Origin of the sequence: Mangrovibacterium sp., from assembly GCF_041596335.1 — a bacterium.
Lineage (GTDB): Bacteria > Bacteroidota > Bacteroidia > Bacteroidales > Prolixibacteraceae > Mangrovibacterium.
Genome location: NZ_JBFHIT010000018.1, coordinates 1 through 57,671 on the forward strand (window position 1 = coordinate 1; position 57,671 = coordinate 57,671).

At 42.4% G+C, this 57,671-nt stretch carries 41 protein-coding genes and 3 tRNA genes; 29 read left to right on the top strand and 15 right to left on the bottom strand.

All coding sequences use genetic code 11. The features are described from left to right. Window positions 1-233: 233 nt before the first annotated feature. A tRNA-Lys gene (locus tag ABZD21_RS08200) sits at window positions 234-309 on the bottom strand. Window positions 310-495: 186 nt separating this feature from the next. Between ABZD21_RS08200 and ABZD21_RS08205 the strand changes: the two genes are divergently transcribed. Beyond that, window positions 496-1,299: an SDR family oxidoreductase gene (locus tag ABZD21_RS08205; protein WP_372774280.1), complete on the top strand. Its 804-nt coding sequence runs from the start codon at window positions 496-498 to the stop codon at window positions 1,297-1,299. A 5-nt stretch (window positions 1,300-1,304) separates the two neighbouring features. Beyond that, window positions 1,305-1,715, top strand: a complete 411-nt coding sequence (locus tag ABZD21_RS08210) for an acyl-CoA thioesterase (RefSeq protein ID WP_372774282.1) — start codon at window positions 1,305-1,307, stop codon at window positions 1,713-1,715. Here the strand turns inward: ABZD21_RS08210 and ABZD21_RS08215 are convergent. Next, window positions 1,705-2,343: a LysE family translocator gene (locus ABZD21_RS08215; RefSeq protein WP_372774284.1), complete on the bottom strand. Its 639-nt coding sequence runs from the start codon at window positions 2,341-2,343 to the stop codon at window positions 1,705-1,707. The genes ABZD21_RS08210 and ABZD21_RS08215 overlap by 11 nt on opposite strands. Window positions 2,344-2,487: 144 nt before the next feature. Between ABZD21_RS08215 and ABZD21_RS08220 the strand changes: the two genes are divergently transcribed. From ABZD21_RS08220 to ABZD21_RS08230, 3 genes are all read left to right on the top strand, one after another. After that, a complete protein-coding gene (locus tag ABZD21_RS08220; protein ID WP_372774285.1) occupies window positions 2,488-3,399 on the top strand; it encodes an alpha/beta hydrolase in 912 nt (303 codons plus the stop codon). A 297-nt stretch (window positions 3,400-3,696) separates the two neighbouring features. Next, complete coding sequence (locus ABZD21_RS08225; RefSeq protein ID WP_372774287.1) at window positions 3,697-4,230, top strand: NUDIX domain-containing protein; 534 nt, start codon at window positions 3,697-3,699, stop codon at window positions 4,228-4,230. A 7-nt stretch (window positions 4,231-4,237) separates the two neighbouring features. Further along, a complete protein-coding gene (locus tag ABZD21_RS08230; protein WP_372774289.1) occupies window positions 4,238-6,016 on the top strand; it encodes an aminopeptidase P family protein in 1,779 nt (592 codons plus the stop codon). A 113-nt stretch (window positions 6,017-6,129) separates the two neighbouring features. On the opposite strand, the gene rho is transcribed toward ABZD21_RS08230, so the two are convergent. Next, the gene (gene rho / locus ABZD21_RS08235) at window positions 6,130-7,878 is read right to left on the bottom strand and encodes a transcription termination factor Rho (RefSeq protein ID WP_372774291.1); all 1,749 of its coding nucleotides are present in this window, start codon (window positions 7,876-7,878) and stop codon (window positions 6,130-6,132) included. A 393-nt stretch (window positions 7,879-8,271) separates the two neighbouring features. Here rho and ABZD21_RS08240 point away from each other — a divergent pair, with 393 nt between their 5' ends. After that, window positions 8,272-9,138, top strand: a complete 867-nt coding sequence (locus ABZD21_RS08240; RefSeq protein ID WP_372774293.1) for an RNA polymerase sigma factor RpoD/SigA — start codon at window positions 8,272-8,274, stop codon at window positions 9,136-9,138. A gap of 73 nt (window positions 9,139-9,211) precedes the next feature. After that, complete coding sequence (gene rpe / locus ABZD21_RS08245) at window positions 9,212-9,865, top strand: ribulose-phosphate 3-epimerase (RefSeq protein ID WP_372774295.1); 654 nt, start codon at window positions 9,212-9,214, stop codon at window positions 9,863-9,865. Between the two features lie 245 nt (window positions 9,866-10,110). Here rpe and feoB read toward each other — a convergent pair whose 3' ends face one another. Then, complete coding sequence (gene feoB / locus ABZD21_RS08250) at window positions 10,111-12,567, bottom strand: ferrous iron transport protein B (RefSeq protein WP_372774297.1); 2,457 nt, start codon at window positions 12,565-12,567, stop codon at window positions 10,111-10,113. A gap of 142 nt (window positions 12,568-12,709) precedes the next feature. Here feoB and ABZD21_RS08255 point away from each other — a divergent pair, with 142 nt between their 5' ends. The 4 genes from ABZD21_RS08255 to ABZD21_RS08270 all read left to right on the top strand — a co-directional run bounded on the left by ABZD21_RS08255 (window position 12,710) and on the right by ABZD21_RS08270 (window position 14,112). After that, entirely contained in the window at window positions 12,710-13,468 is a 759-nt protein-coding gene (locus ABZD21_RS08255) for a hypothetical protein (protein ID WP_372774298.1), read from the top strand. After that, the gene (locus ABZD21_RS08260) at window positions 13,449-13,745 is read left to right on the top strand and encodes an MTH1187 family thiamine-binding protein (RefSeq protein ID WP_372774300.1); all 297 of its coding nucleotides are present in this window, start codon (window positions 13,449-13,451) and stop codon (window positions 13,743-13,745) included. Before ABZD21_RS08255 ends, ABZD21_RS08260 begins: the two co-directional genes overlap by 20 nt. Before the next feature lie 69 nt (window positions 13,746-13,814). Further along, a tRNA-Arg gene (locus tag ABZD21_RS08265) sits at window positions 13,815-13,887 on the top strand. Between the two features lie 152 nt (window positions 13,888-14,039). Next, window positions 14,040-14,112, top strand: a tRNA-Arg gene (locus ABZD21_RS08270). A 498-nt stretch (window positions 14,113-14,610) separates the two neighbouring features. On the opposite strand, the gene ABZD21_RS08275 is transcribed toward ABZD21_RS08270, so the two are convergent. The 5 genes from ABZD21_RS08275 to ABZD21_RS08295 all read right to left on the bottom strand — a co-directional run bounded on the left by ABZD21_RS08275 (window position 14,611) and on the right by ABZD21_RS08295 (window position 22,853). Further along, window positions 14,611-16,077, bottom strand: a complete 1,467-nt coding sequence (locus ABZD21_RS08275; RefSeq protein ID WP_372774302.1) for a glycoside hydrolase family 30 beta sandwich domain-containing protein — start codon at window positions 16,075-16,077, stop codon at window positions 14,611-14,613. Between the two features lie 98 nt (window positions 16,078-16,175). Then, complete coding sequence (locus ABZD21_RS08280) at window positions 16,176-17,705, bottom strand: RagB/SusD family nutrient uptake outer membrane protein (protein WP_372774304.1); 1,530 nt, start codon at window positions 17,703-17,705, stop codon at window positions 16,176-16,178. 17 nt (window positions 17,706-17,722) lie between these two features. Further along, the gene (locus tag ABZD21_RS08285; protein ID WP_372774306.1) at window positions 17,723-21,046 is read right to left on the bottom strand and encodes a TonB-dependent receptor; all 3,324 of its coding nucleotides are present in this window, start codon (window positions 21,044-21,046) and stop codon (window positions 17,723-17,725) included. A 95-nt stretch (window positions 21,047-21,141) separates the two neighbouring features. Next, window positions 21,142-22,158, bottom strand: a complete 1,017-nt coding sequence (locus ABZD21_RS08290) for a FecR family protein (protein ID WP_372774308.1) — start codon at window positions 22,156-22,158, stop codon at window positions 21,142-21,144. A 119-nt stretch (window positions 22,159-22,277) separates the two neighbouring features. Next, window positions 22,278-22,853, bottom strand: coding sequence for an RNA polymerase sigma factor (locus ABZD21_RS08295; RefSeq protein ID WP_372774310.1), 576 nt, complete (start codon window positions 22,851-22,853; stop codon window positions 22,278-22,280). A gap of 331 nt (window positions 22,854-23,184) precedes the next feature. Between ABZD21_RS08295 and ABZD21_RS08300 the strand changes: the two genes are divergently transcribed. Further along, window positions 23,185-25,608: a thiamine pyrophosphate-dependent enzyme gene (locus tag ABZD21_RS08300; protein WP_372774312.1), complete on the top strand. Its 2,424-nt coding sequence runs from the start codon at window positions 23,185-23,187 to the stop codon at window positions 25,606-25,608. Window positions 25,609-25,917: 309 nt separating this feature from the next. On the opposite strand, the gene treF is transcribed toward ABZD21_RS08300, so the two are convergent. Both treF and ABZD21_RS08310 read right to left on the bottom strand, forming a co-directional pair. Next, window positions 25,918-27,459 (bottom strand): alpha,alpha-trehalase TreF, encoded by a 1,542-nt coding sequence (gene treF / locus ABZD21_RS08305; protein WP_372774314.1) that lies wholly within the window; start codon window positions 27,457-27,459, stop codon window positions 25,918-25,920. A gap of 265 nt (window positions 27,460-27,724) precedes the next feature. Then, a complete protein-coding gene (locus ABZD21_RS08310; protein ID WP_372774316.1) occupies window positions 27,725-28,768 on the bottom strand; it encodes a hypothetical protein in 1,044 nt (347 codons plus the stop codon). A 157-nt stretch (window positions 28,769-28,925) separates the two neighbouring features. Between ABZD21_RS08310 and ABZD21_RS08315 the strand changes: the two genes are divergently transcribed. Both ABZD21_RS08315 and ABZD21_RS08320 read left to right on the top strand, forming a co-directional pair. Further along, on the top strand, window positions 28,926-29,663 hold the full coding sequence (locus ABZD21_RS08315; RefSeq protein WP_372774318.1) for an MBL fold metallo-hydrolase: 738 nt from the start codon (window positions 28,926-28,928) through the stop codon (window positions 29,661-29,663). Window positions 29,664-29,896: 233 nt separating this feature from the next. Next, window positions 29,897-30,265, top strand: coding sequence for a YccF domain-containing protein (locus ABZD21_RS08320; protein WP_372774319.1), 369 nt, complete (start codon window positions 29,897-29,899; stop codon window positions 30,263-30,265). Window positions 30,266-30,503: 238 nt separating this feature from the next. On the opposite strand, the gene ABZD21_RS08325 is transcribed toward ABZD21_RS08320, so the two are convergent. Continuing rightward, window positions 30,504-31,208 carry a phosphoadenylyl-sulfate reductase gene (locus ABZD21_RS08325; protein ID WP_372774320.1) on the bottom strand — a complete coding sequence of 235 codons (705 nt, stop codon included), beginning with the start codon at window positions 31,206-31,208 and terminating at the stop codon, window positions 30,504-30,506. Window positions 31,209-31,419: 211 nt separating this feature from the next. On the opposite strand from ABZD21_RS08325, the gene ABZD21_RS08330 reads away from it, so the two are divergent. Beyond that, window positions 31,420-32,805 (top strand): hypothetical protein, encoded by a 1,386-nt coding sequence (locus tag ABZD21_RS08330; protein ID WP_372774321.1) that lies wholly within the window; start codon window positions 31,420-31,422, stop codon window positions 32,803-32,805. 249 nt (window positions 32,806-33,054) lie between these two features. Beyond that, a complete protein-coding gene (locus ABZD21_RS08335; protein ID WP_372774322.1) occupies window positions 33,055-34,254 on the top strand; it encodes a saccharopine dehydrogenase C-terminal domain-containing protein in 1,200 nt (399 codons plus the stop codon). A gap of 138 nt (window positions 34,255-34,392) precedes the next feature. Here the strand turns inward: ABZD21_RS08335 and ABZD21_RS08340 are convergent, their stop codons facing one another. The 3 genes from ABZD21_RS08340 to ABZD21_RS08350 form a co-directional block, all read right to left on the bottom strand. Beyond that, a complete protein-coding gene (locus tag ABZD21_RS08340) occupies window positions 34,393-35,976 on the bottom strand; it encodes a SusD/RagB family nutrient-binding outer membrane lipoprotein (protein ID WP_372774324.1) in 1,584 nt (527 codons plus the stop codon). A gap of 12 nt (window positions 35,977-35,988) precedes the next feature. Then, the gene (locus ABZD21_RS08345; RefSeq protein WP_372774326.1) at window positions 35,989-39,051 is read right to left on the bottom strand and encodes a SusC/RagA family TonB-linked outer membrane protein; all 3,063 of its coding nucleotides are present in this window, start codon (window positions 39,049-39,051) and stop codon (window positions 35,989-35,991) included. 575 nt (window positions 39,052-39,626) lie between these two features. Continuing rightward, on the bottom strand, window positions 39,627-41,090 hold the full coding sequence (locus ABZD21_RS08350) for an aminoacyl-histidine dipeptidase (protein WP_372774327.1): 1,464 nt from the start codon (window positions 41,088-41,090) through the stop codon (window positions 39,627-39,629). Window positions 41,091-41,317: 227 nt separating this feature from the next. Between ABZD21_RS08350 and ABZD21_RS08355 the strand changes: the two genes are divergently transcribed. From ABZD21_RS08355 to ABZD21_RS08415, 13 genes are all read left to right on the top strand, one after another. Then, on the top strand, window positions 41,318-42,937 hold the full coding sequence (locus ABZD21_RS08355; protein ID WP_372774328.1) for an ABC-F family ATP-binding cassette domain-containing protein: 1,620 nt from the start codon (window positions 41,318-41,320) through the stop codon (window positions 42,935-42,937). 320 nt (window positions 42,938-43,257) lie between these two features. After that, a complete protein-coding gene (locus ABZD21_RS08360) occupies window positions 43,258-45,678 on the top strand; it encodes an SLBB domain-containing protein (RefSeq protein ID WP_372774330.1) in 2,421 nt (806 codons plus the stop codon). Window positions 45,679-45,698: 20 nt separating this feature from the next. Beyond that, complete coding sequence (locus ABZD21_RS08365; RefSeq protein ID WP_372774331.1) at window positions 45,699-46,829, top strand: Wzz/FepE/Etk N-terminal domain-containing protein; 1,131 nt, start codon at window positions 45,699-45,701, stop codon at window positions 46,827-46,829. A 244-nt stretch (window positions 46,830-47,073) separates the two neighbouring features. After that, complete coding sequence (locus tag ABZD21_RS08370; protein WP_372774332.1) at window positions 47,074-48,519, top strand: UDP-glucose 6-dehydrogenase; 1,446 nt, start codon at window positions 47,074-47,076, stop codon at window positions 48,517-48,519. 325 nt (window positions 48,520-48,844) lie between these two features. Then, window positions 48,845-49,132 (top strand): nucleotidyltransferase family protein, encoded by a 288-nt coding sequence (locus tag ABZD21_RS08375; RefSeq protein WP_372774334.1) that lies wholly within the window; start codon window positions 48,845-48,847, stop codon window positions 49,130-49,132. Continuing rightward, complete coding sequence (locus ABZD21_RS08380) at window positions 49,129-49,587, top strand: hypothetical protein (protein ID WP_372774336.1); 459 nt, start codon at window positions 49,129-49,131, stop codon at window positions 49,585-49,587. The genes ABZD21_RS08375 and ABZD21_RS08380 overlap by 4 nt, the downstream gene beginning before the upstream one ends. 212 nt (window positions 49,588-49,799) lie before the next feature. Next, window positions 49,800-51,002, top strand: a complete 1,203-nt coding sequence (locus tag ABZD21_RS08385; protein ID WP_372774338.1) for a polysaccharide pyruvyl transferase family protein — start codon at window positions 49,800-49,802, stop codon at window positions 51,000-51,002. 21 nt (window positions 51,003-51,023) lie between these two features. Then, window positions 51,024-52,223, top strand: coding sequence for a Coenzyme F420 hydrogenase/dehydrogenase, beta subunit C-terminal domain (locus tag ABZD21_RS08390; RefSeq protein ID WP_372774339.1), 1,200 nt, complete (start codon window positions 51,024-51,026; stop codon window positions 52,221-52,223). Beyond that, complete coding sequence (locus ABZD21_RS08395) at window positions 52,220-52,813, top strand: CatB-related O-acetyltransferase (RefSeq protein WP_372774341.1); 594 nt, start codon at window positions 52,220-52,222, stop codon at window positions 52,811-52,813. The genes ABZD21_RS08390 and ABZD21_RS08395 overlap by 4 nt, the downstream gene beginning before the upstream one ends. Then, window positions 52,803-54,308, top strand: a complete 1,506-nt coding sequence (locus ABZD21_RS08400) for a lipopolysaccharide biosynthesis protein (RefSeq protein ID WP_372774343.1) — start codon at window positions 52,803-52,805, stop codon at window positions 54,306-54,308. Before ABZD21_RS08395 ends, ABZD21_RS08400 begins: the two co-directional genes overlap by 11 nt. Before the next feature lie 37 nt (window positions 54,309-54,345). Next, window positions 54,346-55,236, top strand: coding sequence for a hypothetical protein (locus ABZD21_RS08405; protein WP_372774345.1), 891 nt, complete (start codon window positions 54,346-54,348; stop codon window positions 55,234-55,236). Continuing rightward, the gene (locus ABZD21_RS08410; RefSeq protein ID WP_372774346.1) at window positions 55,236-56,315 is read left to right on the top strand and encodes an EpsG family protein; all 1,080 of its coding nucleotides are present in this window, start codon (window positions 55,236-55,238) and stop codon (window positions 56,313-56,315) included. The genes ABZD21_RS08405 and ABZD21_RS08410 overlap by 1 nt, the downstream gene beginning before the upstream one ends. Next, complete coding sequence (locus ABZD21_RS08415; RefSeq protein ID WP_372774348.1) at window positions 56,312-57,472, top strand: hypothetical protein; 1,161 nt, start codon at window positions 56,312-56,314, stop codon at window positions 57,470-57,472. The genes ABZD21_RS08410 and ABZD21_RS08415 overlap by 4 nt, the downstream gene beginning before the upstream one ends. The last annotated feature ends 199 nt before the right edge of the window (window positions 57,473-57,671 follow it).

The following is a 57,671-nucleotide window of genomic DNA, read 5'->3' on the forward strand; positions in this document are numbered from 1 at the left end:
AAGATAAAAGCTTTTAGAGCAAGCTTCAGAGGTGTAAGAAACATCAGTTTCTTCCTTTTTAGACTAGCTAAAATTTATGCCTAAAACCAAAATCCCCCAGATTTTCCGCTTGATCCGTCAAAACCCTTTCGATAGCCGAGGATTTTCAGCGAATATTGTGGAATCCTGCCAAAAATAAAAAAGCGCCTAAACCTGTTGATTTAAGCGCTTTTAAGTCTTTTTGACTTTGTTTTTGGTGACTCAGCTGGGGCTCGAACCCAGGACCCCATCCTTAAAAGGGATGTGCTCTACCAGCTGAGCTACTGAGTCATCCTCGTTATGTGTAGCCCTTTTGTTTAAAGGCGCTGCAAAGGTAAAAACACAAAACTTATCTGCAAACTTTAGATTACATTTTTTGAAAAAAAGTCATCTCGGGTTATCAACAACCGATTGTTAAATGCGCCATTCAAGCCAAATCCAAAAAAAGCTTACTTTTGTGCTTTGCAATTTAAATCAATGAAAAACAAAGTAGTAATAATAACCGGTGCCTCATCTGGTATTGGAAAAGCGCTTGCCTTTGAATTTGCCTCCAAAGGTGCAAAATTAGTGTTGGCCGCCCGACGCCTCGATATGCTAGAGCAGTTAAAACAGGAAATCAACACCACCGAAGTGCTGATCCAACCAACCGACGTAAGTAAGGAGGACGATTGCCAGGCCCTAATCGAGCAAGCTGTCCGGCATTTTGGTCGGATTGACATTCTGGTTAACAATGCCGGCATTTCGATGCGGGCAATTTTCGAAGAGGTTGAACTGGATGTTCTGCGCAAACTCATGGATGTGAACTTTTGGGGAACAGTGTATTGTTCGAAATACGCGCTGCCTCATCTTTTAAAAACCAAAGGGTCGCTGGTGGGTATTATTTCCATCGCCGGCTATGTTGGACTTCCAGGCCGCACCGGATATTCGGCATCGAAATTTGCTATCCGTGGTTTTCTGGACACCATACGGATCGAGAACCTAAAGAAAGGGTTACACGTGTTGGTTGCGGCTCCCGGATTCACAGCTTCCGAGGTTCGTAAAGCGGCATTAACCGCCAGCGGAAGCAATCAGGGAGAAACTCCTCGTAATGAAGATAAAATGATGTCGGCTGAAACTTGCGCCAAACACATTGTTCGGGCTGTTGAAAAACGCAAACGACAACTGATTCTGACTTTCATTGAGGGTAAAGTGACTGTTTTTCTTGGTAAATTTCTCCCCAAATTGCTCGACAGACTCACGTATAATCATATGGCCAAAGAGCCGGATTCGCCCTTTAAATAATTGATATGCTTATTCACAAAACAAAGCTCCGGGTTTACTACGAAGACACCGATAAAATGGGCGTAGTTTACTACGGAAATTATCCACGCTATTATGAAATAGGACGAACTGAATTAATCAGGAGTTTAGGTGTTTCGTATAAAGAAATGGAAGATTCTGGCATCATGCTTCCGGCCAGCAGCCTGAAAGTTAACTACATAAAGTCGGCTTACTACGATGACCTACTCACCATTGTCACGATAGTTGATAAAATACCCCAGGTGAAATTTCCGATCCGAACCGAAATATACAACGAGCAAGGAGAACTAATTAATGAAGGAGAAACTGTTTTGGCATTTTTTGATCGAAACACTGGTAAACCTTGTCGCGCACCAAAGTATTTTGTCGAAAAAATCGCTGGCTACTTTAAGCCGTGAAATGCTCAACCATTGTTAAAATCAAAGTAACAATCACCAAAACGACAATAATTACTCCTGCAACCTTATTAAACCACCACAGCACACGGAGATTAAATTTATGGCGAAATAAGCTTACAAGACCAGTTAGAGTCAACCACCAACTATTAGCCCCAAGAAACACCCCGGCAACCATAGCGAAAGCCAATGAAGGCTGATCCATCTGAAAAACAATTCCAGAACTGGCAAATACAGCCAAAAAAATAAAAACCACCATTGGGTTGGGAAAAGTAATCAGAAAGGTTGACAACAAATCCTGAAAATACGAACTGCCTTTTCGCCGGTATTTTCGCAAGTCGGTAACCGGGTCTTTAAAAAAGATATGAATTCCGAGAACCAGAACCATGATCGCACCGACAACCTGAAAAGTTAATTGATGCAGCCGAATAAAATCGATAATATAGGTTAGGCTAAAACCAGCCACGACTGCATAGATAGCATCCGAAATTGAGGCTCCCATCCCCGACAAAAAACCGCTGGTTCGGTTTTTATTCACTGTTCGCTGAATAATCAGGATCCCTATTGGTCCTAAGGGCACTGAAACAGCCAACCCGATTACAATTCCTTTTAAAAATAACGACAAAAACATCTTGCAAAAATAGCATAAAAGCACTTTAGCAAAAGCACCTCAGTCGAATTCATGGATTTTTTTACAAACACACCCCTACTGAAAATATAGTTTTTAAATTTGGTTCTCAATTGATACAAACCAATGATCATTAAACTTACGGCAATGAAAAAACTATCAATTTCACTCTTATTTATTTCAATCTTCGCAACCACTATGGCACAAGACTTTACACTCCCACTTTGGCCGAATGAAGCACCCAACAAAAATACCCCTCCAGGAGAGGAACGGTATTACGAAGAGCACGGAACCATGCGTTACGACAATATTTCAAAAGCTGAATTATTTGTTTACCAACCGGAAACCGCAAGAAATACCGGTGTTGCTGTAATTATCTGCCCCGGAGGTGGCTATCGGATTGAAGCAATTGACCATGAGGGGTTTCAAATAGCCGAATATTTAAAATCAAACGGAATTACGGCTATTGTATTGAAATACCGTCTTCCCTACGGCGACCCTCAGATTCCACTTACCGACGCTTTGCAATCCATTCGATTAGTTCGCTCAAAGGCCGCCGAATGGAATATCGATTCCAATAAAATTGGCATTGCCGGATCGTCTGCCGGCGGTCATCTGGCTTCAACTGCCGGAACACATTTCACCATGGGAGACCCCAACACCAGTGACCAATTGTTGAAACAGAGCAGCCGCCCCGATTTTATGCTCCTTCTTTATCCGGTTATCAGTTTTGACGAAAAAATCGGGCATATGGGATCACGGATAAACTTAATTGGCCAAACAAACAACTGGGATTTGGCTTCGAAATACTCTAACGAATTGCAGGTGACTAAAAATACTCCACCGACATTTCTTGTCCTGGCCGACGATGACGGAGCAGTTCCTCCGGAAAATTCAATTCGTTTTTATATGGCGTTGAAAGAATTTGGAATCCCTGCCGAGTTACACATTTTCGCCAAAGGAGGTCATGGTTTCGGGATGAAAAAGACAGATAAACCAGTTGATCAATGGCCCGGCTTATTTGTGCAGTGGCTTAAATCGATGCAACTAATCGAGTAATCAACCGATCAGACAGAACGAACAACCTATATAACATGCGCCGATCTCAAACTAGTTACCGGCTTTGCCACAGTTCTACCTGAAGGTTCATGGCCGACCTGACCGCACATTGCGGCGCTTCAGTAAGCCAGCTTGAAGTCATATAAATCGTTTAACCAACATTGGCGATATCTGCGATTTATCATCCTGTGATCCCTCGAAAGATTCTATCTTTGACCGTATTCACCGATAGACCTGAAGCAGATTCACTCCGATGATTAATCTGTATTCAGGTCTGCCCTAAAAATTCCGGAATCTATGAATTTGAAGAATAATCCGGTCGATCTGCTTCATTTTTGCCCCAAATGCGGATCGGCTAATTTTGCCACTACCGGGCCTCGTTCCAAACATTGCGGAAACTGCTCCTTCAACTATTTCTTTAATACTTCGGCGGCAGCCAGTGCGCTTGTATTCGACGAAAAAGGTCGGTTGATGTTGACACGTCGGGCGATTAATCCCCACAAAGGGAAACTTGATCTTCCCGGAGGCTTTGTTGAGTATTACGAGACTGCCGAGGAGGCAATTACACGAGAGTTACACGAGGAGCTAGGCGCAGAAGTTGCAGAAATAAATTATTTCGGCACCTTCCCAAACCAGTATGAATTCTCGGGCATGATCGTCCATACCCTCGACTCAACCTTTGTTATCAAGTTAAAAACGTTCGATAATTTGATTCCACAGGACGATATCTCCGCCATTGAGTTTCACGATCCGGCAACAATTGAATTGGATGAAATTCCCTTCAACTCGATACGGAATACAATTACTTTGCTACAGAAAACCAAGAAATAGAAACACCATGAAATCGATGATTCAAAACCGACTAGCCAACCTCCGGGCCGAAATGAAAAAACTCAACCTCGATGCCTGGTACCTTTCGGGAACCGATCCGCATCAGAGTGAGTACCTGCCCGACTATTGGCAGATACGTTCATTCATTAGTGGATTTAACGGTTCGGCCGGCTACATGATGGTAACTTTGGATGATGCCGCTTTGTGGACCGACTCTCGGTATTTTTTGCAAGCCAACGAGCAATTGAGTGAAACAGGGATCCGGTTAATGAAACTTAGAGTTGAAGGCACTCCCACCCCGGCAGACTGGCTTAAATCAGTCGCAAAAGAGGGAGCAATTGTTGGCACCGATGCGACTTGTTTGTCTGTGAACCAATTTCGAAACCTCAACCAAAGTCTGGCTCCCCACAATCTGCATCTGAAAGATTGCGGCGACTTAATGGATCTCATCTGGACCGATCGCCCAGTGCTGCCCCCCAACCCTATTTTTGAACACGAGGTAAAATACACAGGACAAAGTCGCCAGGATAAAATTGAAGCAATCCGGGCAAAAATGATTGAATCCGGAGCTCAATCCATCCTACTAACCGCGCTCGACGACATTGCCTGGACTTTCAACCTAAGAGGCAGCGATATCTCCTACAATCCGGTTTTTATGGCCTTTGCACTTGTTACCACGAATGACATTCAACTCTACCTAAACTGCGATAAAATTCCGGATAACCTGCAGAAAAAACTGATGAGCGAAGGAATTAAATTGAGCCGTTATTCGCAGATCTATATCGACCTCTGCTCAATTTCAGGCAAAATACTTATCGACCCGGATCGTACCAACCAGGCGTTAAAAGAAGCAATTTCGCCCGATGCCAGTATTGCGATGCAACTCTCAACGGCCACCATTTTAAAAGCAAAAAAATCCGACCATGAGCTGGAGATGATCAAAATTGCAATGCACAAAGATGGTGTCGCGATGGTAAAATTTCTGCATTGGTTGAAGCAAACGGTCGGCAAAAAAACCGTCACAGAGTATGATGTACTGCTGAAACTCGAAGAATTCCGTTCGCAGCAAACCGGTTTTATGGGCAGCAGCTTTTATGCAATAGTAGGCTACAACGAAAACGGAGCAATTGTACACCGATCAGTAACGCCCGAAACAGCAGTTCAGATTGAAGCCAGCGGAATTTTACTTTTTGATTCGGGAGGACAGTATCCCGAAGGAACAACCGATATCACCAGAACTGTTTGCTTAAGTACTCCCACCGAACTGGCCAAAGAAGACTTCACTTTAGTATTGAAAGGTACAATCGGACTGGCCGAATTGAAATTCCCGGCTAATACTCCAGGATGTAACATTGATTTAGCTGCCCGGCAAGCATTATGGCAAACGGGGCGAAATTACGGGCATGGCACCGGACACGGTATTGGCTTTTTCCTAAATGTGCACGAAGGCCCCATGGGCATCCGCCAGGAATATAACGAGCGGGTTATTGAGCCGGGCATGGTTCTGTCGGACGAACCTGCATTTTACCGCGAAGGGCATTATGGAATTCGGATTGAGAACGTAATTGCCTGCAAAGAATGGCAAATCACTGAATATGGTCGCTTTCTTCAGTTTGAAACCCTAACACTCTGTCCAATCGATACAGGTCTGATTGAGAAAAAATTGATGTCAGCGACTGAAATCGATTGGCTAAACCGTTATCATCAACGTTGCTACAACGAGCTTTCGCCCGCTCTAAATGAAGACGAAAAAGCATTCTTAAAAGAAATTACCAACGCCATATAGAAATGAGTTTTTATTCCGATGGGAGAATCGATCCCCGACTGAAGAAATAGATTAAAACACAAAGAGGCTGTCCCAATGAGACAGCCTCTTCAATATATTATCAAATTATCGTGCTATTCGTTCATCGAAATCAGGAATTCCTCAATCGAGCTGGTTTTCATGATTCGGGTTTTGATGAATTCCATTGCTTCCATCGAATTCATGTCAGCCAGATAGTTTCTCAAAATCCAAATTTTGTCCATAATTGGCTTCGGCAACAACATATCTTCGCGACGTGTACTTGAAGAAACGATATCCACAGCCGGGAAAATCCGCTTGTTAGACAATTTCCGGTCTAACTGAAGTTCCATATTACCGGTTCCCTTAAATTCTTCGAAAATTACATCATCCATTTTCGATCCGGTTTCAGTTAATGCTGTTGCAAGGATCGTTAATGATCCACCTTCTTCAATATTACGTGCAGCACCAAAGAAACGCTTCGGTTTGTGCAACGCGTTGGCATCAACCCCTCCCGAAAGTACTTTACCCGATGCTGGCGCTACCGTATTGTACGCACGTGCCAAACGAGTGATTGAATCCAATAAGATTACAACATCATGGCCACATTCCACCAAACGTTTTGCCTTTTCCAGCACCATTCCGGCTACACGAACATGGCGATCGGCAGGTTCATCAAATGTGGAGGAAATAACCTCTGCGTTTACACTTCGTGCCATATCAGTCACCTCTTCCGGACGTTCATCAATCAGCAAAACAATCATGTAAACCTCGGGGTGATTTGCCGCAATAGCATTCGCTATTTCCTTCAGCAACATTGTTTTACCGGTCTTGGGCTGAGCAACGATCAATCCACGTTGTCCCTTACCAATTGGTGAAAACAAATCGACAACACGAGTTGAAAGATTATCGTGACCGTTTCCGGTTAGGTTGAATTTCTTATTTGGGAACAGCGGAGTCAAGTGATCAAACGGAACACGGTCGCGAATATAATCCGGTGTGCGACCATTGATCGACAATACTTTGATCAACGGAAAATATTTCTCGCCTTCCTTTGGTGGGCGAATTGTTCCGCTAACGGTATCTCCGGTTTTCAGTCCAAACAGCTTGATCTGCGACTGTGAAACATAAATATCATCCGGGGAGTTCAAATAATTATAATCACTTGAACGGAGGAATCCATACCCATCGGGCATAATTTCTAAAACTCCGGCATTGGTGATTATTCCTTCAAACTCATAAGCCTTCTCGCTTTGTTTCGATTTTGGCCCGGATTGACTGTCTCGTTGATTATCCCACTTCTGGTGAGGCTTATTTTTTTGGCGCGGATCCTGCTTGTTGTCTTTCTGAAAATCGCGCGTAAATTCTTTTTTCTTTTCCTTCGGTGTATCTTGATTTGCAGAAGTTTCCGGCGCCGGTGTGTTCTCTGTTTTCGCCTTTTCTTTCGGGCTATCAACTGGCTGGTCAACCTGATTTGCTTCTTCTTTCTCAGCATCTGCATTTTCCGAGGCCGTGTCTGGACTCTTTTGCTTTTGTTTCTTCGCGAAATCAAAAGCTGAAGCTGCTTTAATTACAACAGCTGTCCGACGACGCTTTTTGGGTTGTTCGTCCGTATCTTCCAGCTTTGGTTCACCTTCAGATTTCGAATTCTGTTTAACATTAACAGCGGGTGCATTTTTAGAAGCCGGAGTCCGCTCCCGTGGTGATTCAGATTTTTTTTCAGAGGCAAGAATAGCCTGTGTGTCTAGAATTTTATAGATGAGATCCTGCTTTTTAAAGGACTCAACCTTTTTGATTTTAAGCTCTTTGGCTATTTCCCGCAAGTCAGGAAGCAACTTTCTGCTTAATTCAATAATATCGTACATATTTTGAAAATTAATTTACAACCCAAAAAGTTATCTGGAGAAGTATGTGAAATAAGGATTAAGACTTTGGATTTTTAGATTCTTGCGAATTATTCTGCAATTATAACTAATAAGTAAATAAAAGCCAAAAAAATAGCACTTTTTAATTGCAGGTCAAATTTGGCACCGTACACTGTCATTATCAGCAACAAAACAGCCCTGTTTTTGTTCGTTCATGTGCTCAAAGAGAAGTTTCATCACAAAAAAAGGCACATTCATAAAAATCCCCCATTCAAATTCCAATATGTAGTTCTTATTGGCTAATTTCGCCCCTGTAAACAATAGTCGTGTAAATTGGTTTAACTACTATACTGTTTTTTTTTAAAAGTATTCACTAACAAACTCGTAACCCAAATGAGGCAGCTTAAGATAACAAAACAGGTAACGAATAGAGAGACACTATCCCTGGACAAATATCTCCATGAAATCGGCAAAGTAGAGCTTCTGAGTGCCGACAAAGAAGTTGAGTTAGCGAAACGGATTAAAAAAGGAGATCGAAAAGCCCTTGAAGAGCTTATAAAAGCAAATTTAAGATTTGTCGTTTCGGTTTCCAAACAATATCAGAATCAAGGATTGAGTTTGCCCGATTTAATTAACGAGGGAAACTTGGGATTGATTAAAGCAGCCCAGCGATTTGATGAAACAAGAGGATTTAAATTTATCTCCTATGCTGTTTGGTGGATTCGCCAATCAATTTTACAGGCACTGGCAGAACAGGCACGAATTGTTCGATTGCCGTTAAACAAAATCGGATCAATCAACAAAATCAATCGTACTTTCTCCAAACTTGAACAGGAATTTCAGCGTGAACCAACAGCTGAAGAGGTTGCGACTATTCTGGAAACGTCATCAACAATGGTTGAAGAGGCCATGAAAGTTTCGAACCACCATGTTTCGATGGATGCTCCGCTACGCGATGAGGATGACAACAGCCTTTATGATGTGATGCTTAATGATGAGTCGCCCAGTCCAGATGATGGCTTGATTACAAACTCGCTTCGGAAAGAAATCGAACGGACACTTTCAACCTTGAGTGAACGCGAATCTGAGATTATTAAATACTATTTTGGACTGAATGGTTACCGGCAACACACTCTTGAAGAGATTGGTGATGTTTTCAACCTTACCCGGGAACGCGTTCGTCAAATCAAGGAGAAATCGATTAAAAAATTGAAAAATAATTATCGGAACCGTCTGTTAAAAGCGTATCTCGGGCAATAAAAACGGAGCAAATTTTCGGTGAACCTTTTCCCTTTTGGATCTAAAAAATTACTTTTGGATCAAATTCTCATCTATGTCAGAAATCATTATCGCGCCCTCAATCTTATCGGCTGATTTTAATCAGCTTGGAAAAGACATCGAAATGCTGAACGCCAGCGAAGCCGGGTACATCCATTGCGATGTTATGGATGGAGTATTTGTACCCAATATTTCATTTGGGTTGCCAATTATACAACACGTGAGCAAGGTTGCCACCAAACCGCTGGATGTTCATCTGATGATTGTCAATCCTGACCAGTACATCGATGGATTTAAAGATGCTGGAGCCGATATTCTGACCGTTCACTATGAAGCCTGCACCCACCTTCACCGTACAGTTCTAAAAATAAAAAGTACTGGAATGAAAGCCAGTGTTTGCCTCAATCCGCATACGCCCGTTCACCTGTTGGACGATATCATTATGGACCTTGATATGGTTTTATTGATGTCGGTTAACCCCGGATTTGGTGGTCAAAAATTCATCGAAAACACCTACGACAAGGTTCGTAAACTAAAGGAATTGATTGAGAAGAAAAATCCTTCGTGCCTGATTGAAGTAGACGGTGGTGTAAACTTTGAAACCGGCAAGAAACTGGTTGAAGCCGGAACAGATGTTTTGGTGGCAGGTAGTTTTGTATTTGGGTCCGCTTCTCCAATTGATACCATTAGCAAATTGAAACGGATTTAACTGTCCTTTTATTCAGGGTTGTTTGCCCGTTTTTACTGTCGGTAACTCACGCAAAGCACAATCAGAATCACAACCAGCACAATGAGAAGATGTCGCAGATGTTTTGCACTCCTTCCCTCTTAGTTTTGCGACTGTTTTATACAATCGAAACAAAGCAAGAAAAACAGCTCCGGTCAATATGATATAGGTCAATACTTCTTGTAACATTACTTTATAATAAGGTAATTGAAGTGAAAAGGTTCAGTTCAGGAAAGCAGCCAAGAGCTTACTATCAAGGTTAGATAGGCCATTCCCCACGCCAGCGCGGTGGTATAAACCATGGTAAAGACCGCCCAGAAGGTCTTCCCCGATTCATTTTTGATGGTAGCAATAACACCAATGCACGGAAAATAAATCAAAATGAACACCAGAAAAGCCAAAGCGACCGGCATTGAGATTACCGACTGACCAATTTTTTCACCCGATGCGTATTTTTCCATTCTCAGCTTTTCTCCAAGCGAAAGGGAACTGTCGTCGTCGACCTGATACAATACGCCCAATGTACTAACTACAATCTCCTTAGCTGGTAGTCCGGCCACCAGGCCGATACTCATTTTCCAGTCGAACCCCAACGGACGCATAACCGGCTCAATAAACTGCCCAATTTGCCCTAAATACGAGTTCTGCAAACGAACCGACTCCTGCTCAACCAGCAACCGGTTAATTTCCTCCTGTTGGTTGGTCACATCGCTGGTTTGCATCTGTGTAATTTTGCTCCCGATGGCTTCCGATTCCTCATTTTGCCGGGGGAAATAGCCCAACGCCCAAACAATCACAACCCCAACCAGAATAACTCCGGCAATCTTTCGCAAATATTGGTAACTCTTATCCCACATGTGTACCACGATGTTGCGAAAAGTTGGAATTCGATATGGTGGAAGTTCCAGAACAAAGGGAGTTTCCTTGTTGCGGAAAATGGTTTTATTGAATAGTTGCGCCACTAAGAAAGCCATCAAAATGCCTGCAAAATAAATTCCACCTAAAACAAGAGCCGGTGAATTGGGGAAGAAAGCCGAAATGAACAGCACATAAACCGGAAGACGTGCACTACAGGACATGAATGGAATGATCAGCATTGTAAGTAGTCGATCGCCCGGGTTACGCAATGTCCGGGTAGCCATTATGGCTGGAACATTACACCCAAACCCCATGACCATTGGAATGAAAGACCGCCCGTGAAGCCCGAAAAAGTGCATTACTTTATCCATAATAAAGGCCGCCCGAGCCATATAGCCGGAATCCTCCATTAATGAGATAAAGAAAAACAGAATGAGGATATTAGGTAGAAAAACCAGCACACTCCCGGTTCCGTCGATAATTCCGTTTGTGAGCAAATCACGCAACATACCAGGTTCCATAATATTGCTAACCGTGGTTCCTAAAAGAGAAACCAACTGCTCAATCCAGCTCATCGGATACGACCCCAAGCTAAAAGTGGCAAAAAAAGTTCCAAAAATTAATAGGATAAAAATCGGCATTCCCAGCACCGGATGAGTCAAAAATTTATCAATCCGTTCCGATTGGGATTCTTTCGTACTGATTCTTTGTTTATAGGTTTCCTTCAACGCCCCGGCAATAAAGCCGTATTTTGCATCCGTTATAATTGTCTCACTATCTTCATCATACAGGACTTCAATTCGAGAACACTCTTCTTTGGTTATACGTTTTATGTCCTCAAAGTTTTGGTATCTCGAGAGATTGAAAAGCGTTTCGTTATCCTTCTCCAGCAATTTGAGTGCTAAAAAACGAGATGAAATTTTATCGGTAATCGGCTTATCCTGCTTGATTGTTTCGCGAATCCGCCTGATCGATTTTTCAATCTCAATCCCATAATTGATATGAATATGGCGAACAATCGGATCACGATCCTCATACACATCAATCGCTTTTTGAAGTAGATCATCAACCCCTTTTCCTTTCGAACTAACGGTAGGAATAAACGGAATGCCGGTTAATTTCCCTAGCTTTTTATAGTCAAAAACATTGCGATTCCGAATCAATTCATCATACATATTCAAGGCACAAACAACCTTAATATCCATATCGATCAACTGGGTGGTTAAGAACAAGTTCCGCTCCAGATTCGACGAATCGATGACATTTAAAACAATATCCGGGGTTTCTTTCCAGATAAACTTGCGGACATAGATTTCTTCCGGTGAATATGCAGTCAACGAATAAGTACCGGGCAGGTCGACCAGATTAAATATGTAACCAAACTTTTTGAATGAAGCTTTCTTGGCGTCAACAGTCACTCCGCTGTAGTTCCCGACGTGCTCTTTCGATCCTGAAAGAAAATTGAACAGGGTGGTTTTACCGCAGTTTGGATTACCAACCAGCGCTACATTTATGACTTTTCCCTTTTCATTGATGTTCCGCTTTAGTTGCTCGCGATCAATGACCCCTTCATATTCCTGATGGTCTAACACATGAGCTTCATCTGTCGGAACCACTTCGATCAAATTAGCCTCCGAGCGACGCAGCGTAATGTTGTAATCGAGGATCTTAAACTCGATCGGACCTTTAAAAGGTGTATTTTTGATCACCTTCACTTCTTTCCCTTTAACAAATCCCATTTCTGTGATTCGCTTTCGGAACGACCCGTGCCCAAGGACTTTTGTAATTACAACCGATTCGCTATTTTTTACTTCAGAAAGTCTCACCCGTGTTTATCCTTACGCTAATTTGAATTAAATAAAAATAGTCTCGCAAAGATAATTGAGTTTTTAAAATAACTTTAAAAAAACACGAAAAGCCCATCAAGCTCTAACCATTCGTTTATATTTGCAGACATATACACGCCCTATGGAAGATAATAATAATCTTAAAAAGATTCAGGACGCCATCGAATCGCTCCCCGACAACTTCAGCATACTGGAGGAGCAGATTGATGTAGAGCTTCAAATGGAGTATTTTGAATTTACGAAAGACAAAACTAACAACCAGCCAATAGAGGACTTTGCAGAAGTGGAAAAAATGCTTTACGAAGCCGAAGCCACCGACGAAGCGAAAAAAAAGCTATTGGTTCGTTTGGCCGGGCACGATAAAGTTGAGGCTTTCCGGATAATTGAGCGCTTTAAGGCTCAAGCAGAAGGAGTGCTTCGAAATTGGTCGATACTTGCCATTCAGGAAAGTAGGATGATCCTGCAAAGTTCACTACTGGACGAGCAACAGGTGTTTATTTCCACCGGTTTGGGGGGACGTGACCAAAAAATTCGCTACTTCATCACGCTGTTGCACCAGAATACAGAAGAGGAGTTTAGTGAAACGGAAAAAAAACTAATCGAAGATGAGTTTCAGTTTTTCCTCAAGAAAAGCGAAGGCGAACTGGAGGAGATGAACTTTGTCAACGGATTTGCCATGGGACTTTTTCTTTTTCCACTCAAGAATAACCTACAAGATATTTTCAGGTCATTCATTGAAGAATGCAACCAATACGGCAATTTCCTTCGCGAAGATGTGATCATCACCAATGTAAAGAAACTCAACATCGAAGAAATAAAGGGCTTTTTAAGCCAGGAACAAAAAGAAGAAACAGACGAAAATGACACAGAACAAGATTAATCTGGCCTTACAGGTATTACCGCAGGCCGAAGGAAAGAATAGTTACGATTTAGTCGATACCGCGATTGCAGAAATCGAAAAATCAGGGTTGAAATACAAAGTATGCCCGTTCGAGACTGTAATTGAAGGAAACTATGATGAAGTTATGGCATTGGTTAAGCGAGTACACGAAGTTTTAGAAAAAAACGGCACACAAAAACTGATGACTTACATCAAAATACAGACTGTGTTTCAGGAAGATGTGACAATCAACGACAAAATGCACAAATACGAATAAAAAAAATATCCTGATTTTATTTGCTTCTTAAACATTTAAAATACTATATTTGCACCGCATTTAACAAATGGCTTCGTAGCTTAATGGATAGAGCATCTGACTACGGATCAGAAGGTTGCAGGTTCGAGTCTTGCCGAGGTCACAAAAAAAGGTTGTCAATTTTGACAACCTTTTTTTGTCGGATAAAGCCGGGAAAACAGCCGTCAAAAAAATCCAAAAACCACGAAAAACTTTTCAGAAATAATTTGCGTAAATAAATCTAGAATTACTATATTTGCAGCTCGATTAACGAATGGCTCCGTAGCTTAATGGATAGAGCATCTGACTACGGATCAGAAGGTTGCAGGTTCGAGTCTTGCCGGGGTCACAAAGGGGTATCAGTCAACTGATACCCCTTTTCGTTTCCATTGAGTTACATCCGACTCAGCCTATTTTTAATTACGTCCACTGAAAAGTGTACTTCCAGCACATGTTCTCTCTTAATTTAAACCGTGTTAACACATTTTCATCCAGATAAAATCGTATTTCAACAACACTTTTATCCAGAAAAACTAATCGGCATTAACTAAATCAGGAGCAAACAAGCTCTCCCAAATGCATTAATTCTGGTATCAAATGGTTCTAATTTTGTACCGGTGGGGTCACATACAAAAACAAAGCACTGAAAGACAAATTCTTTCGGTGCTTTGTTTTTATAATACGATCCAAATAGCAATCAACATCTCTTGCCACCGGGCTGACTTCAATAGGCTTGAATTCCCCCCTGTACTTCATCGTTATCGTGTGGCTTCCAACTAAACTATTTGAGCTGTTTGCCGCCGGGGCATCCATTCAAAATAATAAAAATATTTGGCATTACTGTAGCCTACAGAATCAAGGTCTGAATGGAATGGGCCGGGCTTTTGAGTTCCGCAGCTCGTCCTTCAATCCAGATGTGATACGATAATTCCTCATCTCCGGCATTCATTACAACGACAGCTAAGCTACCATCAGGATTTTCAAAAGCAGTGGCCTCCAGCACTTCGCGACTAGTTGAACAACTAATTCGCCGCGCTCCGGCTTGTATAAACTTGGAAAAATGGCCGATATAGTAATAGCTGTTAGTGAATATTAGCTCTCCTTTTTGCGTATCGGCATGCACCGGAGCAAAGCAGAAATTGCCTACGTGGTTAGGTCCTCCGTTTTCATCGAGTAGAATATTCCAGTCGGTCCAGGCAACGGTTCCGGCATTAAAATCGTGAATCATGGAATGTCCGTAGCGTTCTCCGAGCGCCCAATTGGTAATCCGATCCATGCCAAAACGTTCCACACAACCTTCGGTAAACACTAAATTGATATCCGGAAATGATTCCTGCACCCGTTTTAGGTTGTCAAACTGCATTCCGCCGCCGGTCCATGGTTCATACCAATGGAAACCAACTCCCCACACATATTTGGCTGCTTCAGGGTCGTTCAACATTGTTGATGCGCGCTGATAAATCAAATCGCGATTATGATCCCAAACAATGAGTTTCTTTTCCCCCATTCCGGCCTGCGCCAAAGTTGGACCGAGATTGTTTTTCACAAAGTCGCGTTCTTCGGTATCTGAATACACACACGACTCCCAAATCTGAACGGCCATTGGTTCATTTTGCACCGACAAGCCCCAAACGGGGATTCCTTCAGCTTCATAAGCTTCAATGAATTTCACGTAGTGATTAGCCCATGATTGCTTGTACTGTTCCAATAGGTGTCCGCCATGCAACCGGTCATTATTATCTTTCATCCACGCTGGTGGACTCCAGGGGCTAACGAACATTTTAAGGGAACCTCCGGCTGCTTGAATAGCTTGTTTTATGAAGGGTATTCGGTATGTCCGATCGTGATCGATACTAAACGTTGCCAGTGCGGAATCACCTTCAGCAATATAATCATAGCTTGCACTCGAGAAGTCGCAACTGGCAATGTGAGTCCGGCTAAAATTATATCCGATCCCTTTATCGGCATCGTAATAAGCGGTGAGAAACTCCTGTTGCTTTTCGGTAGGCAACTTGGCAAAAACCTCGGCTGCAGCATCGGTAAAAGCTCCACCAATGCCAACAAAGGTTTGAAACTTGTGGGTTGGGTCGATGAAAACGCAGGGTTGAATTTCAGTTGGCTGTCCAAAATCGACGAGCTGATATTCCCCTTTTTGGACTAAACGATCATCCGAATTCTCAGCGGTTTGATAAACCACAACTTTCTCGGGGATCTTAACAACCTGAATAGTTTCAGTTTGCACTTCCTGTGGCTTTGGCTGGCAAGCCAGAAACACCAATGCGGTGCCCCACACTAACGGTTCAATGTATTTCATAGGTTTTCTTATTTGAATCTCAATAAAAAAGATACAGCCCTGCGAGAACGCGAGGGCTGTATGTATTATTTCAACTTATAAATCTGATTAAGAACGATTTAGTAGCCCGGATTCTGATCTTCCGCGTCTATTCCGTTGTTCGCAATAATTTCGTTTTGAGGAATTGGGAATAATTCATGTTTGCCGGTTTGGAAACCCAAACTACCCAATTCCTGAGCAGCCAATCCCCAGCGCACCAAATCCCAGTAACGACTGCCTTCGAAAGCCAACTCAAGTTGACGTTCTTTCACAATAACTGCAAACACATCATCCGAAGTAGAAACAGCTGGCATTTCAGCACGAGTACGAACTTTGTTCAATTCGATTACGGCCTTTCCGTCCTGATTGTCGAAATGATATGCTTCAGCGGCCATCAACAAAACATCGGCATAGCGTAGCAATCGCCAGTTTGTTGAGTAGTTCAATTCCGCAATCCCCTTGTCGCCGGTTTCAGTTGAACGGGTCACATATTTCATGCGCATATATCCTTCATAATCGTGTGCATTCGGATCTTTGATAGCACCACCAGAGGCGATAAAATCAGCAGCTGACAAAACAGTTGCAGCACCACGCACGTCATCTTCTTCATCCTCAAATGCTTGGCCGATTTTAGCTGATGGCATATTAAATCCCCAACCATTGATGATTGGCAGGGTGCAATTGGTCAAATCAAACAAGTCGCTACGAGGCCCCTGTAACTGTACTTCAATGTTACTTTCGTTACCACCTCCCCAAGGGAAAGTACCCCAGTCGTATACACTATTAGAGGTATACGAAATTTCGAACAGGGATTCTACTCCGAATTCAGTTGATTTTGACCAAACATCGGCAAAATCGGGAACCAAATCATATTCGCCACTGCTGATTACAGCTGACAGCTGAGTTATTGCTTCGCTGTATCTTTCTTGATACAGATAAGCTTTGCCTAAAAATGCCTGCGCTGTTCCTTTTGAGAAGCGGAATTTTTCATTTTCAGAATAAGCACTTTTCAATGGCAGATCAAGAATCGCCTCTGTAAGATCCTGTTCTATTTGATCATAAATTTCAGCTGCAGTAGCGCGTGGTTTATGGTATTCAGCTTCTCCTACCGGGTTAACCGTCATTAATGGCACACCACCAAACAGGGTAACCAACTCCAAATAGCAGTAAGCCCGAATGGCTTTTGCCTCGGCAATAATCTCCACTTTGGCGTCGGAGTCACCTTCTACCCGATCAATAACGGTGTTAGCACGGTTTATTGTGCGGTAAAAGTTCGTGTAAATCAGCTCTAACTTTGCATTATCAGTTTGAATGGCAAAATCGTCGATGTTTTGGTAACCTGTTTGGTCTCCTTCACTTGAACCCGCTAAACAGTCGTCAGCCGGTAGGTTTTTAATGAAGAATACGCTTGCCCAACTACCATTCGAGAAATTATGCTGCATGGTGTTGTACACACCAATCAAGGCCGTTTTCGCTTCGTCGTCGGTTTTCAAATAGGTTTCGCTGGTTAAAGCACCTTTAGGAGAAACCTCCAAAAAGCTTTCGCTGCAGGAGACGCATGCTAATAGTGAAAGTCCTGCAATTATCTTATAGTGTTTTATGAATTTCATTGTTCAGTAATTTTTGATTAAAAATTAAGAGAGAAACCAAATAATATTTTACCAGAGATCGGATAAATACCGCGATCAACCCCTTGACGGTTGTCGGTAGAACTACCGGCTTCAGGATCCAATCCTTCGTATTTGGTGAAGGTGAAATAATCATCAACAGATACAAATACGCGTGCACGATCTACTTTTACTGATTCGGTTAATGATTTTGGTAAGGTATAGCCCAATTGGATTTGTTTGATCCGCAGGTACGATCCATCGGAAATCATCAAGTCGCTGCGATAAATGTAGTCGCTGGTATTATTGGCAGCCGGACGGCTGGCATTGATATTATTTGCGGTCCAACGATCTTCGAACATAAACAGTGGTTTATTGGAGAATGGACGATCGGAACGAAACCATCCCATAAACACATCGTTCCCCTGGGTTCCTTGCAGGAATAAATTGAAATCAAAACCTTCGTAAGAACAGTTCAAAGTAGCTCCGTAAAGGAAATCGGGATGTGGGTCACCGATATAGGTTTGGTCGGCAGCAGTAATCTCGGTGTCGCCATCAACATCAACCACAATTGGTGCTCCTGTTACCGGATCGATACCGCTGGTTTTGTAGCCTTTGAAGTACCAGATTGGATACCCTTCTTCAAACCAAGTCAAGTCGTGACCACGCAGGTTGTCACCTTTTACCGGAGAGTCAACTTTCAGATAAGTTACTTCATTGTCCAAAGTCGACAAGTTCAGGTTCACACTGTATTTAAATTTGCCAATATTATCCTGATAGCCGGCTTCGAAGTCAAATCCCTTATTCGTCACATCTCCACCATTCACGTACGGATAATCGTTACCAACCGACAATGGACCAGTTCCACTCACGATCAAATCGTTTGTCACCTTTTTATAGTAGTCTACCGAGAAATTCAGCTTACCACCAAGAGCACGTAAATCCAAACCAATATCGGTTTGTTGGGTACGTTCCCAGCGCAAATCAGGATTGATCAGGTTTTTAATTTCGCCACCACTAATAAAGGAGTCATCAGCATTCGATCCGGGATAGCGAATTCCTGTAAAATCCCATAATTCCTGATCTTCATTTCCACCCAGGTTGGCTTTGCTTCCGTTTTCACCCCAACTAGCGCGAAGTTTCAAATAATCGATTCCTTCAACATTGAAAAAATCTTCTTCGGAGATTACCCAACCTCCCGAAAATGCCGGGAATACAGCAGCCCGATTGGCAGCTGGGAACACACTTGCCGCATCACGACGAATGGAGAATTCGAACATATACTTCGATCTGAAATCGTACGAAAGACGTCCGAAATAGGAGTTCATGGTTTGATCGACAAAGGTACCACCGGTACGATCCAACTCATCGTCAGTTGTATATTCCTGATAAGCATAGTCGTCGCCTTCAGCAATCATCGGTCCTGAGTGCATGTAGTAATCCGGAGCCTGATATTGCTCTGCAGAATAACCTCCAAGTAAAGTAAATGAGTGGTCGGCAATACTATAGCTGTATGAAGCGAAGTTTTCCCACAACCAGGTGTACCATTTATTGATGGTATCGTCAACAGTTGTTGCTGAGTTCTGATTTTCTGACGAGAAGTAGTAAGTTGGATTCCAGCTATGTTGCGACTGATAAGTCAAATCCAAACCAACGCGAGAAGTAAACGAAAGTCCTTTCACCGGTTTAATGGTCGCATAGGCTGTCCCAAGAATTTTATCTTGCTCGATGGTGTTGTGGTAGGTATCCAGCAACGCTAATGGGTTTGCGGTTTCACCGGTTACATATTTCGCTAAACCGTAGTATTTACCTTCGTCATTTTTCAGGATGGTGTTACCGGCATCCAGCAGTGCCTGCACATTGTCTGGCGTACCATCGTATGTTACCGGAGTTAATGGATCAATCAGCAACGTGTTGTTTACCACACTACGATATTCGTCATCTTCACCGATATAGCGCTGATTTGAGTGGGAGAAACTTATGTTGTTTCCAACTTCTAACCATTCGTTCACACTGCTTTTAGCGTTGATACGAGCAGTATAGCGTTGGTATTTAGCTTTGTCGCCACCAACAATACCGTCTTGATTGAAATAAGAACCCGACAACATGTAGCTTGACTTGTCTGTTCCGGACGAATAGCTAATGTGATGTTTTTGCATCGGAGCTTCTTCCATAACTTCGTCCATCCAGTCGGTGTCCGTTCCATCCAGCGTCACTGTTCCGGCGCCAGATTCTTCCATCCATGTTTTATATTGAGCGGCGTTCATCAACTCCATATCACTGCGTGAACTTTGCAGGCCATATTGAAAATCGTAGGAAATTTTGGCCTTTTCACCTTTAGTTCCGGATTTGGTGGTGATAATGATAACCCCGTTAGCACCTTCAGTACCATAAATAGCGGCTGACGCAGCATCTTTCAACACTTCCATCGAACCGATGTCGGAAGGGTCGATGTTGTTGATATCGCCGGTTTTCATTCCGTCAACAATAAACAAAGGGTTTGAATTTCCGTTTGAGTTTACCCCGCGAATACGGATTTTTGTTGATACACCTGGTGACCCTGAAGTAGATAGTACAGAGACTCCGGCAGTGCGTCCCTGAATGGCCTGATCGGCACGAGACGCGGGAATGTTTTGTAAGTCTTCGGCTTTCACACTGGAAATTGCGCCAGTTACCAGGCTTTTCTTTTGGATACCGTAACCTACAGCAACAACTTCTTCCAAGCCAATGGTTTCTTCCGCTAAAACAGCATTAATAACAGATTGTCCGTTTACAGCGACCTCCACCATCTGCATTCCTACAAACGAAAACTGCAGAATGGCATCATCCGGAACATTGTTTAAGCTAAAGTTTCCGTCGAAATCGGTAATGGTTCCAATGGTGGTACCTTTAACGACAACGGTTGCTCCGGGAATTGGATCACCGTTGGAGGCTTTCACCGTTCCGCTAACAACGCCCACTTTTTGCACAAATTGTGCTGTCTCGTCCAGGTTTGTCAATACGATCTGCCGATCTTTGATGACATACTTCACTTTTGACGTTTCAAAAAGTTGGTCAAGAATATTCTCAATGCCTTGATTTTCGACATCGATACTCACCTTTCGGTTTACATCAATTAGGTCCTGGTTGTAAAGGAAATAGAAATCAGATTGATTTTCTATTGTGTTCAATACGTCTGCAAGACGCGTGTTTTTAAGGTTTATGGTCATCCGGGTTTGTTGAGAGTAACCCGTTACGGCTGACACCTGAAACATTCCAAATAGAATAAACAGAACAGATAGTCGCATAATTAGTAAGGTTTTTTTCAAGGCATACCAATCCCTGATTTTCTTAGATTTTTTCATAGATTTACAATTGTAGAGTTGTTAAAATTCACTGTAACGATTCTTCAATACAATCAGGGAAGTGGTACCAGCACTTTCCTGATTTTTCGATTAGGTCATTTTTGTTCAATAATAATTTTCTTCTTTACATATAGACTGTTTAAGTTTGATTTTCGTTCTTCGACCCGATATTGCATGGGCGTTGTCAGAGCAATCATTCGCAGTATTTCATCCAATTGCTCATCTTTAAATGTTGCTTTAAAATTGTAGGCTTTCAGTTGCTCATCGCGTATTTCAATGTCAACATTGTACCAGCGAGCCAATTTCGACATCACCACTTCGAGTGACTCGCCCCTGAATTGGAGCAATCCTTCTGTCCAGCGGGTGTAATCGGCTGCTTCCACATGACTAATTACAGCCCGGTTTTCCTTCCGATTGTATTCAAAACGTTCATCCGGCTTCATCAGGTATGATGCTTGCTCGTGCTGATCCAGAATCTGCACACTACCCTCCTGCAATACCACGCTTATTTTCTCATTGGCTTCATAAGCCGAAACATTGAACTGGGTTCCCAGCACCTGAACTGTAATTCCGGGTGTGCGAACTTTAAATTTTTCGCCATTTTGTTGCTTCACATGAAAAAACGCTTCACCAACCAGCTTTACTTCTCTATTTTGATGAAAATTGACCGGATAACTTATTTCCGATCCGCTATTCAGCCAGCCGGTTGAACCATCGGGTAAAACAAAGCTTGTACGGGCACCCTGGGGCGAAACAATGGTTGCCATGGCGTCTGTCGCCTGAGGTGTCGTTGCAGTAAACCAATAAATCGAGAACAACGTAATCGGGATTAGCAATACAGCGGCTATGCGCTGATAATAAGTTAACATTCTTCGTGTCGCGGATGGCTTCTGCGGTGAAATTGTCCGTTGTACCTGATTAATCAGAGATTTCATATTGGGAGATTTCATTTCTCCATATTCAGATAAACTTTCCCAATGTTCGTGCAAATGCTCACGCAGGAGTTCATCATCGTTCGCAAATGTGCTGTTCACCTGCTTATAATCGGTTCGGGAATAACTTCCCGATTCGTAATTTCTAAATGCTTCCGTATATTTTCTCTTTTCTGCCATCTCAATCTTCTGCGTGTTTCATTACACTCGTTATATCCGGAAAATTGAGATTCCCCTATTCGGTTTGAAAAAAAAATGAAAAAAATGTTCGGAAAAGTTAAAAGTAGGAAGTCTGCCGGTTAGTTTCTCAAAAAAAGGTAAAACAGATTGACCCCATCAGGCATTTCATCTTCAAAACGGCATTTCTGATATTTCATCGCCTTAGTAATCTGATTTTCAATCGTTTTAACCGATATCTCCATTTCTTCGGCAATTTGCTTCACTGCTTTTCCCTCCTTTTTTCGGGCGATAAAAATTTGCCTCCGTCGCTCGGGCATTTCTTCAATAAACAATTCTAGCTTTTGAATGACATTTTGATATCGCTGCTCAAAATCAATCGTATCACCATGCGAATCCAGCTCATCAACAACCTCGTGTTTATATGCTTCGGCCTTCGATCGCCGAAGAAATGCCTTCTTCACATCGTTAAAAGCTATTGTGAACAAATAAGATTGCAGCGACTTAACATCCCTTAGGGTAGAGCGGTTCTGCCAAATTTTCAGAAACACCTCCTGTACAATCTCTTCTGATTCGAGTTCGTTTTTTAAATAGGAGAAAGCAAAGCGATAGAGTTTATTGCTATACTGTTCACAAAGCCTTGTGAAGGCATCTGCATCGCCTTTGCGGATTAATGATATGTCAATGTGACGACTCACTGTTTCTAGATTTGAAGCTTCAAGATACCACAAAGAAATAAAAATATTGCTAACTAAACTTCAACAAACACGCAACGGGATGTCCGAAGACCTCTCAATCGCTCCCTAAGCTAAATGCCGATCTGGAGGCCAGATTATCGGAGCAGCAATGAGTTCGGATAGCAGGCGGCCGAAGTAATTCCCGGCAGTTTCTTTAGATCGAATTGGCTTTTGCAACAATTGGTGCGCAAACAAAAGGACTTAAAGAATGTTTTAATGGTAAATTTTTTGACAACTTTGCAGCCACAGATTTTACTGAAAGTTGAAGAAAGTATTAATCAAAAGTGTTTACATGTATCTTGAGAAAACGGAACTATTGGAAGTGAGTGAGACGAAAGCATTAAACCTGATCCTTGACGACTATTACCTGGCATACCTGAGCCGACAGTTGAGTTTACTGGGAAGAAGAGAAGTTCATAACGGCCGTGCGCACTTTGGAATTTTTGGCGATGGTAAAGAGCTAACACAAATTGCTTACGCGCGAACGTTTAGAAAGGGAGACTGGAGATCGGGCTACTACCGTGATCAAACGTTCATGCTCTATCTAGGTCTGTTACAACCGGAAGAATTTTTCGCCATGATCTACGGAGACACGGATTTCAATTACAACCCCTCCACTGGTGGCCGAAATTTCAACAACCATTTTAGTACCCGAAATATTAACGAACAAGGCGAAATTAAAGACTTGATGGAGCTTTACAACTCCGCTTCAGACATTTCGCCAACTGCCGGACAAATGCCGCGCCTGTTGGGGTTAGCGCAGGCGTCGAAAATTGTTCGCGAAAATCCGGAGCTAAAAAAATCACTAAACAACAATGTTGACGGGAACGAAGTAGCATTCGGATCAATTGGTGATGCAAGTACCTCTGAAGGAATGTTTTTCGAGACAATTAACGCGGCAGGAGTAATGGAAATCCCGATGGCTGTTGCTGTGTACGACGATGGCTATGGCATTAGTGTGCCAAAAGAGTTGCAAACCACAAAAGGCAGCATTTCCGAAATCCTAAAGGGATTCCGGAAAGAAAAAAATACAAATGGAATCAACATTCTTACTGCGAAAGGTTGGGACTATCCGCAACTAATTAAAACATTCGAGAAAGGAATTACCGATTGCCGGAAGACTCAAACTCCGGTCGTTTTCCATATTAACGAAATAACTCAACCACTCGGTCATTCAACCTCGGGATCGCACGAACGCTACAAAAGCAAAGAGCGCCTCCAGTGGGAAAAAGATTTTGACTGCCTGGTAAAATTTAAGCAATGGATTATTGAGTCGGGGAAAGCCGATGAAGCGACCTTGAAAAAGATTGAAAACCGGGCAGCAAAACGAGCGCGCGATGCCCGCGATCTGGCTTGGAAACATTACACCGAAAGTTATTCGGAAGAAACGGAAAACCTGCAGAAAATTATACTTCAGCTGAAAAGCAACAAGTTGAAACCAACCGACTACACGGACGACTTTGACGCGGTTAAAAACAAACTATTCCCAACCCGACGGGCTCTGTATAGTTTCGCCAAACGTCTGAAGTTTGAGTTGCACAGCATTTCCGAACTCAATGAGGAACGAAATCAACTGATCAACTGGCTGGAACGTTTTGAAAGTCGTACCACTAAATTTTACAATTGTCAGCTGTACCGCGAAGGACCAGACTCAACCTTAAACGTTGAAGCAGTTCCGGTTCAGGTTGATGCTGATGCTCCACTGGTAAATGGCTGCGAAGTTCTGAGCCACAATTTCGATGTATTGTTTGAAAAGTACCCCAATCTGGTCACCTTTGGCGAAGACACTGGCTTTATGGGCGATGTGAATCAGGGGATGAAAGGGATGCAGGAAAAATACGGCGTTCATCGCGTTTCAGATACCGGAATTCGTGAAACAACCATCATTGGACAGGGAATTGGATTAGCGCTGCGGGGCTTCCGTCCGATTGCCGAAATACAGTACCTCGATTACTTGATGTACGCCTTGCCAACGCTTAGCGACGACTTGGCCAGCATGCAGTTTCGCAGCATGGGAAAACAGGCAGCGCCTTTGATCGTTAGAACCCGCGGACACCAGTTGCAGGGAATTTGGCATGCCGGATCGCCCATGCAAATGATCTTGGGGGCAATGCGTGGTATCTTCCTGTGCGTTCCACGAAATATGACTCAAGCAGCGGGTTTTTACAATACGCTGCTTGAAGGAAATGATCCGGCACTGGTTATTGAACCATTAAAAGGGTACAATGTAAAAGAACAATTGCCTTCGAATATTGGCGAGTATAAAATTCCGTTGGGTGTACCGGAAATCATGAATGAAGGATCGGATGTCACTCTGGTTACTTATGCCTGGAATGTGCACCATGCGGAAAAAGCGGCTCAGTTACTAATGGAACTGAAAAACATTTCAGTTGAAGTAATTGACGTACAAACCTTGCTGCCTTTCGATGTCAACCACAGGATCGTAGAATCGATCAAAAAAACCAACAAAGTAATTTTTGTTGACGAGGATGTTCCGGGGGGCGCTTCGGCATACATGCTGCAAAAAGTGATGGAGGAACAAAAGGCTTTCAACTACCTGGATACTGCTCCGGTTACTTTACCTGCGGTGGAACATCGTCCCGGGTACGGAATTGATGGCGAATATTTCACAAAACCAAGTGTAGAACGGATTTTTGAAGCAGTTTATGCCATGATGCGTGAAACAAATACAAAAAAATACCCGCCACTCTACTAAAAAGTTCAGTGGTCAATAAAACAAAAGAGGTTGATCAGGTTTTGTTCCTGTCAACCTCTTTTATTTTTAAACAAGGCGGATGAAGATTATTCGTAAAAATCAAATATTTTCCTCTGAGAATACTTAACAAAGAACCGCCTTGTTTTATGTTGCAGTTTTAGCCTCATCTATCAGCACCTAACACACAAAATAAATAAAATACTTCTTTATCTTTTTCTCCACTTATTGACTAAACGTATATAATTTCCCTTTGTTCCAATTTCTCGGATCTATTATTCAAAAAAAAATCGTTGATTGTTTGTGGTCGTACTATTTAGGTTTTTCTACCCGGTTTGATTCGGGGTGAAGCTCTTCCCAAAGGCGCAGGAATACGCCGTTCGTCCAACCAAAACCATCTTGTCCTTCGTACTCTCCTCCACCTCCGGGACGATCCGGATCAATTACATCGTATTTTTCTTTCATCTTGCCCGATTCAAAGTAAACCTTGCAGTTTAGCTTGGTCCACCGCCTTGCCAGTTTTTCGGCTAAATCCGGTCGGTTGTAGTTTTTTAAAGCCACATAGCCAATCCATTGCATCGGCGCCCATCCATTTGGCGAATCCCATTGTTGATTGGAGTTTTCAACCAAGGAGGTTACCAAACCACCTTCTTTCAGAAAGTCAGATTCAATTTTAGCGATCACTCTTCCAGCCTGTTCCGAAGACGCGATTCCGATATACAACGGGAATAATCCGGCCAAGGTCAGTTGCGGCGAAAGAGTTTTTGAAGACAAATTGAAATCGGTAAAAAAACCCAAGCTGTTGTCCCAGCAGTACTGCTGAATGGCTTGCTTCCGCTTTTCGGCCAAACCGTTATAGCTTGCTTCCTGCTGTGGAATACCTTTTAGCCGGTAGCTTTTAGCCAAAATCATTTCCACCCGATATAGCAGGCAGTTTAAATCGACGGGCAGCAATTGCGTTGTTTGAATGCTCCCCAGACTACGGCCATCGGCAAACCAGCGAGTTGAAAAATCCCAACCCGACTCGGCAGCAGCTCTCAAATCGCGAAAAAGCGATGAATCTCGGCCTGATGGCTCCAGCAATTCCGCATCGTGCCAGTACGACTCAGGTCGCGGTGTGTTTTCCGCATCCCAATAACGGTTCAATACTGCTCCTTTCTCCAGTTGCACAAGCCTGTCGCCTGTCATCCAAAAATCGTATTCGCGCTCCATCGCGTCTAAATAATTCAAATAAGTCTGCTCGTCGTTTGTTGTTTTTGCCAGCAATTCAACCATAAGTGCAAAAAATGGAGGCTGCGATCGGCTAAGGTAATAACTTCGGTTTCCGTTTGGAATGTGTCCGTAGGTTTCAATTAGGAACTCGAAATTATCGACCATATCCCGGATCAGATCTGTCCTGCCGTCGACCTGCAAACCTAACATGGTAAAGTAGCTGTCCCAATAGTAAATTTCTGTAAAGCGCCCACCCGGAATAATATATGAATTCGGCAAAGGAAGCAAGGTTGAATACTGCGCTTGTTGATCAGGTTGACGCGTCAGTTCATTCCACAAAAAATGCAGGTGGTGCAACATGGCTGTGGTGTCGGTTTGAATGGTATCGAAATACAAACCCACAAAATCGTGTAAATTGAAGCAAGGTTCTGACTTCTGAGCCATATAAAGGAAGTCCAGACTATCGGGATTAACTCTCGGCGTGCAGTCCACAAAGGTTTTCTGATCGGCAAAGATGTGGCTCATTTGTACATCGCGAAACAGCTGCGGATACTGTTTTGGCGGATCAAGCTGCGCCTTTAGTGGGCCGCAAAAAGAAACGATAAGAATAAATAGGCTGATTGTTCTCCGGTTTAAAATCATGGTTTTTCTGATTTTCTGGAATTCGACTGACTCTCGGTGAATTATTGGCATTTCCGTTCATTCAATGAAAGACAAAATTTCCAGCGTTTATATTTGTTGGTTCTATTTGGTTTTTCTGCACAAAGTGTTGCGTTCAGGCTGCGTGTCATCCTCGTGTTCAATCACATATGATTATGCCGAACATTCGCTTAGCTTCAAACGACGTAACCCAAGGTCAGCAGGCACCCAGGTCGATCATTTCCCCAAGATACTATAAACATTCAACCTATTTATTCGGAATCCAAACCGTTCTCGTTCCCTTGTCGGTCTCCGCATAAAACGGTTGCAGCACCAGCGTATGATCCGGAATTCCGCCATAAGTAAATGTGGGCATCTTTCCCGGAGGAGAAACAAACTGAAGGTCTTTCGCCGGATCTCCAACAGCCACTGCTTCCGGAGTGGTACTGTCCTTCTCGTAAGTTAGAAATAACGCCCCGTAGGAAAACGCTAATTGATTTAAATCATTCCGGATCACTGTCGGCCTCATGCCAACGATAATTTCAATCTCGTCGCCATTTTTCCATTTCTTCGCAATCTCGGTATATTCTCCCGGACGAACCGGGTACTTCACGCCCTTCACCGTAACAGCGGCCATGTCTGACCAACCGGGGATTCGCACAAACAAATCCAGATATCGGGTGTCTTCCATTTCAACCCGCAGCTTTATCCGGCCTTCGTTTGGAAAAGTGGTATCCTGAATCAACCTAATTTTACCGCCGGTGGTGTGTTCGAAATCGAAGGTTGAATTGTTATAAATATTCACATAAATCCGATCGTAACGACGTGTGTAGCAAACCGATTTTACCGCTTCATTACTAACGACTCCCGCCAACTGACTATTGTAAAATACCTTTTCCAACTCATCGGCATAACATACCAAACCGGTATGTTTCAGTAACGAGTCGTTTACTTCAGTCCATTTTCGCAGGTCGGCGACCGCCAAGGTCTCGAAACTCAAATCTACCGTGCGCCTAATCTCCTCCCAGGTTGCCGACAGATCAGCGGAAACTGTTGCGTCGCTTTCGTGCTTCATTTTGCCAATTTCGTTCTGCAATTGCAAGATTTCGTCGATCAATTTTGGTTGATTTTCGGAACGAATAGAATCGACCGGGGAAAACCCGTTAATTTTGTCGGCCAAAACACCACCGAGCGATATTTCAGATTCACCAACGGACTCTGAAATACCGAAAGGCTCCGTTGCCGCGCGATACTGACAGGAAATGACACCTACAAGCAGGAAAAGGGCTAATAATGACTGAATTGGTTTCATAAGTTGTGCTGGAAAATTTAAATCATTCAACAAGTTTTTGGGGCTGAGTGTTCAACAGAAACCAAAAACCAGCTTCACATCGACAAATAAACAACCCGACACCGGAATTTATCCAGGCTATTTCGGCAAAGCCATAATTTTAATATTTTTGAAGGTTATGAAACTAACCGCTCCAATTTTACTTTTCCTATTTCTTGTTCTCGGAACAATTGCTCCGAAGAAAGCTTTTTCGCAGTACCGCATAAAAGATGTAGTATCGACCTCCAAAGGCGATTTGGAAATTATGGTCGTTGGTCACTGTTTCTACTACTTCAAATTCAACCGACTGAATATTTATGTCGACCCGATTCCAAATGTAGGCGATATTAGCATGCTCCCAAAGGCCGACCTGATCCTGGTCACACACGATCATCGGGACCACCTTAGCACGAATGTCATTCAGCTTTTATCGAAATACGACACCAAGGTCATTGCTTCGAAAGCCTGCATTAAAAAGATGGATTTTGGCGAGTTTCTCGAAAATGGACAGCAAACCACCTTTAAAGAACTTTATATTAAAGCAGTTGCGGCTTACAATGTAGTCAACCTGCGACCCGACGATATTCCCTACCATCCGAAAGGGGAAGGAAATGGCTATTTTCTGGTTTTTGGAGACAAGACGGTCTACATTGCTGGCGATACGGAATATATCGACGAGATGCGCTTTTTCATGAAACCCGACATCGCTTTTATTCCAATGATGATGCCGTTCACGATGGACGAAGACATGTTTGTGAAAGTGGCCAAGAAGCTGAACCCGAAAATTCTATACCCTGTACACTACAATTCGCAACTTGACTCGTTGGTTGAAAAAATAAAGGTTGCGCTCCCCGCGACCGAAGTCCGGATTCGGTAAACCGCTTGCCTGTTGATCGAGTTTGGTGGTTGAAAGTTGAATTCGTCTGCAACCAAAACCGGGTCCGTTGCATCTTATTTTATTGGCACAATCCTGTTTCGCCAGGGAAAATGAAAACTGCGGAAGGTATAACCAACCTTTATTCACAGCTTAAAAAATGTCGTTTGCCGAAAAAATAGCACATCAAACCATTCGTTTACCTATTTTCGTATCAACTTCAAAAATCGATCATCATGTCTACTTTTGGAAATTTAATCTGGGTTGTTTTCGGTGGGTTCCTCATCTTTTTGGAATACCTCGTCGCCGGGCTTTTACTTTGCATAACAATCGTTGGAATTCCGTTTGGCCTGCAGGCCATCAAATTGTCGTTGCTAGCTCTTTGGCCATTCGGCGCGAAAATAGAATACATGGACTACGCTCCGGGCTGCCTCTCAACCATTATGAATATTATTTGGCTATTAATTGGCGGAATATGGATCGCCCTCACTCATCTTGTTCTCGGATTGCTCTTTGCAATTACCATTATTGGACTTCCATTTGCAAAACAGCATTTCAAACTGGTAAGTCTGGCGCTCACTCCGTTTGGCCGAAGAGTAGTGTAGCCATCATGCCGGTTAACCTCATTCTAAAGTTTCGGGAATTAAACTGGCAACTCTTCTACCTAAACTAACAGTTACACCAACCCTCACCCCTCGGAGTTTTTGAGTATTAATTTTGAAATCCGGCACAAATGCAGATCGCAGTTTCCGGCACCAACGGAACCAAAAACTGCGACTGCAAACCGATCACCATATCCTGTGCCTGCGACTAAATACAGACCACCGGGAACTGATCACTATTTTAATGCTGATGTAAACCGCATTCCTTTTTCGAGTTGCTTTCCCACCACCAACGGCCGGCGCGGAAATCTTCTCCCGGTTGAATAGCTCGTGTGCAGGGCGCACAGCCGATACTCACAAAACCGCGATCGTGCAATACATTGTATGGGACATGATTTTCCCGCACATATTTCTGACAATCTTCCAGCTCCCAATGTAGCAACGGATTGTATTTTAACACCTTGAATCCTCCATCCCAATTAAAGAACTCAAGTCCCTCCCGATTTTGCGACTGCGACGCACGCAAACCGGTAATCCAACACTCCATACCTGCTAAAGCTCTTCCCAATGGTTCCACTTTGCGAATGTGGCAACACATTTTTCGGTTTTCTACCGACGCGTAAAAGCTATTTGGTCCATTTTCGGCAACAAACTTCTCCAATGGTTCGTGCATCGGATAAAACGGAATGATCGGTTTATTGTATTTTTCGATGGTACGGGCATATACCTTGTAAGTTTCTTCAAACAAACGCCCGGTATCCAACGTCACCACTTGAATCGCAATGTCGTTCCTGAAAATCAGATCCGTTATCACCTGGTCTTCAATACCAAAACTAGTTGTAAAAACTGCTTTCCCGGCAAACCGTTCCGCGATCGCTTTCAACGTGTCTACCAATTCTGTTTCTTTAAATTCGATATTCAGTTGTTTTACTAAATCGTCGCTCATAATGCTTTCTTTTTGAATAAAAATGCGGCCTAAAAATACGTATTTTCAACTGAAATCCGTCCTTTTCAAGCCGATCAAAACCGATTATTAAACCTGCTGACCAAAGTAAATCGTCTTCTGCCTGAATAAGAATAAGCCTTTATACACATTTCGAGCACCAAAAAATAATACTCTGATCGGTATAACAGAAGTAAATTTCTATTTTTGACGCATGACTTCTCAATCAACCAACTGGCCAGCTGCATTTATCAGTCGCATCCGCGAACAATTTCCCGAGACTGCCGATTCATTCATTCAATCGCTCAACAACGATGCGAGGGTGAGCATCCGGCTGAACCCCGCCAAGTTTTCTCCCGAAACCAGCTTGCAGACTGTTCCCTGGGCCGGGCAAGGCTACTTTCTAAATCAACGTCCTGTTTTTGCACTGGATCCGTTGTGGCATGCCGGCGCCTATTACGTGCAAGAAGCCAGCTCTATGTTTTTGGAACAGGCCTTTCAACAGATTAATTTGACTGGCCCTAAACTAGTGCTCGATCTGTGTGCCGCACCTGGAGGAAAATCGACCCACCTGAACAGCCTCATGGCTTCGGAGGACTTACTGGTGTCAAATGAAGTGATTCGCTCACGCGTTCCGGTACTACTGGAAAACCTCTGTAAGTGGGGGCACAGCAATTTTTTGGTGACCAACAGCGACGCCAAGCAGTTTGGCGAATTGGGTGCACTGGTTGATGTATTAGTGATTGACGCGCCCTGCTCCGGAGAAGGACTCTTCCGCCGCGATCCGAATGCGGCCAATGAATGGAGCGTCGAAAATGCGAATCTCTGCGCGGTCCGTCAGCGCCGAATTTTGGCCGAAAGCTGGCCCTGCTTAAAAGAAGGTGGCTACCTGATATACAGCACCTGTACGTTCAATCCGGCCGAGAACGAGGAAAACCTGCTTTGGTTGCGCTCGCAAGGAGGCTTCGAGAGCATTCGCATACCGATTGATCCAAGCTGGCAAGTTGATGAAGTTGAAGCCAATGGCATTCACGGCTATCGTTTTCTACCGTATAAGGTTCAGGGTGAAGGCTTTTTCATCACCATTCTGAAGAAAACCGACGGCACTAGTTCGGTACGCTTTCCGAAGAAATTTAAAACACGCTTGCAAAAAGCGTCTCAATTGCCCGACAACTGGCTATTAAAGCCGGAACAAAAAACCTTTTTTCAACACCAGGATCAACTAAAATTTATTCCGACCCACTGGGAGAAAATAATTTTATATCTGTTTGAGCGCGTGAATCTGGTGAAAGCCGGAACTCATTTTGCGACGCTCAAGAAAAATGATCTTTTACCGGAACACGAGTTGGCTTTGTCAATCGATCTCAACAACAAAGCTTTTCAGCATCTAGAATTAGCCTCCAACGACGCGTTAAGCTTTCTGGCTCGCGATAACTTTCAGCTTCAACTTAGCGGAAACAACTGGCAGTTGGCAACGTTCAATCAGCTTCCGTTGGGTTTTCTGAAGAATCTGGGCAACCGGTTCAACAATTATTACCCTAAAGAGTGGCGCCTGCGCATGCAAGACCGCAGTAACACCGATGTTTGGTACCAGGCATAAGAGGGCTGGCAGCTGGACTGTAAGAAAAAGCACAAAGAGATGAGCAGGACTATGCCAACCGAGACTCCACATTTTTTCAAATAAATCCGGCAGCTATTTTGCATCGTTCAAAAAATTATTTCCTTTGGCGCTTGTAAAGGTCGATCATCTGGTGTATTTTGCAACGACGTGTAGATTTCGACTTTTAACACAATCAAAAAGAAGAAAACAAAGTTTACACTTTTTAAAACCTTTTTATTTAAACTATTAATGGGAAAAGTATTAATCATCGGTGCAGGTGGCGTGGGAACAGTAGTTGCCTACAAAATGGCTGCACTTCCGGAAGTATTTTCCGAAATTATGTTGGCAAGCCGTACCAAAGCAAAATGTGACGAGATTGCAAACAAAATTGGTGGTAACCGTATTCAAACCGCTCAGGTTGATGCCGAAAACGTGCCTCAACTGGTGGAACTGATCCGCAATTTTAAACCGGATTTGGTGGTAAACGTGGCCCTTCCCTACCAGGATCTGCCTATTATGGATGCCTGTTTGGAAACCGAAACCAGCTACCTGGATACAGCTAATTACGAACCCAAGGACGAAGCCAAGTACGAATACAAATGGCAATGGGCTTACCAAAACCGTTTTAAAGAAGCCGGAATTACCGCTATTCTGGGTTGCGGATTCGATCCCGGAGTAACGAGTGTTTACACGGCCTATGCCGCTAAGCATCACTTTGATGAGATCAACTACCTGGATATTGTTGACTGTAACGCAGGTGATCACGGAAAAGCATTTGCAACTAACTTCAACCCGGAGATCAACATTCGCGAGGTAACTCAAAAAGGTAAATATTGGAAAGACGGTAAATGGGTTGAAACCGAGCCACACGAAATTCACAAACCCGTGAACTATCCGGAAATCGGCCCGAAAGAGTCGTACCTGATTTATCACGAAGAACTGGAGTCGCTGGTGAAAAACTTCCCGACCATTAAACAAGCTCGTTTCTGGATGACTTTCGGACAGGAATACCTGACTCACCTTCGCGTGATTCAGAACATTGGCATGGCCGGCATCGAGCCAATCATGTACGAAGGCAAAGAGATTGTGCCAATCCAATTCCTGAAAGCAGTTCTTCCGAATCCTGGTGATTTAGGAGAAAACTACACCGGATGGACCTCTATTGGTTGTCGGATTAAAGGCTTGAAAGATGGCCAGGAAAAGACCTACTACGTCTACAACAACTGTAGCCACGAAGTTGCCTACAAGGAAACTGGCACACAGGGCGTGAGTTACACCACCGGCGTTCCGGCTATGATCGGCGCGATGATGTACCTAAAAGGACTTTGGAAAAAACCGGGTGTATATAATGTCGAAGAGTTCAATCCGGATCCGTTTATGGAAGCACTGAATGAACACGGCTTGCCTTGGAACGAAGTTCACAATACTGATTTGGAAATGGAATATTAATTCCAACCTCTCCTATATAATGAAAGCCCGGTTTTTGATGACACCGGGCTTTTTTTTGGTTTGTCTTTTCGTTATTATGGTCCGCTACAGACAAAAAAAGCTCCCCGAAGGGAGCCTCTAATATGGATCACTCACCGATCAGAAGTTTGAACCACTGCCTGTATCAAACCACAAGCGCGTGCTAATTAAATCTTCCCCTTTCATGGTAGCAACAGCTGCAGCAACAGCGTCAGCATTTTCAGATCGTTCGGCGCTGAGGAATGGCATACGCTTGATCCATTCATCAGCAGGAATGACACCCCAGTCCGAGTTGCTGTCGTTTTTATAAACGTGCGCCAGTTTTGGATATCCTGTTCGGCGGAAATCAGCCCATGGCTCATTCGGGTTTGTAAATGCCGCAATCCATTTTTGAGTGATAATTTTCTCTAGTTTTTCTTCGTTGGATGCGCTTTCATCCCAAGCCACAGTTACAGTTGAACGAGATGTGAAATCATTTATCGCACCATCACCCAATCCATCGTAAACAGCATCGTTATAATCGATCGGCGTACTTGTTGCATCTGCCAGATAATCGTCGGCGCCACCAACACCCCACTGGATAAATGAAGCACGAACACCGGCTTCGTAGTTAGCACCAGCCTCCCCGGCACCCGACCAGCCACGCAAAGCGGCTTCTGCCAAATTAAAATAAACTTCAGAAGCCGTCAGATACGGTCTTTCAGTAATCGTCTTAAAACTTGAGCTGATGGTTGAATAACCGGTATGATCCGCTTTGGCAGTCAACTGCGCTCCGTTTCGAATGCCTTTGTAGGGAAATTCAGGGTGATCAGCATAAGTTGACTCGGCAGTCGTTGCCGGTTCGAAATACGCTGCAATACGCGGATCTTTCAACCCAACCAGAATCGACTCCATTCCGGCCGACATACGCGTATCGTTCCAGCTAAAGCAAATCACCGACAAATACATGTCAGATCCATACAACGAAATATCGAAGTTATCATCGTTTGACGTGATTAAGCCGGCAGCATCCGCAATTGCCTTCTCCCCTTCTGTTCTCGCTAAAGCAGGAGCAACGTTTGAAATCCGGATTGCTAAACGCAAACGCATAGAGTTCACCAATTTGGCCCAGCTGACAACATTCCCCGAATAACTGGCGTCGAATTTCACTAAACCTTCGTAGTCTGCATTAGCCGCGAAAACGGTCTGAATATCATCCAAATCGCTGAAAAATGCATTGTACAGCTCTTGTTCACTATCATAGGAGGCATTCTCTTCACCATAAGTAGAATAAATGACCGGCCCATGATAAGTTGTCAGGCGCGACATTCCTAAAATACGGATCAGTTTAGCCCACGCAGCGAACACGTCGTAGCCACCTTCTTCGGCGATATCAATTACCTGGCTGGCCGGAGACATCAAATTGTTGTAAATCCGGTTCCAATAGCTGTTCCAGGTAATGTAGTACGTTGTGTTATTTACTCCGCTAACAAATGGAGTTGGGCTTGCCATAAAATCGCAATACGATTCAGCAACTAGATTTTCCTGAACCTGGGAGCCAAAAATATTAGCCATCAATGTTGGATAGAATGAACCAATATGGTTAAAATCCTGACTCAACGATTCATCGGTAATTTGGTAGGGATTAACGTTTGCCTCTTCAAACCCGTCGGTACAGGTACTGAAGAAAAGCGCGACAATAAATAGGGATAGTATTTTTTTCATGATACTTCAGTGTTAGAATGTAAATTTAAGGTTGAATCCGTAAGTTCTGGTTGCAGGAACGTTGAAGCTATCCAACGATTGGGAGCCCAAATTTGTACTCATGCTCAATTCCGGGTCAAACGGCGCTTTCTTGTAAAGGAAGAACAAATTTGAACCAACTAAGGAGAACGATGCTGCCTGTAGCGGCAATCCTAATGATTTCACATCAACATCGTAAGTTAACGCCATTTGAGTTAGACGAACGTTTGTTCTGTCGTACACATAGGCTTCTGCAATACCATTACGACCACCTACGGTAGAGTAATAGAGTTGAGGATCAATTTGCGTTACTGCGGTCGTTCCCTGGATCCCATTAATTTCAACATATCCTTTGTCGCGAGCATCGGCGGTACGCTGACTAACCCCGTAGCCATCCAAAATAGACTCCGTTTGACTGAATGCTTTACCTCCGATTTTAGCATTAACCAGGAAACTTAGTGTAAATCGCTTGCAGTCGAAACTGTTATTCCAACCAAGGCTGAAGTCCGGCTCCAGATTCCCCATGTAGATTGGGCTGGCTGACGAAGTTTTGAGTGGTTTACCAGAAGATTCATCCAAAATAATCTGGCCGTCATCGTTTCGGCTAAACTGGATGCCGTAGATATCACCAATTGACCCACCGGTGTAGATTCGGTTATAGTAACCTTCGGAACTACCCAGATCGATATATTTTGAAGGATCGTCGGGGTACAGCTCTACAACTTTATTGTTGTTTTTTGAGAAGTTCAGCGAGCTGCTCCATGAGAATTTAGTCGTCTTCACCGGAGTTGCGTTCACGATAATTTCAACCCCGTTATTTACAATTTCACCCGCGTTGAAGTATTCGCTGGTGTAATAATTATCTTGCTTACTGCCAGATAATGTTTTAGACAATGCCTGATTTGTACTTACAATATGGTAGTAAGTAAAATCCAGTCCTAAACGGCCGCCAAAAAATCGCCAGTCTGTACCCAATTCCCAGGTTACAAGCTGCTCGGGCTTTGCATCGGTGAAGGGTTTCACCGTATTACGATTTACGCTACCGCTTGCGTTTATGCTGTGGTTCACCTGAATCAAACCCCAAGGTACTTCGTTGTTTACCTGAGAAGCGCTGGCTCGGACTTTTGCAAAACTGATAAAGTCAGGCATTGTCACCATTTGGCTCAGGATACCAGTTAAACCGACAGCCGGGTAAAAATAAGATTCGTTCCCTGTTAAGGCCAATGTCGAAGACCAATCATTACGTCCCGATAAATCCAGAAATAACAAATCTTTGTAGCCCAACTGTAAGCTTCCGAATACACCCTCCTTAATGACTTTTCCGCCATAGATTGAGTTGATCGCTACGTTGTCGGGAACGTTTTGAAAATAAAATTCGTTCGGATACAACAAATTGTTGGTTCCGTTGTCAACGCTTAATCCATCGCCATAGACCGACTCCTGGTAGCTCGCTCCGGCTAAAGCGCTCAATGTCAAATCACCAAACTCGTTTTGATAGGTGAAAATTCCATCGGTGTACAGCTGCTTGTCGGTGTATTTTTTGTATTCCCAACGACCGTTTTCGGAAATATTCACGGTATTACCACCGGCATAGTATTTTTGCTCGAATGTTTTGTTGGCGTAGTCGTAGCTACCACGAGCCTGAAACTTCAATTTATCCGTGATTTGATAATCCAAAGTCAAACTGGCGATCACCCGTTGTGTCAGGTCCTCTTTTGGCTGTTTGTTGATCAACCAATAAGGGTTCGACTGGTTGTCCGATTCAGTATGCCATTCTTGCCAGTTCATGTTACGTGAAGCAAGGAAATACTGATAATTATCTTTGAAATAGGAGAATTGCTGCAAACCTAAACTACTATCAGACAACGGTGTTGCGCCATTTCTTGGGAACAAATACAAACCGGTAAGCGGATTCAGGTAGTAACCGGTACCCGGACGGTTTTTGGATCGTTCAGAAGTCAACATGACGTTTGAAGTCAATGTCAATTTATCGTCCAACATTTTAGCCGACTGCTTGAATGTAATGTTGTGTTTTTGATAGCTGTTGTTAGGAACAACACCACCAGCCCCCGTATTTCCGTAGGAGAAATAAGTTGACATTTTTTGGTTGCCACTACTTACCGAAACAGTATTAATCAGATTGTAACCTGTCTCGAAGAAATCATCGACATAGTCGCTTTCATAATTCCCTTTCGTATAGGACCAGCTTTCATCTGTACCGCCATCTGCTCCGTACGAGAATTGCAAACCGGGAGTCGTACTTACGCGTTCGAAAACAGCACTTGAGTTGAATGAAACGGTTGTTGCGCCTTCTTTCCCTTTTTTCGTGGTAATGATGATTACACCATTGGCACCCTGGCTGCCATAAAGAATTGAAGCAGTCGCGCCTTTCAAAACACTAATGCTTTCAATGTCATCCGGATTTAACTGCGACAGTCCATCTCCTTCGTCAGAACCACCCCACATGCCACCTTGGTCGCCTTTGTTGTTTACCATCGGAATTCCATCGATCACATACAACGGATCACTAACGGAGTTAACCGATTTACTACCACGCAGTACAGTTCGGGTAGAACCACCGGCACCGGAACTACTTTTACGAATTTCCAAACCCGCTGTTTTTCCACTCAACCCACTCATAAAGTTGATGTCTCTTGCTTTCATCATTTCTTCGCCACTAACTTCCTGCGAAGAGTAAGTCAGCGTTTTTGATTCGCGCCTGATCCCCAACGCAGTAACAACCACTTCATCAACCGCGATGTTGTTACTTTTCAACACCACATCAATTGTTGATCTTCCGCTAACAGCTACTTCCAGAGTTTCGTACCCCATAAACGAAAATACCAAAATGGCTCCTTCCGACTTCTGCAAGGTGAAAGTATAACTACCGTCAAAATCCGTTGCCGCGCCATAGTTGGTTCCCTTCTCCAACACGGCGACACCCGGCAGCGGTTCGTTGTCTCCCTCTGAGACAACACGACCGGTCACCGTTTGTGCCATTGACGACACAGCTGTAAACAGAACGAAGACGAAAAATAATAAGGACAATTTTTTCATAGTTTGTTCGAATTTAAATCGTGAATACAATTCTATTCACTGAGTATAGATATGATTTGATCGGTTTCTCTTTGATTTGTTGCCATTCTTTTTATCAATAACGAAGTGATTACGAGCTCCTTTTATTTACTGATTAAAGTCGTCAGTATTCCCCGCACCCGAAAACCGTTGCATCTTTTGCTCCTACGAACAAATTAGTCGGAGATTTTTCCACCCAAATTTTTCGGTTCAACACATTAAATAAATAATTTCTGATTTTGTCGCAGTCTGACAGTCTATTGCGATACTTGAGCAAATCGCAATTCTCAGCACACAATTCCAAATTACACATTCAAATCCCCCCCCAATTATTATTGGGCTTGAAATTAGAAGATAAAAGTTACCATGAAACGAATATGTTGCTTCGAACACAATCACCGATGCACACCCATTCGATTGAGCACACAAACAAATATAATTTTAGCAAAAAAAAAGCCTCTTTTAGAAACAATGCGACACTATTTGTGGAATTACTTAACAAACAGTCTCAACGATCCGCATTTATCGGACACTGCATTTCATCGTACAACTAAAAATTAGTTGGCTTCGGCAACTGTTCTCAAAATCTCCAGCAGGTGAAGCCAGAATTTCTCAACAGCTTCAATATGAATACGTTCATCAGGTGAATGCGCATTGCGAATGGTCGGACCAAAGGAGACCATGTCCAATTCAGGATATTTTTCGAGGAAGAGGCCACATTCCAGTCCGGCGTGAATGGAGCGGACAATTGGTTCTTCGCCAAACAGATTTTTATAGGTTTGAGCCGCCACCCCTACGATGTAACTTCCGGGGTTTGGTGTCCAGCCCGGATAACCATCCGAATGCCTCACTTTTGCTCCGGCCATTTCGAAAACAGCCCGTACCATTTGTGCTGCTTCACGTTTGCGGCTATCCAAATCACTACGCTGACTGGTTGTAACCACAACGCTGTTATTACTTTCAAACTTCACCGAAGCCAGGTTGGTTGATGTTTCCACCATATCTTTCATTCGGGTACTCATCCCCAATACCCCATGCGGGCAGGCAATCAGCATATTCAGCAAATTTTCCTGACTAGCCTGAGTGAGCACATGCCCCGGCAAACTTGTCGAGCTATGATCAACCACTAAGTTTGGCTCGGTACGCTGGTATTCGAATTCAACTTCAGCTGAAAAAATATTAAGTTCGGCTACGAGTTGCTCTTTTTGAACAGAAGGAACAATTACGACAGCCGATGCTTCGCGAGCAATGGCATTTCGCAGATTTCCACCGTTAAAATCGGCTATACGAACGCCAAAATCGCGTATCGCCTGCCATAGGAAGCGCGCCAGAATTTTATTGGCATTTCCCCTTCCTTTGTGAATATCATCACCTGAATGTCCTCCCCACAAACCACGAACAATGATTTTTAGTGCGAACGAATTGCCAGGAGTTTTCTCTTTCTCAATCTCTAATTCAGCAATGGTGTCCATTCCTCCGGCACAACCGATAAACAACTCGCCATCGTCTTCCGAGTCAAGATTCAACAAAATCTTCCCGGTTACAAAGCCAGGCTGAAGTGCAAATGCTCCGCTTAAACCGGTTTCTTCATCCACTGTCATCAAGCACTCCAGAGGGCCGTGTACCAAGGATTTATCAGCCAGTACAGCCATCTGGGCTGCAATCCCAATACCGTTGTCGGCGCCCAGTGTGGTGCCATCCGCTTTCACCCAACCTTCATCTACAATCGGAACAATAGGGTCTGTATCAAAATTGAAAACTTTATCCGAGTTCTTTTCACACACCATGTCCATGTGCGCCTGCAAGATTACCTTTGGGCTTTTCTCTTTTCCCGGACTAGCCGGTTTTGTAATCAGCACATTGCCAATTTGATCGGTTTTAGCTTCCAATCCATTTTCAGCTGCAAAGTCGAGCAAAAACCGACGAATACGATCCTCTTTTTTCGAGGGTCGTGGCTGCTCGCAAATTGCTTCAAAATAACTCCAAAGTTGCTGTGGATCCAGGTTCTCCAATTTTTTCATAGCAAGTTTAAATTTTAGACGGATAAAGGCAGGGTGCTTTTCCCTGATGAGCATCAAAGTTAATGGTTAAGTACAAATCCCGAAATAATAATTTCAACAATCTCATCGATTCCGCGATCCAACAGCTCAACAATTCAACTTAAAGATTTATTAATGAGCATTCATGGGTAAACCGGTCAAAACAATTACCTTTGCGCCCCTTAAATGATCATGAAAGTTTTAAAGCTATGATAACTGTCTCAAATTTAGCCATCCAATTTGGCAAAAAACCATTATTTGCGGATGTAAACATGAAGTTTACTCCCGGAAACTGTTACGGAGTAATTGGTGCAAATGGTGCCGGAAAATCAACTTTTTTGCGTCTGATTTCAGGCGAACAAGATCCAACCCGGGGATCTGTAACGCTGGGGCCCGGTGAGCGCTTGTCGGTTTTAAAACAGGAACACCACGCCTATGATGAGTTCCCGGTACTAGATACGGTGCTAATGGGACACAAAGAACTGTGGCGGGTAATGAAAGAAAAAGAAGTGCTTTATGCTAAAACAGATTTCTCGGAAGAAGATGGCATGCTTGCAGCCAAGCTGGAAGATGTGTTTGCCGGTATGGACGGCTGGAACGCCGAGAGCGACGCAGCCACCCTATTAAGCGGCTTGGGTATTAAAGAAGATTTCCACTATACTTTGATGGGCGATTTGGAAGCCAAAGCGAAAGTTCGGGTTTTGCTGGCTCAGGCACTTTTCGGTAATCCGGACAACTTGTTACTGGATGAGCCGACCAACGACCTTGACCTTGAAACTGTACTTTGGCTGGAGAACTACCTGAGTAACTCGCAAAACACGGTTATTGTGGTTTCACACGACCGTCACTTTTTGGACAATGTATGTACCGACGTGGTGGATATCGACTACGGTAAAGTCCGTGCCTTCTCGGGTAACTACACGTTCTGGTACGAGTCGAGCCAGTTAGCGCTCCGTCAGCAAGCTGCAGCCAACAAAAAAGCTGAAGAAAAGAAAAAGGAACTCTTGGAGTTCATCAGCCGTTTCAGCGCCAACGTGGCCAAATCGAAGCAAACAACCAGCCGTAAGAAAATGCTGGACAAACTGAATATTGAAGAAATTGAACCATCGACCCGCCGGTATCCGGGAATCATTTTTCAACCTGAACGCCAGGCTGGCGACCGCATTTTGCGGGTTGAAGGACTGACTTATGAAGTGGACGGTGAGGTGCTCTTTAAAGATGCGACCTTCACCATCGAGAAAGATGAAAAGGTTGTTTTCCTTGGAAAAGATAACCGGGTAATGACCGCTTTCTTCAACATTATTACGGGAGAACTGGAGCCTACGGCAGGTGAATTTGAATGGGGTGTGACCATCAAAAATGCCTATTTGCCAATGGACAACACTAAATATTTCAACAAAAAAGAAACGCTTTACGAATGGCTGGGCAAATATTCGGACGATACCAGTGAATCGTTTCTTCGCGGTTACCTGGGAAAAATGTTATTCTCGGGCGACGACCTGCAAAAGAACGTACAAGTGCTTTCCGGAGGTGAAAAAATGCGTTGTATGATCTCGCGCATGATGCTTGAACATCCGAACGTTGTGATCCTCGATCACCCAACAAACCATTTGGATATGGAATCCATTCAGTCGTTTAACAACAACATGAAAGTTTATCCGGGGCAGGTGCTGATGGCTTCGCATGACCACGAATTCATCGAATCGGTTTGCGGCCGTGTAATTGACCTCACACCAGATGGAGTAATTGACAAATACATGGACTTTGAAGATTACCTGACGGATGAAAAAATCAAAGAAAACCGAAAAGCCAAATATGCGATCCGCTAAATTGGCATTCAAATTATAATCATGAAGGATGTTTCCGCTACGGGGAACATCCTTCTTCGATTGCGGCATGCCGGAACGGGCTGGTTTCGAAGTGCCTGAACATATAGCGAATTATGAGGCTTTCCTGCACTTCATTGTAAATTTAATCTCTAAATTTGGACTGCTTTCTGAACAAAATATTATCAGTGGGGACATCCAGGTTTTAGCAGACTGCATTGCTAGTGAAATATCCCGTGAAAAATTATAATTTTGGACTGCTTTATCCGTTTTCAATAAGCTCAGCTCATTAGAAACAGTTTTAAAACGAAAAACAACTACACATGTTTAAATCCTATGCGATTGCGATGCTCCTTCTATTCCTTTGCGGAGCACAGCTCACTCTTCAGGCACAAACAAACGTTTCAACCGTTAATGTTGAAAATCTTTCCGATGCACAGGTAAACCAAGTTATACAAGAAATTAAAGAGCGAGGGTTAACGGCGACAGAAGCAGCAGAACTAGCCCGGGCAAGAGGTGCTTCCCAGCTTCAAATTGACCAGTTGATGACTCGTATTCAACAGGCCCAGCTCTCGGGCGATAACGGAAATGCCATTCAGACAGTGGTCAGCTCACCTGCTCCGGAAGAAGCGAATTATTCAACCAGCCAGAGTGGCACACAAAAACGTTCGGTGCAATCCACTCCAAAAAATAAGCGAATCTTTGGTTATCAGTTGTTCAATCAGGACAAACTAAGCTTTGAGCCTTCAGTCAATATCCCCGTCCCTTCCGACTATGTAGTGGGTCTTGGCGACGAGCTTTCGATTAATGTTTGGGGAGCCAGCCAGCAAACTTACCTGGTACAGGTCGACGGAAATGGCTCGGTTAATATTCCCGATCTGGGGCCCGTAAAAGTGGCCGGACAGAATTTTGCCGATGTACGATCCACTCTTCTACGTCGGTTATCGGCCATTTATAGCGGCATGGCCGGTCCAACGCCCAATACATATGCCGAAGTAAGCATCAACAACATGCGTTCAATTAAAGTCAATGTGGTGGGCGATGCGATTAATCCGGGTACCTATACCCTACCCGCAACCGCTTCGGCATTCAATGCGCTTTACCTCTCGGGCGGCCCAAACGAAAATGGTTCTTTCCGATCCATCCGCGTTATGCGCGACAACAAACTGGCTGGCGTAATTGATGTTTACGACTACCTGCTCAACAACAAAACCAATAACAACATCGCCTTACGCGATCAGGATATTATTTTCATTCCAACTTATCACAAACGTGTTGAAGCTATCGGCGCATTTAAACGGGACGCGATTTTCGAACTTAAAGAAGGTGAAAACATAAAACAACTGCTTACCTATGCCGGAGGTTTTAACGACAATGCTTCGCAATCGCGCCTTTTAATTACACGCTTTACCGATGAAGGGTACAAGCTGGACGATGTGAAACGTGCTGAATTCGGCACCTTTAAGCTTAAAAACGGCGATGTGATTCGGGCTGAAGAAGTGATCAGCATGTTCGAAAACCGGGTAAGTATAGAAGGAGCCGTGTACCGCCCGGGCACCTATGCCCTGGATGAAAACATGAAATTGTCACAATTGCTGACCAAAGCCGGTGGCCTTGTCCCCAATTACTTTGCGAGCCGCGGACTCATCATTCGGTTGGATGACCAACTCTACCCCAACACCATTGCTTTTAATGTCGACGATGTGCTTAATGGAACGAATGATCCGATTCTGCAACGTGAAGATCAGGTGATGATTCGCGATATTTTCACTGTCGGCGAGCACAAAATTGTTCGCATTTTAGGGGAAATCATGAACCCTGGTGAATTCAATTTTTACCGCAACATGACCATGAAAGACCTGATATTTTTGGCCGGCGGAATGAAAGAGGCAGCGAGTGAATCGTACATCGAAGTTGCACGCAGAAACAGTTACCAGGAATCTGCCGGTGTGGACAACAAGCTGGTAAGTCTGCATACTTTTGCCGTAGGACGAGATCTGCAACTATCAACCGAAGATGAACAATTCACGTTACAGCCTTTCGATCAGGTTTATATTCGAAGAGCTCCATCCTATCAGGCACAAAAAACAGTTACCATTGCTGGCGAAGTAAAATATCCGGGGCAATACAGCATCAGCAGTAAAGACGAACGAATTTCAGATCTGGTGCAACGTGCCGGCGGAATCACCCCACACGCCTTTAAAGACGGTGCAAGCATGAAACGGCGTGTAGACCGGCAATTGAAGGAACAAATTGAGCTGGCCAACCAAATGCAAGAGGGACACGACCAAAGTCTTCAGGTCATTAAAGAGCAAGCCTACAAAACACTCGAATTGCAATTGAAAGATATTCTTAAAAAACCAGGATCGGATAACGACTACACCCTGAAAGAAGGCGATGAAATTTTCATCCCTACTAAATCAGAAGAAATCTGGGTCAATGGCGAAGTCATGAATCCGACAGGCCTGGCCTTTAACCCGGCTGTAAACACCAAATATTACATCAACACAACAGGTGGCTTTACCGAGAATGCCCAAAAAGGAAAAGTTTATGTGATCTATGCAAATGGCACATCTGCATCAACTAAAACCCACCTTTTCCGGAAATACCCTAAAGTGGCCCCGGGCTGCCAAATCATTGTGCCAAAAAAACCAGAAAAGAAACAAACGGAAGTTACTACCTGGCTGGCAATTGCCAGCACGATGTCTTCCCTTGCAATCGCGATTGTCGCAGTCCTCAAATAATATTGAAAAGTGATCAACATATGACCCTTGAGAAAAAACAACCAACACCGACCGCTAAACCTACTGCAGACGACGAAATTGACCTCATTGCCCTGGCGAAAACGCTTTGGGACGGACGCCGAAAAATCATGTTCTATCTGCTGGCCGGTGCGATACTAGGATTGGTTTTCGCCCTTGCAAGCCCGAAGGAATATACGGCTAACACTACGATGATTCCGCAAACCGGAAGCAGCGTCGCCAGTAAATTGGGAGGTCTTTCATCGCTGGCTTCTCTGGCCGGAGTAAATATGAGTAATGTAGGCGACAAGGAGTCGTTGCCTCCTACAATTTATCCGCAAATCATTCAGTCTATTCCGTTTCAGGTTGAGCTGATGAATACTCCTTTTAAATGCCCTGATGTTGACCAACCGGTTAGCTTGTACGACTATTACATCGACTACAAGAAAGCGGGGGTGTTGGAAAATGTGAAGAAATATACGCTGGGCCTGCCCGGACTGCTGCTTGGTGTATTAAAGGGAGAACAAGAGGAAGGGGCATTGCTTGACTCGACTCTGGCAAGTAGTTTAATTAGTCTGACCGAGGATCAAGACAAGGTCGTAAAAATCCTTAACGAACAAATCAGTCTGGAAATCAACGACAAAGAAGGCTACATATCGCTAAGCTCGCGATTTAACGATGCTCTGTTGGCAGCTCAGGTTACACGCAAAACCCAGAGCATGCTGCAGGACTATATCTCTCGCTACAAACTCGACAAGGCCAACGAACAACTTAAGTTTATTGAAGCCCGCTATGCCGAGAAAAAAGCCGAATTTGAACTAATACAGAATGAGTTAGCTATTTTCCGCGATCGGAACAAATACATTACAACAGCAACCGCAAGCACACAGTTGGAGCAACTGCAAACGCAATACAATCTGGCTTATACCATTTATTCCGATTGGGCCAAACAATTGGAGCAAGCGCAGGTGCAGGTGAAGGAAAACACCCCATTCCTGACGATTATTGAACCGGTGCGTGTGCCCCTTGAGAAATCGAAGCCGAACCGCCCACTTATTCTGATTATTTGGATATTTCTGGGAGGGATTATCGGAACCGGCACTGTGTTTGGGCAAGAGTTATACAACAGCGTTAAAGAACGATGGTCAGAATAACAGGTCTGCTACAATGCGGAGAATCATGATCTCGACGGCACCAATTTTTGTTCGGTTCCATTTTCAATTCATTGAAATTATAAACTTCAACGCCTGATTAACGTTAATAAATTCTAAACCTACAAAAGTGAATCCCGGTATAAGAAGATCTTTTCAACTCAAGGCTATAACTTGTATCCATTCGTGGAGTTCGCTTCCATCCGTGTAATATATTTTATCAATCGATTCTATAATTCGTTTACCTATGATACCATCTAAGATTACAAAAATTGCCTGTATCGGCGCCGGTTACGTCGGAGGCCCTACGATGTCGGTCATTGCGCAACAATGTCCTCATATTCAAGTAACAGTTGTCGACCTGAATGAAAAACGCATCGCAGCCTGGAATGACCCCGACCTTAGTAAACTACCGGTCTATGAACCCGGCCTCGATCAGGTTGTTGGTGAAGCCCGTGGCCGGAACCTGTTTTTTACAACCGAGGTTGATAAAGCCATCGATGAAGCACAAATGATTTTTATGGCGGTGAACACGCCAACCAAAACTTTCGGTGTTGGGAAAGGTATGGCGGCCGATCTGAAATACGTTGAACTTTGTGCGCGCCAGATTGCCCGGGTATCGAAAGAAGATAAAATTATCGTTGAAAAATCGACACTGCCTGTTCGGACGGCTGAGTCGATCAAAACCATCCTCGAGTCAGAAGGAAACGGCATCACCTTTAAGGTGCTCTCCAACCCTGAATTCCTGGCCGAAGGAACCGCCATTGAAGACCTCTATAAATCGGATCGCGTATTGATTGGCGGCGACGAAGATGAAGGTGGCCAAACTGCCATCAATGCGCTGGTTGATGTGTATGCGAACTGGATTCCCCGCGAAAAAATTATTACCACCCGTTTGTGGTCATCCGAGCTTTCGAAGTTGACCGCGAATGCCTTTTTAGCGCAACGAATTTCCAGTATCAACTCCATCTCTGCCTTGTGCGAACAAACCGGTGCCGATGTCGACGAGGTTGCCCGTGCCATTGGGATGGATACGCGCATTGGCCCAAAATTCCTGAAATCATCGGTTGGTTTCGGCGGATCGTGCTTCCAGAAAGACATCCTGAACCTGGTTTATCTTTGCCATCATTTTAATTTGCCTGAAGTTGCCAATTACTGGGAACAGGTGGTTATTCTGAACGATTACCAAAAACACCGATTCGCCAAACGTATTATCGACAACTTATTCAATACCGTATCAGGTAAAAAAATCGCTTTTCTGGGCTGGGCCTTTAAAAAGGACACCAACGATACCCGCGAAAGTGCCGCCATATATGTTGCCGATGAGTTGTTGCAAGACCGGGCCGAAATTCACGTCTTCGACCCTCAGGTTAGCGCCGAACAGGTTTATTCCGATCTGGAATACCTGCAAGCTCACCGCAGAAGCAACTCGTGCAGTTCCGCACAATTCGAAACAATATCGACCGCTGAGATCAGAAGTCTGGTGAAAGTACACACCGACCCTTACACTGCCATGGCCGATGCGCATGCCATTGCCGTACTGACCGAGTGGGACGAATTTAAAGCCTACGACTGGCAAGCGATTTATAACCAAATGCTTAAACCGGCCTTCTTATTCGATGGGCGGAACATTCTAAATACTGAAGCACTCAAAGCTATCGGCTTTGAATTGAAATCAATCGGAAAAGGATAGCCAATCGATAAGAAAATCGACTTTTGACAATAAAAAGAAGAGCTTGTTTTCAACACGAAAGCAGGCTCTTTTTATTTGGCCACTATAGACATAAACCTCCGCACGTTCGGACTCCCTCCGATGCCTCTGCGATAAAAAGCGCCATCGATTCTACATCAGTCAACTCTCTTAACCTCGAAAGTAAACTGAGTTTACCAGCTATTTTTTCGATCTTGAAAATTGAAAACTCAATCTTGAGCATTGTCGTGCCATTCGCCCCATCGTCCAATTCTTCGTCTAACCTGGATAGCTTCTTTCATCTCAAAAAGAGTATTATCTTTGTCTCATGCGTCTGAAGCAGGAAATAAAAACATTTATCAAACAGCAGTCTGCCTGCATGTTCCCCGGAGCCGATGTTTACCTTTTTGGCTCAAGGGTACATGACGAACAAAATGGTGGTGATATTGACATTCTCTTATTGTCGGATCATTTAATAGATAAAAAACAGTTTCGATTGTTCAGACGTGAATTTTATAAGAAATTCGGCTGGCAAAAAATTGACCTCGTTCAATTCTCCCGGCACGATCAATCCGTTTTCAAACAACTCATTTTAAAAGAAGCCCGGTTGTTATGAACAAAACCAATCAGGATACATTAGTCTGTTTACTGCATGAAGAAATAAGCCTGCTCGAACGTTCGGTTGAAACACTGAAACTGTCGGTGGTAAAATGCAGCCAAATACCGCGAAAAGAGCAATTTACCTTTGAAGAAATGGAATCATTTGATTCATTGACTTCGAAATTCGGAAGGACTTCAGACCTTTATACACAAAAGATATTACGGACTGTATGGATGCTGCTTCATGAACCCTTTGTGCCATTTATCGATCTGTTAAATAAAGCCGAAAAAATGGGTTTAATCGGTTCTGCCGATCAAATGATTGACATTCGCGACCTGCGTAACCAAATTACCCATGAATATATTCCGGAAGCTATTACCGGTCTGGTGCCTGAGGTTCTTGAGTATGCTGAACTGCTCATGCAGAATATCGGGTCAACCTACAAATTTATAAAGGAGCGCTCCTGGTAAAAGCGACTATTGTAGTAGATTCAGAAGTCACCATTCGGTGAAATCTTTTCACTGTACTTAAAACTTTCCTTAAACTTCGCCCTAAACATCCAGCTACTAAACTTAAAAGTGTAAATTTGCGGGAGCACTTGAAACCCTGCAAAAAACAGAAACCTTTATTGTTAAAAAATGGTTTCTTTGGTAATTCAAATAATACCTATCGAATAGTTTAAATGAGGAAAAAGATTAAAATCGGAATTGTTTGGGCCGACCCTTATAATAAGAACTTGGGAGTAGCAGCACTCTCCTATTCTGCAACTACATTGGTTACTGAAATACTTAACTCTCAGAACCAACCGTTTGAATTAGTTTTCGTTGGAAGTTCAAAATGGATAGATGACCATACGTCAATTAATGGTATTGAGATTCAATTCACGAATTCGTTTCGGATGAACATGCTTGACTGGAAGGCACCCATTAAATTCCTGTTATATCCGAAAAAATTTAAGCTCAAGAAATTGCTTACACTCGATTATATAATTGACATTGGTGAAGGTGACAGTTTTGCAGATATTTATGGAAACGAGAGATTTAATCGAATACTTAGCACAAAACTATTTTTCTCGTTATTAGGGAAGAAGCAATTGTTGTTACCCCAAACAATTGGCCCATTTTCTGATAAAACCCACGAGAATAAGGCCTTCCGAGCAATGCGAAAGCTAAACTATGTTTTTTGCAGAGACAGAACCAGCTATGAATATACAGTAAAACATCTCGATAGAGATAAAGTGTTTGAACTAATTGATGTTGCCTTTTTCCTTCCTTATACGCCACAAAAACATACCAAAAACAAAATAAATGTAGGCATTAATATTTCGGGACTTTTGTGGAATGGTGGCTATACAAAATCCAATCAATTTAATCTAAAAGTTAATTATAAAGACTTAATCAAGTCAATTCTAGCCTATTTTGAGTCACAAGACAATGTACAGATCCATCTTGTATCCCATGTCGTTCCTGATGACAATCCGATAGAAGATGACCATGCCGTGTCTTTGGAAATAAAAAACAATCTCTTTCCGAACGTTATTGTGTCTCCAAAGTTTAATTCTCCAATTGAAGCTAAAAGCTACATAAGTGGGTTAGATTTTTTCACTGGTGCAAGAATGCATGCCTGTATAGCAGCCTTTTCATCTTCTGTACCAGTATATCCAATGGCGTATAGTAGAAAGTTCAATGGCTTGTTTTTAGAAACGTTGAATTACAGCTCTGGAGGAGATATGTTACACATGAATGATGAAGAAATTTTAAATGGTATCTCTGACGCATTTGAGTCTCGTAAAGAGTTAAAAAGCATTATTCGGGATCGGATGAACACAATTGTTGTTGAAAGAGGCAACATTCTAAAACAAAAATTGTCTGATTTTCTTTCATAACAATTTTCCCGACAACAATCGATGAATAAAATAGAAAAAATCATTAAAGCAGATTTGTGTCTCGGGTGTGGCCTCTGCGAAAGCATAAGTACTTCGTCCAATTGTTCGATGGTACTTGAACCAAATGGATTCTACAGACCTGACTTCAAAAAAGAGATACCAGCAGAAACCATAGATTCAATCCTTCATTGTTGCCCTGGGATAAGAATTAAAAATGATAAAAAGAACAGTGGTGTTTGGGGCGAAGTTCTGCAAATAAACGAAGCTTGGTCGACTGATCCGACAATTCGAAAAAAAGGATCATCAGGAGGCATTATTAGTTCTCTGGCGATCTTTCTGTTGCAGAGTAAATTGGTTGATGGTATACTTCAGGTTGGAAAGAGTGATAATCATTACCTCTATAACCATTTAAAAATTTCTCGAACAAGAGAAGAGGTAATAAGGAATGCATCTTCACGGTACGCGCCAGCTCTTGTTTTCGACCGACTAAAGAGCATTCTAGACGAAAGTAGCGACAAATATGCTTTCGTTGGTAAACCTTGTGACATAGCCGGAATAAAAAATTTTGTAGCCCAATTCCCTAAATACGAAGATCGAATTATCTATCATTTATCTATTTTTTGTGCCGGAATGCCTAGTTACAATGGAACTGAAAAACTAATTAAATCTTCAGGCAACCCAGACAAACCGATTGACTTAAAATATAGAGGAGATGGTTGGCCTGGTTATTTTGAAGCAAAATTTAAAGACCAGTCAACATTTAAAGTTTCCTATAATGATAGTTGGGGCAATGTATTAGGGAAACACTTAGGTATGAGATGTAAAATTTGCCCCGATGGCATTGGCCTATTGGCTGATATCGTAGCAGGTGATTCATGGAATACAAAAGATGGATATCCGGATTTTGAAGAAAGTGATGGAAGAAGCTTTGTTTTAATCAGAAACGAGAAAGGCGCAAATTTATTTAACAATGCTTTAAACCAAGCTAGAATAGAGGCAACGAATCTTGATGTCTCTAAAATTGCAGACATACAAAATTATCAGTATCAAAGGAGATTATTGGCTGGATACCGAATCTTCGCCATCCAACTATTAACAGGTAAATTATTATCATTTAAAAACCTTGGGGTATATCAACTTGCTATCAAAGCCAATATCTTAACAGGCTTCAAAAATATGATTGGTACAGCCAAAAGAATGATATTAAATAAAACAGCATGATTGCAGTCATAAGAAAATTGAAAACTTTCATCTTAAATCATATAGTTAAAAGAGAAGGAGGCGAAGCCTTTTCAAAGACTCTGCGAGAATTTTATAGCTCCAGGCACAATATTCACGTTGGGTACGGATCTTATGGAGGATGCTTCAATAGTACAAACATTGCTTCCGGCACATTCTTTGGAAATTATTGTTCGATTGCACAAGATGTTAAAGTTTTTAGAGCAAACCATCCTTTGAGTCATTTTACACTACATCCATTGTTTTACAACCCCATTTTCGGATATGTAAAAGACGATCAACTACATAGGCCTGAACTTTATATAGGGCACGATGTATGGATCGGTTCATCGGCAATAATCCTACCTTCGGTTATGACAATTGGAAATGGTGCTGTTATTGGCGCAGGTAGTGTTGTTACAAAGGACGTTCCTCCATATTCTGTTGTTGCAGGCAATCCCGCAAGAATAATAAAAATGAGATTTTCCGAAAGACAAATCAAAGAACTTGAAGCCTCAAAATGGTGGGATTGGAAAAAAGATGAATTGATAAAAAATAAAGAAGCCATTGAAAGCATTATCAATGAAAAATAGTCATATCAGCTATTTTGCCAGTTCATTTATTTGGGGTGTCCTCGCTAAAGTTCTAGATGCATTAATTAAGTTTATAACGATCCCCTTATTGCTAAACTACCTGGGTAGTGACAATTATGGGCTCTTAACCTTAGCGATTGCAACCAATGCTTACATCCAATTATTGGATTTAGGAATGAACACTGGAGCGGTGAAATTTTTCTCACAATGGATTGCAAATAAACAATTCGACCTAATTGACAGAGTTGCCAGAACCAACTACACATTTTATTTGACAATCGGATTAATTAACAGCTCTGTCCTTATTCTATTAGCATTTGTTGGAAATGACATATTTAAAATGTCTTTAGAACAATTCTTCGTGTTCCGAAAATTGCTCTTTATAATGGCATTATATAGCATACTCAATTGGATCACCTTTGTATTTAATCAACTCCTGATAGCCGATGAAAAAATCGCCTATACCCAAAAATGGTTGTCAATTAAAGCTATCGCTAATTTGGTGATCGTCCTACTGACATTGCACTTTGAACTTTCATTGATCCAATATTTCATTTTATTCTCTACAATTAACATAGTATTGTTTGTTCCCTATTTCATTACTTGTAAGAAAAACAACCTTATCCGATCTTTAATTCCTGGTTTTTTTTGGAAGGATTTCTCCGTTATATTCAAATACAGCATGGCTATTTTTGCGATGAGCTTGTTCCAGTTTACTGCGACACAATCGAGACCACTAGTTCTAGGCATATTTTCCAATGAGGGTCTTTCTATTTTAGCGGAATACCGGATCATCGAAGTATTCCCGATTTTCATCATCTCCATTGGAGGAATGCTAATATCGATTCTTCTTCCCAAAACTTCAAAAGCGATCCAACAGAAGAACAGAAAGAGTATTGAACAGATTGCTTATGAAGGAACGAAATACACTAGCATTATTGTCATACTACTTTGTTTGCCAATAATTCTGAGTGCCAAAGAAATTCTTAGTCTATATGTTGGAGACTCATATGCTCATTTATCAATTTGGTTGTCAGTCTGGGTGGCAACGATAACACTTTTTCTACATGGTAGTCCTACTGCAAGTTTAGTTTTAGCCACAGGTAAAACGCGCATGTTGGTATATAGCTCAGCGATTGCCTGCATTGTTTCAATCGCTTTAAATGCTATTTTATGTTCTTATTATGGAGTTGGATCGGCTGTTATTGGATATCTCGTTTACATCATCATCCAAATGGCATTCTACTACCTCTATTTTAACCAAAAAATTTTGGAGCTCGATTCGTTAAAAGTGTTTAAATCGTTTATTTTCCCTACGGGTATTGGGTTTGCAGTCTTGATTATTGTTTGGATGTTAAGAATTGATCTGACAAACCTTTACATCCAAATTCTAATAAAAAGCACCATCTGGTTCTGCGGATTTGTATTGGCACTGCATATAACAAACGTTTTAAAACTGAATCAACTATATTTACTGTGCAAAAAGAACAAATAACCGCCTAATATTGAGTGCAAAACAAATAAAGTCTGCCATGCTTGGAATAGTATTGATCAATTATAAAAACGAAGAGGAAATTGTTCATTATATTGAAAATGAACTTGTCAAGATTTCGGAACCTCATATAACGGTAATTGTTGATAACAGTTGCAACGAACAAAGCATTCAAAAACTTGAATCTGCTCTTGCCCTAAACGAGATTAGCCGCGGTATAAATAAAGATGAAAAACTATTTCTTATCGATGCAAAAGGAAACCTGGGATATGCAAAAGGAAATAATCTCGGAGCTCAATTTTTGTATGATAATTTTGAATGCAAGTATATTTTATTTTCAAATTCGGATATACAGATTAAATCTCCTAACCTATTAAAATATTTGATTGAGAAATTAGAAACCGAATCTGAAATTGGTGCGATCAACCCGAAAATAACCGGGATGAACGGAGTCGCACAGACACCAATGAAAGATATGCCTTTGATCAACCTGCACATATTGAGATATATATTTTATCCCGTATTAAGAAAAATAACGACTATAGTTCCAAATGCCGATGAAGGAGTCTATCATCGCCTAATGGGTTGCTTTTTGGTTGTTCGATCAGAAGCATTTTTTAAGGCAGGGATGTTTGATCCTAATACTTTTCTTTTTGCAGAGGAACTAATTTTAGCTGAGAAAATGAGAAGCGTAAACTTTAACAGCTACTATGCTCCTGAATTTGAAATAATTCATTTTCACAGCCAAACAATTGGCTCGTTTCATAGTTTCAAGAAACAATTGAAAATGATGATGGATAGCGAGTTGTACTATTATAAAACGTATAGGAATGCCCCCACCTACCTAATTTATTTTTCTAGACTTGCCCTAAATTTCTTCTTGCTTTTCTATTTACCCGTTATCCAATTTTTTAAAAGAAAAGTTAAGTAATGGTTGGGTGGTTAGTCTTCATATTTGCATTCATTTTTTTTGTACTCTTTTCTAAGGATAAGTTCACAAAAAGATACTCAAAATGGTATTATCTTCTTTTCATTGTAGTATTCACTGGATTTAGATATAGAATTGGATATGATTATGACTCATATACCAGAATGTTTTTCAAAACCAATGAATTAGATCTCGTCGAACCGACATGGCATTATCTGATTCTAATAATTAACATTGTAACAGGGAATGCACAAATACTATTTTTGATAAGCTCCATATTTATATATCCTCTAATATTCAGATTTGTATACAAAAATTCGCCGTTACCTTTATTATCAATCTATATTTTCATCTGCTTTCAATATTATTTTGCAGAATCACTCTCCGTTTTAAGACAATACATAGCTGTTGCTATTTTCTTGTCTAGCTACAAGTATATTCTTGAAAGAAACTTCAAAAAGTTCATACTTTTAAACATCATTGGATTTTCATTTCATTATTCCGCAATAATTGCAATCCCAACGTATTTCTTTATTAATAAGAAATTCTCAAATCTTTTACTCATTGTGGTCACGATAGCTTCATTTTTCTTCCACACGTTGCTCACATTTGCTATTCCACAGATTGAAATCATGGAAAGATATTCAACTTATCTTTCAGGTTTTGAGCTCGAAGCAAACTCAGGTATAGACCGAATTGTCAGAATAGTAATTCTATTATGCCTGATTTTCTCGAAAAAAGCCCTTGATTATGAGAACAATCTAAGCAATAGAGCATCATTTAATTTAATGTTTTTAGGCATCCTAATATATACTAGCCTATACATTTATGCACCTTTTAGGCGTTTGTCATACTATTTCATGATATTTGAAATAATCATAATGGCACAAATTTTTTTCGTGTACTTTATGGAAAAACCATTTCGTCTCAAGGCAATTTTATTCTATCTATATATTTTCTTTGCTGCACTTTCATTTGGCAAACGATGGTGGCCAAATAAAACTGACTTTTCAGGAACAAATACGCATTATGAAATGAAATTTGTTGTTGACAAACCAATACCTTTAAAACAAACAAAATGATAGCGATAATTGACTCTTTTCGTTTTGGCGAGGAACATGCCCCTTTCAATGCAGCTTTTATAGACATCGTAAACAAATGTTTTCCAGATGAGAAGACCGAAATTTATATCCAAAAAGAACACTGGAAAATAATATATGATATTCTCAATCAAAATAGTGGGCCGGATTCGGATCGGACTTTCGAAATATTAAAAGGAATCGACAGTAAGAATGGCACATTGAGCTTATTTCTATCCTACTTAATATGTACATTCCAAGATACGAAGGTACTTTTTAAGTCCAATTCAAAACTATTTTTTTATACAACAGCAAATCCATTAGCTCTCTTTTTTATCAAGTTAGTCAATCTCTTGCTTCGAAAAAGAGTTTATGTGGTTCTGCATGGAGAGTTAGAATATTTAAATAAAGGGAACGACAAATCACTCAAGTTACAAACTCGTTTGCTGCGGCAATGGTACAGGTTAATTTTCTGGAAATTCCTGACTCGAAACTTCTCCTATATTTTGCTGGGTGAAAGTATTCGTTCTAATTTAAAATCGCTGAAGCCTTCCAATTTCCCTAACTCAAATTTTATTACAATTGACCATCCCTACTTTTTTAAGACGGGACTTCAAAAAAGTGAATCATTCGTTCCGCTAAACTTGGGTATTGTAGGGCATTCTGCTGAAGTAAAAGGATCACATAAAATTTTTGAACTAGCTGAATTAAATGATTCCGAGATTTCAAATGGCAAAATGAAATTCAAGATCATTGGTCATATTTCAAACTGTATCTTGAAATACCAAAATAAATTGGTCGAGACTCCATCGAGAAACGATTTTCTCCCACGGACCGAGTACGAAAAAGAAATATCGTCCTTGCATTATATCTTATTCTTTTATCCGAATTCAATGTATCAGTATATCGCGAGTGGAGCTTTTTTTGATGCGATCTCGTTCGAAAAACCTATAATTGCACTTCGAAATAGCTTTTTCGAACATTATTTTAATCGATATGGCGAAATTGGCTATCTATGTGATAGCCTCGAGGAGATGAGTTATTATTTGAGCAACATAAACCTTGAGAGATATAATTTACAGCTTCAGAATATAAAACAAGCAAAAAAAGATTTATCTCTTGAAAACATCTCGCAAAGACTAAGATCTCAACTAATTTAGCTACGTCATTCAGCAAAGTTAAATAGAATGTATGAGGTCTGAATTATCTACAAATGTTCAAAGTAATCCAGTTCAAAGAAAGTCAACCGACATATTGATAATAGTAAATTACCGCATGGGGTTAATATTATCAAACTAAAGCTATGAGAAAAGGAAACAAAATACTATTCTTTTGTCCACTCCCGCCGCCGATCGGAGG

Bases quoted from the DNA above. Each gene is read 5' to 3' on its own strand.
- ABZD21_RS08315 (WP_372774318.1), top strand. From the start codon at position 28,926: ATGAAACTAACCGCTCCAATTTTACTTTTCCTATTTCTTGTTCTCGGA.
- ABZD21_RS08385 (WP_372774338.1), top strand. From the start codon at position 49,800: ATGAGGAAAAAGATTAAAATCGGAATTGTTTGGGCCGACCCTTATAAT.
- ABZD21_RS08335 (WP_372774322.1), top strand. From the start codon at position 33,055: ATGGGAAAAGTATTAATCATCGGTGCAGGTGGCGTGGGAACAGTAGTT.
- ABZD21_RS08325 (WP_372774320.1), bottom strand. From the start codon at position 31,208: ATGAGCGACGATTTAGTAAAACAACTGAATATCGAATTTAAAGAAACA.
- treF (WP_372774314.1), bottom strand. From the start codon at position 27,459: ATGATTTTAAACCGGAGAACAATCAGCCTATTTATTCTTATCGTTTCT.
- ABZD21_RS08225 (WP_372774287.1), top strand. From the start codon at position 3,697: ATGAATTTGAAGAATAATCCGGTCGATCTGCTTCATTTTTGCCCCAAA.
- ABZD21_RS08390 (WP_372774339.1), top strand. From the start codon at position 51,024: ATGAATAAAATAGAAAAAATCATTAAAGCAGATTTGTGTCTCGGGTGT.
- ABZD21_RS08285 (WP_372774306.1), bottom strand. From the start codon at position 21,046: ATGAAAAAATCTAAGAAAATCAGGGATTGGTATGCCTTGAAAAAAACC.
- ABZD21_RS08215 (WP_372774284.1), bottom strand. From the start codon at position 2,343: ATGTTTTTGTCGTTATTTTTAAAAGGAATTGTAATCGGGTTGGCTGTT.
- ABZD21_RS08330 (WP_372774321.1), top strand. From the start codon at position 31,420: ATGACTTCTCAATCAACCAACTGGCCAGCTGCATTTATCAGTCGCATC.
- ABZD21_RS08240 (WP_372774293.1), top strand. From the start codon at position 8,272: ATGAGGCAGCTTAAGATAACAAAACAGGTAACGAATAGAGAGACACTA.
- ABZD21_RS08280 (WP_372774304.1), bottom strand. From the start codon at position 17,705: ATGAAATTCATAAAACACTATAAGATAATTGCAGGACTTTCACTATTA.
- ABZD21_RS08300 (WP_372774312.1), top strand. From the start codon at position 23,185: ATGTATCTTGAGAAAACGGAACTATTGGAAGTGAGTGAGACGAAAGCA.
- ABZD21_RS08360 (WP_372774330.1), top strand. From the start codon at position 43,258: ATGTTTAAATCCTATGCGATTGCGATGCTCCTTCTATTCCTTTGCGGA.
- ABZD21_RS08350 (WP_372774327.1), bottom strand. From the start codon at position 41,090: ATGAAAAAATTGGAGAACCTGGATCCACAGCAACTTTGGAGTTATTTT.
- rpe (WP_372774295.1), top strand. From the start codon at position 9,212: ATGTCAGAAATCATTATCGCGCCCTCAATCTTATCGGCTGATTTTAAT.
- ABZD21_RS08370 (WP_372774332.1), top strand. From the start codon at position 47,074: ATGATACCATCTAAGATTACAAAAATTGCCTGTATCGGCGCCGGTTAC.
- ABZD21_RS08375 (WP_372774334.1), top strand. From the start codon at position 48,845: ATGCGTCTGAAGCAGGAAATAAAAACATTTATCAAACAGCAGTCTGCC.
- ABZD21_RS08400 (WP_372774343.1), top strand. From the start codon at position 52,803: ATGAAAAATAGTCATATCAGCTATTTTGCCAGTTCATTTATTTGGGGT.
- ABZD21_RS08345 (WP_372774326.1), bottom strand. From the start codon at position 39,051: ATGAAAAAATTGTCCTTATTATTTTTCGTCTTCGTTCTGTTTACAGCT.
- ABZD21_RS08340 (WP_372774324.1), bottom strand. From the start codon at position 35,976: ATGAAAAAAATACTATCCCTATTTATTGTCGCGCTTTTCTTCAGTACC.
- ABZD21_RS08205 (WP_372774280.1), top strand. From the start codon at position 496: ATGAAAAACAAAGTAGTAATAATAACCGGTGCCTCATCTGGTATTGGA.
- ABZD21_RS08405 (WP_372774345.1), top strand. From the start codon at position 54,346: ATGCTTGGAATAGTATTGATCAATTATAAAAACGAAGAGGAAATTGTT.
- ABZD21_RS08410 (WP_372774346.1), top strand. From the start codon at position 55,236: ATGGTTGGGTGGTTAGTCTTCATATTTGCATTCATTTTTTTTGTACTC.
- ABZD21_RS08290 (WP_372774308.1), bottom strand. From the start codon at position 22,158: ATGGCAGAAAAGAGAAAATATACGGAAGCATTTAGAAATTACGAATCG.
- ABZD21_RS08275 (WP_372774302.1), bottom strand. From the start codon at position 16,077: ATGAAATACATTGAACCGTTAGTGTGGGGCACCGCATTGGTGTTTCTG.
- ABZD21_RS08260 (WP_372774300.1), top strand. From the start codon at position 13,449: ATGACACAGAACAAGATTAATCTGGCCTTACAGGTATTACCGCAGGCC.
- ABZD21_RS08355 (WP_372774328.1), top strand. From the start codon at position 41,318: ATGATAACTGTCTCAAATTTAGCCATCCAATTTGGCAAAAAACCATTA.
- ABZD21_RS08230 (WP_372774289.1), top strand. From the start codon at position 4,238: ATGAAATCGATGATTCAAAACCGACTAGCCAACCTCCGGGCCGAAATG.
- rho (WP_372774291.1), bottom strand. From the start codon at position 7,878: ATGTACGATATTATTGAATTAAGCAGAAAGTTGCTTCCTGACTTGCGG.
- ABZD21_RS08415 (WP_372774348.1), top strand. From the start codon at position 56,312: ATGATAGCGATAATTGACTCTTTTCGTTTTGGCGAGGAACATGCCCCT.
- ABZD21_RS08395 (WP_372774341.1), top strand. From the start codon at position 52,220: ATGATTGCAGTCATAAGAAAATTGAAAACTTTCATCTTAAATCATATA.
- ABZD21_RS08320 (WP_372774319.1), top strand. From the start codon at position 29,897: ATGTCTACTTTTGGAAATTTAATCTGGGTTGTTTTCGGTGGGTTCCTC.
- ABZD21_RS08255 (WP_372774298.1), top strand. From the start codon at position 12,710: ATGGAAGATAATAATAATCTTAAAAAGATTCAGGACGCCATCGAATCG.
- ABZD21_RS08365 (WP_372774331.1), top strand. From the start codon at position 45,699: ATGACCCTTGAGAAAAAACAACCAACACCGACCGCTAAACCTACTGCA.
- ABZD21_RS08310 (WP_372774316.1), bottom strand. From the start codon at position 28,768: ATGAAACCAATTCAGTCATTATTAGCCCTTTTCCTGCTTGTAGGTGTC.
- ABZD21_RS08380 (WP_372774336.1), top strand. From the start codon at position 49,129: ATGAACAAAACCAATCAGGATACATTAGTCTGTTTACTGCATGAAGAA.
- ABZD21_RS08220 (WP_372774285.1), top strand. From the start codon at position 2,488: ATGAAAAAACTATCAATTTCACTCTTATTTATTTCAATCTTCGCAACC.
- ABZD21_RS08210 (WP_372774282.1), top strand. From the start codon at position 1,305: ATGCTTATTCACAAAACAAAGCTCCGGGTTTACTACGAAGACACCGAT.